The sequence below is a fragment of the Amycolatopsis silviterrae genome, assembly GCF_042684085.1.
In the GTDB taxonomy this organism is placed as follows: Bacteria; Actinomycetota; Actinomycetes; order Mycobacteriales; family Pseudonocardiaceae; genus Amycolatopsis; species Amycolatopsis silviterrae.
Genome location: NZ_JBHUKS010000016.1, coordinates 271,972 through 316,674, shown reverse-complemented (window position 1 = coordinate 316,674; position 44,703 = coordinate 271,972). Strand labels below are relative to the sequence as shown.

Sequence of the window (44,703 nt, the reverse complement as noted above, 5' to 3'; positions counted from 1 at the left end):
GGCCAGAGGGCATCTGCGTGCCCACGACATACCAGCCCCACCACATTCCACCGGTGGATCCAGGTGTGACGCACCCAATGTGGCGTTGGTTGCGTGGGATGCACCCAATGCCACATTGGGGCGTTTCGGCGGTGGCCGGGCCAAGGTCTGTGAAGGGCACCTTGAGGGAATCTGGGTCTGTGAAGGGGTCCCTCACGGACGGCCGGGGTCGGCGAGGGTCGTGAGGGGAACCCTGCGGGAATCTGGGGCTGTGCGGGTTCCCCTCACGGAACTCGTTAGGTGCGTGGGGCGAAGGTCCAGCGGGCGTGGGGGCCTGGGCCTACGGTGAGGGTTGAGTGGCCTAGGCGTTCGACGTGGCGGGTTCCGGTGGGGCGGTTGAGGGTCAGGTCGAGCTGTCGTAGGCCGACCTCGGACGCGGGGGCGGTTTCGAAGCGGATGGTGGTCTGGCCGTCCGTGGCGATGGCACCGGTGGGGAGGTCGCGGACAGTTAGGCCGCCGGCCCGGAGCAGGGGCAGGGTGTTGGCCAGGTCGCGTGCGGTGATGCCCAGGCGGACGCCGCTGACGTCGCGCATCTGGTGGCTGCGGTAGTCGTCGGGGAGGTAGCGGTTGCGGCTGATGTCGCCGGGGTATTGCTCGGGGCCGGTGTTGCCGCGCGGGTCGGCGAAGTATTCGGGGCGGTATTCCATGCCCCAGGCGCCGAAGGTGTCGTACGCGTCGGTGGTGAAGACGCCGTTGAACCACGGGATTGGCTTGCCGTCGCCGAAGTCCCGGGTCTGCAGGAATTCCAGCGGGGTCGTGATGCCCGCGTCGCGCAGGTGCTGGACCACTGTGGACAGTTGGCCGGTGTGTTCGACCGAGAGGCCCATGCCCGCCGAGCCGAGGTCGGTGCCGGGGATGTCGCCGGTGCCGAAGAGTTCCAGGTAGGTTTCCCGGCCCATCAGGTAGCGGCCGGTCCACTTCTCGCCGCCCGCGCCGGTGGTGGTGCGGACCTGGAAGTTGGCGAAGTCCTTGAGGTAGGTCGAATGTTCGATGGCGTCGGCGGTTTCGCGGTCCACGACGCCGTAGGTGTGGTTGAAGTGCAGCAGCGTGGGTTCGCTGGCCTGCGCGGTGCCGGTGGCCGTCGCGGCCAGGGCGAGGAGAGCGGCCAGGAGCTGGAGGATTGTCCGGGTTCTTCGACGTGTCGACATGGCGGAGGAGAGTAGGGCGGGCGCGGGCGGTTGGCGGCGTTTTCGGGCAATTCGACCGCAACGGCCTACTGAGAATGTCTTTCTTGTTGTCCGGTCAGGTGGAAATTAGTTCACTTGGAGCAGTGACAGTGCATCACTTTTAGTAACAGAATCAGGTCCTCGTGCCACCTGATCGGGTGGCACGTCGCGAGGGCACGCGAAAGGACCTGTCATGACCACTCTCCACTGGGGACCCGCCGGGAGGGCGCGACGGCGCCTGACCGGAGCGGTGTTCGCCGCGGCTGCCGCCCTGCTCGTGGCGACCGCGCCGAACGCATCGGCCGACACTTCAGCCGAAACCCCGGACAACCATCAGATGGGCGCCTCCATCCGGGCGCACGAGCCGGGCGGCGGGGCGGTCGCGCCTGCTGCGGTCGAGGCGACGACGCCGGGCATCGACGTGAGCAGTTACCAGGGCGCGGTCGACTGGCAGTCCTACTGGAACCAGGGCAAGCGGTTCGCCTACGTGAAGGCGACCGAGGGCATCGGCTACCAGAATCCGTACTTCACCCAGCAGTACGACGGCTCGTACAAAGTCGGCATGATCCGCGGCGCGTACCACTACGGCCGCCCGGATCTCTCCGGCGGCGCGGCGCAGGCCGACTACTTCGTCGCGCACGGCGGCGGCTGGTCGAAGGACGGCAAGACCCTGCCCGGCACGCTCGACATCGAATGGGGGCCCAACTCCGCCTGCTACGGGCTGAGCCAGTCCGCGATGGTGTCGTGGATCAAGGCGTTCAGCGACGAGTACCACGCGAAGACGTCGCGCTGGCCGGTGATCTACACGGCGACCAGCTGGTGGACCCAGTGCACCGGCAACAAGGGCGACTTCAGCGCGACCAACCCGCTGTGGGTGGCGGCGTACTCGTCGACGCCGGGCGCGCTGCCGTACAACTGGGGGTTCTACACCTTCTGGCAGTACACCTCGACGCCGCTCGACCAGGACTACTTCAGCGCGGGCATCGACCGGCTGAAGGTGCTGGCCACCGGCTGACCCCGGCCGGTCCGGGAGTCCGGTGCGGCCGGGCTCCCGGCCGGGCCCAGGCGATGACCGCCAGCCCGGCCAGCGTTCCCGGCAGTCCGGTCGCGACTTTCGCCGCGACCAGCCAGGCGTTGGCCGGGTCAAGGCTGAGCAACCCGGTCACGGCTGCCCGGACGAGGAAGCCGGCGGCGAGGACCGCGGTCGCGAGCACGAACCGGCGGCGGGCGGCGCGGTCGGTCCGGCCGCGCCCGACCACCGTCCAGGCGAGGCCGACGAGCGGCCGCCGCACGATGATCGAGCCGGTCAGCACCAGCGCGGCCAGGAGGTACCAGGCCAGGTCGGGCAGGAAAAGCCCGCTGCTGGAACCGGTTTGCCACGCGATGAAACCGGCGATGCCGACGCCGACCAGTCCGCCGAACGCCGGGCCCTTCGGATCTCCGCGCCGGACTCGGAACGCCGCGATGAGGGCGGCGAGGACGGCTGCGGCGCCGACGGCGATTCCGGTGCCTGCGATGGCGTTGAGCGGGGCGAGGACTGCGGAGGGGATCGCGGAAAGCACGATCCCGGACGGGGTGTCGATGCGCGGCGGATTCGGCTTGCCGTCAGGGAAACGTCGCTTCATTTCAATGCTCCTGACACTGACTGGGCCGCCCGGGCCGGGGTGTCGCCGTAGCCGATCGCCAGTCGTACCAGCAGATCCGCCAGTGCTGCTTGCCCGGCGGCCTCCGGCAGTGCGCCGCTGAGCACCATCGTTGCCAGCCCGTGCTGGGTGCTCCACACCTGGGCCGTGCACATTTCCGTCTGTTCCGCCGTCACTTCGGGGAACCGGCCGGACTCGACCGCCATGGCGAAAGCCTTGTGCAGCCGCAGGAAACACGCCTCGCCAGCGCGGTCGTCGTCCAGCGGACGGTCGACGAACATCGCCCGGTACAGGTGTGGTTCGGCCATTCCGAACCGGAAGAACGCCGCTGCCGCGCTGGCGAGGGCGGCCACCGGGTCTTCACCGGGCGGGTCCAGCGTTTCTTCGAGGCGGCGGAAGCCTTCCACCCGCACTTCTCGGCGCAGCTGCTCGACACTGCCGAAGTAGGTGTACACCGCCGTTGTCGACACCCCCAGTTCGCGGGCCAGCCGCCGGGTCGACAAGGCCGGACCGCCTTCTTCGGCCAGCACCTGGGCAGCGGTCGCCAGGAGGCTTTCGCGGAGTGCGGCGTCGCGCTGTCTCGGGCTCACCTCCACGATAGTAAGACAGTGTTGCGTAACAGTGCAACACTAAAAGCCGGCCAGTGCCTCCATGACCGCGCCGACGATCCGCCGGGTCTGCGGCTGGCACACCGCCCACGTCGTCAGCGGGACGTTCGGCTCGACCAGTTCGCTCCAGGCCCAGCCGGGCAGCATCCGGGTCGCGCTCGGGCGGCTGAGCAGCACCGCGTCCGCCTCGACGGCCTCCGCGCAGGCCAGCGCGTTCTCGTTGAACCGCGCGAGCCGCCAGTGCGGCGATATCCCGAGCCCGTGCGCCGCCGCGCGCATCTGGTCGTGTCCCGCCGGGACCTGCGCCCGGGAGTGCGCGAGCACCCGGACGTCGTCGAGATCCCGCAGCCGGCATTTCGCGCGCCCGAAAAGCGCGTGGCCCGGCCGGATCGCGACCCCGAACGGATGCTCGAACAGCCACCTCCCCTGCAGCGTCGACGGCGGGTTCTGGTGGACCAGCCCGATGTCGATCCGTCCCTCGCTGAGCATCCGCAGCTGCTCGGTGCTGCTGGCGTCCAGAAACGACAACGCCGCGGCCGGCACCTGGCGGCGGATCTCGGCCAGCGCCACGAGCACCCAGTCCTGCGGAATCCCCGGCGGCAACGCGATCTCGACCTGCTCCTTCACCGGAGCCGCGGACCGCGTGACCTCGCGGGTGGCGTCGGCGAGCCGCAGCACCTGCCGGGCATGCTCGTGCAGCGCCCGGCCCGCGACCGTCGGCTGGACGCCGGTCGGCACCCGGTCGAACAGCGCCGTCCCGAGTTCGCGTTCGAGGACGCGGATCTGCCTGGTCAGCGCGGGCTGCGAGATCAGCAGCGACCCGGCCGCCCGGCTGATCGACCCCTCGGTGAACACGGCGACGAAGTACCGCAGCTGGCGCAGTTCCATACCCTGGGGTTATACCCGCTTCGGTTGCCCGGCGGCGGCCGCGGGCGGAGGCTGGTCGACGGAACCCTCGCCGAGGAAGGAGCCGCTCTCCCGATGAGCCGAGTTCAGGTGCGCCGGGTCTACGACCCGCCCGAATCCACCGACGGCACGCGGGTGCTGGTCGACCGGTTGTGGCCGCGCGGGCTCAGCAAGGACCGCGCGCAGCTGGACGAGTGGCTGAAACAGGTCTCGCCCTCTACGGAACTGCGCAAGTGGTACGCCCACGACCCGGACCGCTACGACGAATTCGCCCGGCGCTACCGTGCGGAACTAGACGAACCGGAACGCGCCGAAGCGTTGGCGCGCCTGCGCGAACTCGCCGAGAAGGGTCCGCTGAGCCTGCTGACCGCGACCAAACGCAGCGACATCAGCGAAGCGGCGGTACTGGCCGAGCTGCTTCAGTTGCCTTCCTGACCGTCCGTTCCGGCGCTGCCGACCGCGATGCCGTTGCGCTCGGCGTAGCGGCTGCCCCATTCGTACAACGCGGTCAGCGCCGGGCGCAGTTCGTCGCCGGACGGGGTCAGCCGGTACTCGACCGTCGGCACCCGGCCGGCCACCTCGGTCCGGTTCACCAGCCCGGCCGCGACCAGCTCCCGCAGCTGTTCGGTGAGCACCTTCTCGGTGATCGACGGAATGGCCCGGCGCAGCTGGCCGTAACGGTGCGGGCTTTCCTTGAGCCGCGCGAGGATCACCGGCTTCCACTTCCCGCCCATGACGTCGACAGCCAGTTCGACCGCACACGAGTAGCGCGCTTTCATCCCGCCATCATCGCCTGCCGCGGGTACGCACCGGCAAGTGCGTACTAGGCGACCGGCCCGGCGAGTGCTTGGCTGATCCGGTGATCATCGAGTACATCCGGTACCGCATTCCGGACGGCGGGCACGCGGACTTCGAAGCCGCTTACCAGCGGGCGGCCACGTCGCTCGCCGCCTCGGAGGAATGCCACGACTACGAACTCGCTCGCGCCGTCGACGAGCCGGGCAGCTACATCCTGCGCATCGGCTGGACTTCGGCGGAGGCACACCTCCAGGGTTTCCGGCGCGGGCCGTGGTTTGCCGCGTTCTTCGCCGAGATCCGGCCCTATGTCGAGGACATCGAGGAGATGCGGCATTACGAACGCACCGAGGTGGCCGGTCCGGGCGGTGCGGTGCCGACGCTCTACGAATGGGCGGGCGGATCGGCCGCGCTGGCGAAGCTGACCGAGGCGTTCTACGCGAAGGTGGCCGAGGACGACGTGCTCGCCGAGGTCTTCGCGGGGATGAGCCCGGAGCACCCCGCGCATGTGGCGATCTGGCTCGGCGAGGTGTTCGGCGGCCCGGCCGCGTACACCGCGCACCACGGCGGGCACGAGCACATGATCTCCCGGCATGCCGGACGGGCGATCACCGAGACCCAGCGGCGCCGCTGGGTCTCGCTGCTGCTGGCGACCGCCGACGACGTCGGGCTTCCCGCGGACGCGGAGTTCCGCGCCGCCCTCGCCGGGTATCTCGAATGGGGCAGCAGGCTTGCGGTGGTGTTCTCCGCGCCGGACGCGGGGGAGGTGGGGGACCAGCCGGTGCCTCGCTGGGGTTGGGGGTCGGCTCCGCCTTGGAGCGGGAGTTGACGTTATTCCGTCCGCCGCAGCCGTCGGATGATGCCGCGGACCACCAGTGGCACGCAGATCGCCGCGAACAGCACCAGCGCGGCCCACGCCCCGAACCCGCCGAATCCGCCGCCCTCGTAAGCGGCGGGCTCGGCATTGCGCCAATCCCGCGACCCGCCATTGGCCTCCGAAGCATCCGGCCCCGAAGCCGACGACGCCGCGGGTCCGGACGAAGCCTGCGCGCTGGCGGACGACTTCGGCCCCTCCTTCGCCCCGGCCTTGGGTCCGCCGCCAGTCCCGCCGTGGGTCAACGCGTCCACCCCGCCCAGCCCGGCGAACGGATCCTCGGGCGCGGTGGCTCCGGCTCCCAAGCCGCCGTGGAACGTCGGGTTGGCGCAGTTGCCCGCGCTGAGCTGTTTGGCCGGACGCCCGGTGAGCCGGGCATTGGCGTTCATCATTTCCTGCGACAGGTTGGGCGGCAACGGCGAATAGCCGATCCGGGCCATGTTGAGCTGTCCGTCGCACGCGATGTGCTCGATGAACGCGGTCATCGTCTCCGTCTTGGCCCCGTCGGGATATCCGCCCTTGCAGGTGTCCCGACCGGACCCGCACGGGGTCATCAAATACGAATAAGCCGAGATGGGATAGGTCGACGGATCCGGGTTGGCGTAGACCCCGGACAATTCCTGGCTGAGGTCCGGCCGCAGGTTAGCCTTGGTCAGCGCCGCCGCGATATTGGCCGCGTACGGCAGCGTGTACTTTCCGGCCTGGTTCTCCACCCATGCGGTCGGCGCGTTGTACTTCTTCGCGTAACCGAATTCGTCGTAGCCGATGGAGAACGGGACGCTGCCGTTGGCGAGCGTCTGCGCGATCTGGTCGGAATCCGCGAAAAGCCGGTAGAAATCCGCGTCCGGGCCTCGGGTCGGCAGCTGGATCGGCCGCACTCCGGCGGGCAGCGGTCCGATGCCCTTGTCGACGTTCCGGGAGACGAAATCTCCGTACGGGCCGGGCGCGACATGGGCCACGAAGTCGTAGAACAACGCCGTGGTACCGGACTGTCCACTGCGTCCGACCAACGTGATTGGCTGATCCGGCAGCGCGAATCCGCCATTGGTGGCGCTGATCGCCGGGTCGTTCCAGCGCGTGATTTGCCGGGCGAAGATCCGCGCGATGACGTCCCGGGTGAGGTGCAGGGTGTCGACGCGCCGTCCGCCCGCGTCGGTGACGTTGTACATCACCGCGACCGCTCCGGCGACGTCCGGCACATATTGATATCCGCGCTGCTTGGCGGTAGCGCCGCCACCCCCAGCGGCTTCCAGGGAACTGACTTCCGCCTCGGTGCCGGCGAAATCGACAGTGTGATCGCCGTATTGATTGACCCCCGCCGGGGAGCCGAGCGCGCTGTAATTGACCGGAATACCGCGTGAATTGGCGCCATTCTGCCAATCGCTCATCGCGAGCCCGACATAGGTCGATCCGGACCCGTTGACCTGGCTGAACGCCTCGGCGGCCGGCGCGAGCAAAATCTGGCAGGCCAGCAGCGCGCCCGCGCAGCCGAGCCCGGCCCATCTGGTGCGGTGCATCGAAGCTCTCCCCGGATCAGCCGAAACGGCCGTGGACGTAGTCGTGGGTGCGGCTGTCTTCGGGATTCTCGAAAATCTGTTCCGTCGAACCGTGCTCGACCACCCGGCCTGGCTCGTTCTCGCCGGCGAGGAAGAACGCGCAGTGATGCGAAACCCGTTGCGCCTGCTGCATGTTGTGCGTGACGATCACGACGGTCACCTCGTCGGAGATTTCCACGATGGTCTGCTCGATCCGCCGGGTGGACGTCGGGTCGAGCGCGGAGCAGGGTTCGTCCATCAGCAGCACGTTCGGCTGCACCGCGAGCGACCGCGCGATGCACAGCCGCTGCTGCTGCCCGCCGGACAGCGCGCCGCCGGGGGAGTTCAGCCGGTCCCGGACCTCCCGCCACAGCCCGGCGCGTTCCAGGCTCTGCTCGACCAGCCCGTCCTTGTCCGCGCATTTGACGCCGGCGAGCTTGAGCCCGGCGAGGACGTTGTCGCGAATGGACATCGCCGGGAACGGGTTGGGCTTCTGGAACACCATGCCGATCCGCAGCCGGGCGTGCTGGGCGCGGGTGCCCTCGGCGTAGATGTCGTCGCCGTCCAGCAGGACCTCGCCGGCCAGGCTCGCGGTGCCGACCAGTTCGTGCATCCGGTTGAGGATGCGCAGGAACGTCGACTTGCCGCAGCCGGACGGGCCGATCAGCGCGGTCACCTCGTTGGCGGGCATCGCGAGAGTCACGTCCTCCAGCACGAGCCGGTCGCCGAACCAGGCGTGCACACCGCGCGCCTCCAGCGCCGCCGCGCCGGGCGGCGGACCGCCGAGCACCCGGACGGGTTCGCGGGCTTCGAGGGTTTCGGTCACCGGGCACTCCTGGGTTTCGTGCGGCGCGCCGACCAGCGTTTGCGGCCGATCAGCCGGGTCAGGGCGAACAGCGCGAAGATCAGCAGGATCAGCACCAGCGCGCCGATGTACCCGCGTTCCTGCGCCGAGGCGAGCGGTTCTTTGATGTAGCGGTAGACGAAGCGGGGCAAGCTTTCCTGCGGTTCGCTGAACGGGTTGAAGTTCATCGAAAGCGTGCCGAAGGAGGTGAACAGCAGCGGTGCGGTCTCGCCGACCACGCGCGCGATGCCGAGGATGATCGCGGTGCTCACGCCGGTGCGCGCGGTCGGCAGCACCACCGACCAGACTGTGCGCGCGCGGCTCGCGCCGAGGGCGAGGGACGCTTCGCGGAGGCCGTCGGGCACTAGGCGCAGCACCACATCCACGGTGCGGGTGACGGTCGGCAGCATGATCATTGTCAACGCGAGTGTCGCCATGAACCCGGAGAAGCCGAGCTGTGCGGGTGGCAGGATCAGCGCCGCGTACACGAAAAGACCGGCGACCACGGACGGCAGCCCGCTCATGGCGTCCACGAAAATCCGCACTGGACGGCGGAAGCGGGACCGGGTCTCGTTGAGGAACACCGCGGTGAGCACGCCGAGCGGAACGACGAACACGAGCGCGAGCGCCGTCTGCTCCAGGGTGCCGACGATCGCGTGCAGGCCGCCGGTCGCGGTCGCCGGATCGGTCGGCGCGACGGCGGACATGTCGTGCCCGAAGAACGCCAGCCGCAGGCTCGGCACGCCCTTGACGACGATGTAGCCGAGCAGGAACAGCAACGGGATCAGCAGTCCGACGGCGCCGCTCACCACCACGGCGGACACCAGCTTGTCGACCGCGGCGAGCCTTCCCAGCCGGTCGCGGGTGACGAGGTAGAGCATGCCGAGGTACAGCAGGCAGGCCACGACCAGGTCGGCGAGCCAGCCAGGCGACACCAGCAGCTGGTGCATCACGAACCAGGTCAGCAGGGTCGCCGACGCGGCGCAGCCGAGCGCCACCAGCCGGTCCTGCGGGGTGGTCGCGGAGGTGCGGCGGCGGACCGGGACCGGACGCGCTTCCTCGGTGCGGATCTCGGTGGCGGTCACGCGTCGACTCCCGCTCCGGAACGGCTGCGGGAAATGATCACCGACGCGGTGAAGTTCGTCGCCAGGGTGAAGGCGAACAACACCAGCCCGGCCGCCATCAACCCGCTCAGCGCGGGCCCGGATTGGCCGGCGTTGTTGGCGACGAACCCGGAAATGGTCGCGCCGCCGAACTCCAGGATGTGCACCGTCAGTTCCGGAACCTGGGGCAGCAGAAGGGAAACCGCGATCGTCTCGCCGAGCGCGCGGCCGAGCCCGAGCATCGAGCCGCCGATGATCCCGCCGCGCCCGAACGGCAGCACGACGGTGCGCACCATGCCCCAGCGCGTGCTGCCCAGCGCGAGCGCCGCCTCCTTTTCACCGGGCGGGGTCTGGGTGAACACCTCGCGGATGACCGAGGTCGTGATCGGGATGACCATCAGCGACACGACGAGCCCCGCGACGAACATCGAGTTGAACAGCACCGCGCCCGGTTTCGTTTCGAACAGCGGGAACCAGCCGAGGTTGTCGGTCAGCCACTCCGACAATGGGGTGATGTACGGGCGCAGGAAGCTGAATCCCCACAGTCCGTAGAGCAGGCTGGGAATCGCGGCGAGGAGATCGACCAGTCCGGTGAGGAACCCGCGCATCCGCGGGCTGGCGTAGTCGCTGATGAACAGCGCGGCCAGCACCGAAAGCGGCACCGCGACCGCGACCGCGATCAGCGCGACCACCACCGTGCCGTACAGCAGGCCCAGAACGCCGAAGTGCCCGGAAGCCGGGTCGAACTGGATCGTGGTGAAGAAGCCGAAACCGCTGGCCTCGAACGTGGGCGCGGCCCGGTAGACGAGGAAGAAGCCGATCACGATCAGGAGCGCGAGCACCGAAAGCCCGGCCCCGCTCGTGACGCGGCGGAAGAGCCGGTCGGCGGCCGAGGGCAGGTCGGCGAGGACGAGACGGTCCGGCGGCGCGGGGCCGGACGGGGAGGTCGAGACGGTCACGGCAGCGAGTATTCCGAGCCGGGAGCAGGGAAAGTTGGCTGGACAGCGAAGGCCCGACGGCGCGTACGTGAACCGGTGCCCGCGTTCCGTTCCCGTTTGTTGACGCCGCGCGCGACGCTGGAGAGGTTGAACCCATGAACCGCTTCAGACGCGTGGCGCTCGTGCTCGCCGCCGCGGTGCTCGGCGTCGCCGCGGTGCCGTCGGCGTCCGCGCAGACGAGCCCGCTGAACTATCAGGTGCAGGTGACCGGCAGCGATCCCGGGCACGCGCAGGACGGGGATCCGTTGCGCATCACGATCTCCGGGCTGCCCGCGGGGGTTACCGCGAACTACTACGTGTGCCCCGAGCAGGTGCCCGACTCGCTGGTGATCAACAAGTACGATCCCGCGACGAAAACCTGGTCGTGGGTCCACGACGACTCGATGGTGAACCGGGTAGCCGCTTACTGCGGCCAGTTCAACGACGAGCTGTCGAGTTCGAGCTTCAGCGGCCCGACGAACGACCGGGGCCGAAGCGTTGCCACGAAGAACATCGTGTTCGACACCTATGTGCCGCGTGGAGCGGCTTCGCCGCACTTCGTGGACAAAGATCCCGGATTCACCAACACCCCCAAGAGCGACGAGTTCCCGTGGCCGAACAATCCGGGCAACAAGCAGTTCTCGTTTTCCTGCGACGAGAACCACCCGTGCACGCTGACGCTGAAGATCACGGTCCCGCGCACGAGCACCACCCCCGTGCAAAGGGTGATCGACAGCTCGGTCAGATTCCGCGCCAGCGCGCCCGGAATCAAGATCCAGGGATGCGGCGGGGTCGGGCCGAGCACACTGACCGGGAGCATGCCCGAGCGCTTCGGGCGGACCGCGGTCGGCTGGAACCAGATGCTGTGCGCGCCGACCAAGGCGGCGCAGCCGGTCAACATCGTGAACGAGACTGAGGACGTCGGGCTGATGTCGTTCGACAAGGGCGATACCGACGTGGCGGTCACCGGTTCCGGCGGAGTGCTGGCCGCGCAGCGGGTACGGGCCCGCAGCTATGTTCCGGTGGGGCTCAACGCGACAGTGCTCGCCGCGATCGGGTGGACGCCGGACGACCGCGACGATCTCGGCCGCACGCTGAAGTCGCGGCTGTCCGGCCATCTCGCGTTCAGCTGGGACGACCTGGCCAACCTGCTGAGCAAGGGCGGCGAGCAGCCGGGCAGCACCGGCCGGGGCGGCATCTTCGTCGACGGATCCGCGCTGGTGAACCGCAACCCCGCGCTGGCCGCGATCGGCCAGAGCGAGGTGGGCGGGGCCGCTGACGCGCGAGCCGGACGCTCCGACCTCACGTTCTTCGGCGTAGCCGGGGAAGCCGGGCCGGGCACTGTGCCGCTGGTGCTCAGCAGCCGGTTGAACGGGCTTCCGGCCTGGAAGTACGCGCACTTCGTGAACCACAAAGGAGAAGCACTGAAGGGGAGCGACGGACCAGTCGGCGTGGTCACGGACCTCAACGGACTGAACCTCGGCGACGACACCGCGCACAACGTCGACGCGAAGACTGGCCGGATCAACGTGCGCAAGCAAGTCAGCAACGCCACGCTCGGGAACGGCGGGGACTGCCGGCAGGGCTGCCTGAACTGGGTGGTCACGGACCTGGCGACGGCGACGGAGAACGGCTGGACTCCGGTCGCTCTGCCCAACGGCAAAGGCGGTTACGTCGCGCCGACCCCGAAGTCGCTGGAAGCGGCGGCCTCGCACGCGAAAGAGGCGAAGGACGGCTCGATGCAGATTGTCGTCGACGACGATCCGGAGGCGTATCCGCTCACATACGTCGAGTCCGTCGCCGCTCCGGTCAACCCGCTGATCGATGCTTCGTGCGCACCGGAAGCCGCGAAGCAGGCGCAGCTCGCCACCTTCCTGAAGGCCGCGACCAACGGGGGACAAAGCGGGATGGGTCCCGGAATGGTTCCGCTGACGCCGGATCTGCTGTCCGCGGCACAAGCCGCGGCGGCGAAAGTGGGCACCGGTACAGCGACGGCTTCCTGCCACGAGCAGAAGGAAGCCCAGAACCCCGGCACGGTCGGGGGCGGTCCCGCTGCCGGTCCGCCGGCTGGAGGCGGACCGCTGGGCGGCGGCTTCGGCGGTCCGGTCGCCCGCTCCGGTTCGCCCGGTCCGGGTTCGGCGGAAGCTGCCGCGCTGGCGATGAAGGCTCCGACCCAGGCGAGCGTCCAGGAAGCGCGCAGCCTGGCCGCGGCGGTGAAGATCCCGCTGTTCCCGGGAGCAAGCGTGCTGGGGGCGCTGATTCCGTTGCTCGCCTTGGCCGCGTTGGTGTTGTTGCCGCCGGCGACCGGGTACCTGACCGCGGGCAGGCCGTTGCCACCGTGGATGAACCGGTTCGCCGGAAGGCTCGTCGCGTTGCGGCGCCGGGCATGACCGCGACGCTCAGCGGCCCGGTGCGCTTGAATCCCAAGTGGACAGTCATCGCGGTGGTCGGCTGGCTGGTCACCGCCGTGGTGTGCTTCGGCATCGTCGCCTACGCGCTCGGGCCGATGCTGGCGAACAACGACCAGCGGGCGGCGCTGTCCGTGCTGCAGGACCGGATGGCGCAGGCACAGGGCGCGGCCCGCACGCTGCTCGGCGCGGCACCGGTGACGAAACCGCCGGAGTTCGGTTCGCCGGTGGCGGTGCTGGAGATCCCGAAGCTGCACGCGCAGCAGGTGGTGCTCGAAGGCGTGGAACCCGGGGAGACGATGTCCGGACCGGGGCACGTGCCGGGCACGTCGGGACCGGGGCAGCCGGGGAATTCGGCGGTGGTCGGCCGGTACTCCGGATACGGCGCTCCCTTCTCGCGGCTCAGCGAACTGTCGCGGGGGGACAAGCTGGTGGTCGCCACCACCCAAGGGAAATCGGTCTACACCGTGACCGACGCCGCGACCCGCGACCTGGACGAGGACCGCGACTACGGCCGCACCGAGAACGACCGGCTGACGCTCGTCACGTCGGATTCGTGGTGGCCGGGCTCGGCGTCGAGCGCGACCGTGGTGACGGCTGTTTTGGACGGCAAACCGTTCCGTCCCACGCCGCAGAACGGCCGGGCGGACGCACAGGACGGTCGCACTGGCGATCCGAGCGGCTGGGCCCGGCTGGTGCTGGCGTTCGGCGGGTTCGCGGTGGTGGCGGTGGGGGCGACGGTGCTGTACCGGCGCTGGCGTTCGGTGTCGACGTATGTGCTGACGACGCCCGCGTTGCTGGCGTTGGCGGTGCTGGCGGCTTCGGCGGTGTGGCGGTTGTTGCCTGCTTGGGCTTGAGGGTGCCAGGGGCCGGGCGCGGAGAAACTCCGTGCCCGGCCCCTGGCTTGCCGGGTCAGGAACGAGTGCAGGTGACGCCGCCGGGCCCGGGCGGCAGCGGCTTGAAGCCGTGCTGGGTCAGGATGTGGGCGTAGCGGCCGCCGCAGAGCGGGCTCGGGCCGTTCAGGTCGAAGCCGATCGCGTTGAGCGCGGCTTCGTAGGACGGTGAGCGAGTGTCGATTACGTGGTAGATGCCGCGGCCGCCGAGGAAGCCGTCGGTATAGGCAGGGGCGTAGTTCGGGGCGGTGCCGGAAACCGGGGCGCCGTCCGAGCCGGCACCGGTCAGGGTGCCTTCGAAGAAGCCGGCGCGCTTGTCGTTGACGACGCCGTTGCCCTGCGCGACCCACTGGGCCACCGAGTAGAGAGCGATCGCGGCCGGCCGGTCGGCCGCGGGAATAGTCGTGGCGTCGTTTTCCTGGTAGCGCTTGACGGAGACGGGTTTGGTGGTGGGGTCGAAGCCGAGCACGATGTTGACGAAGTAGGCCAGCGTGCCGGAACCGGTTTGGGGAAGGTAGACGGCGATCGGAGCGTTGGTGCCGCCGACCTGGTTCCAGTTGGTGATGGTGCCGTCGTAGATGCCGCGCAGCTGCGTGCGGGTCAGAGTGACGCCCGCGCCCGCGCCGGTTGACGAAGCGGCCCAGGAGACGGCGTCTCTGGCGAAGCCGTAGAACTCGAACGTCGACGGATCGGAAAATGTCCGCGGGAAATCGGAGCGGGCGACCTCGATCGCGCCGTTGCCGCCGGCGGCGGAGTCGATCAGTGCGTGGTAACCGGCGATCGCGCCGTTCGGCGGCGGGTTGGCGGAGCGGTAAATGGCGCCGGGGTCGAACAGGTCGCCGGGCACGGGGAAGGTCTGGCCGGGAGCGAGAACCGGCGGGACGTTGACGTAGGTGTCGGGGTCGGTGTTCGCCGGTGAGCCGTTGGCGGCGGCGAAGATCGCGCTGGTGACCTCGAAGGTGGTACCCGCGCCGACGGCCGTGACGACCTCCTGGAGCGTGTTCGGACCTGGCACCGCGCCGGCGGTGCCGGGGGAGAGAAGTCCTGCCGTGACGGCGGCGGCCACGACGGAGAACCTGGCGATACGCGTGCGTTTCATGGGCGCTCCTCGCAGTTCTGGCCGGGAAACGGGACCGGCCCGGCCGGGGAAGAACTTCCCGGGCCGGGCCGGTCCGATGTGCGGCGGATCAGGAAAGCGTGCAGGTAACGCCGGTTGCGTCGGCCTGCAGCGGCTTGAAACCGTACTGCGACAGCGTGGCGGCGAGGCTGCCGTCGCAGAGCGGGCTCGGGCCGTCGGCGTCGAAGCCGACGGCGTTGAGTGCCGCGCCGTAGGACTTCGAGCGGGTGTCGAGCACGTAGTACACGGTGCGGGCGCCGGTGAAGCTGTCGGCGAACGCCGGAGCGAAGTTCGGGGCGGTGCCGGAAACCGGGGCGCCGTCCGAGCCGGCACCGGTCAGGGTGCCTTCGAAGAAGCCGGCGCGCTTGTCGTTGACGACGCCGTTGCCCTGCGCGACCCACTGGGCCACGGAGTAGGGCGCGATCGCCGTCGCCTGGTCGCCGGCCAGGATGGTGTTGGCTTCGTTCTCCTGGAACCGCTTGATGGTGACCGGTTTGGTGGTCGGGTCGAAGCCGAGCACGGTGGTGGTGAAGAACGACAGCGTGCCGGAGCCGGTTTGGGGCAGGTAGACGGTGATCGGGGTGCTGGTGCCGCCGACCTGGTTCCAGTTGGTGATGGTGCCGCTGTAAATGCCGCGCAGCTGCGCGAGCGTCAGCGTGACGCCGGCACCCGCGCCCGTCGACGAGGCGGCCCAGGACACGCCGTCCTTGGCGAAGCCGTAGTACTGGAACGTCGCCGGGTCGGAAGCGGAGCGCGGGGAGGACGAACGAGCGAGGTCGACCGAGGCGTCGCCCGCCGCGGCGGCGTTGGCCAGCGCGGTCTTGCCCGCGGAAGAACCGTTGGGCGGCGGGTTCGAGACGTTGTAGGTGGTGCCGCCGTTGAAGCCGTCGCCGGGGACGGTGAACGACGCGCCCGGAGCGAGAACCGGCGGGACGTTCACGTAGTTGTCGGGGTCGATGTTCGCCGTAGAGCTGTTCGCGGCGGCGAAGACCGCGGACGTGACGTCCGCGATCGTGTCGGAACCGACGGCCGCGACGACCTCCTTGGTTCCATTCGGGCCGGGGATTGCGCTGGCGGTACCCGGGAGGAGCAGGGCCGCACCCGCGGCGACCGCGGCGGAGACGCCCACGAACCGGGCAGTACGAGCACGCATCAGTTTGTACTCTTTCTGTCTGGTCTCGACCACGGGATTCCGTGGTCGAGACCAACTTCGCGGGATTGCGCGAACAGCGCCCGGCTGGTCGCGTTCCCGCCCGACGGCGCGCGAGTTAATGCCCGACGAACGCGTCAGCCGGGCAGCCGGTATTTCGTGCGCCAGTCGGTGATCCGGCCCTCCGCGGCGAATTCCGCCGCCTCGCCGATCGCGGTCACGAATCGTTCGTATCCGTGCTTCGCTTCGATCCGGCGTCCGTAGGCGTGGCTCGCCGACGCGATCGTGCCCGCCCCCGCGCGCAGCAGCCACCGCCAGTCGATTCCGTGGTCGTGGGTCAGTTCCATGCGCGTGCGCGGGAGGTTCGCGCACAGCCACTGGATCGCCGCGACGCATTCCTCCCCGTTGCGGTAGTCGACGGTGCCCAGCCCCAGCGAAGCGTTGTTCGTGCCGAGGAGCCGCCACCTCGTCGCGTTTCCCGGGCCGCCGATCAGCTGGAAGCGGGGAGTCCGGCGTGGACTTCGAGCGCTTTTCATGTGTCGCAACCTCAGTCCGGCTCGGACGGCCGTCCGGTGACGAGCCGTCGCAGTCGATGAGGACATCGCGGGCATGCCGCCGGAAAGTTACCGTCATCGGTTAAGCGGCGACGGCCACCCGGTGAACAGCGGGCATTCCACAGTAGACCGCGCGCGGGCGGTCACGCTGGAGATTCCTTTCGCCACTCCTGGCAAGGACATCGCCCATTCCCGCGCCTTTGTTTCGCCCGCGCCGTGAGTTCGGCGCGAGTTCGGCTGTTCGCCGCAACGGCGATTCGGGCGTTCGGCGGCACCCGCGGCGGGGTAGTTGGGGCACTCTCGGTGTCCTTCGGGGCGCGAAAAATCCCGGTCCGCGCGGCCGGGCCCGGCATTTCGCGTCGTGGCACAGGGGAGGAGGCCGCGGTGGCGTCTACTGTGGACGTCCGGGGCCGGGCGCTTTTCGGATATGGTCGGCGGAATGGCTGATCTGACGCTCACCGGCCTGCGGGTCGTGGTCGAGGTGGCCCGCACCGGGTCGTTCAGCGCTGCCGCGCACCGGCTCGGGTACACGCAATCCGCGGTGTCGCGGCAGATCGCGGCCAGCGAGCGGGCTACTGGAACCGCGTTGTTCGAACGGCATGCTCGCGGAATTCGCCCTACGGCAGCGGGTGAAGTGCTGATCCGGCATGCCGGGCGGGTGCTGGACAGCGTGAGCGCGGCCGGGAAGGAACTGGCCGGGCTGCGCGACCGGCTGGCCGGGCGGATCACGGTCGGCGGATTCCCCGCCGCGTCGGCGGTCCTGCTGCCGCGGGCGGTTTCCCGGCTGCTGCGCGCGCATCCGGGCGTCGAGGTGCAGATCGCCGAATCCGCGACTCCGGCGCAACTGCAGTCGCTGCGCCGGGGACGGCTCGACGTCGCGGTAGTGGTGACCGGGGACGGTGTGCCGGAATACGATTTCGAGGGCCTGCGCCGCGCCGAATTGCGCGGCGGAATCGGGTACGGAGTGGCGGTCGCGGAAGCGCATCCGTTCGCCGGGCGCAGCTGGGTCGAGCCGGACGAGCTGGCCGAGCAGCACTGGATCGTCGGCGCGGGCAGCACGCCGGATTTCGGGGCGTGGCCAGGACTCGCCGGGCCGATGATCGCGTTCGCGGTGCGCGCGTGGCCGACGCGGCTGGGGCTGGTCGCGGCCGGGCTGGGGATTTCGCTGGTGCCGGGCTTCGCGGCGGACTCGCTGCCCGCGGACGTCCGCTGGATCCCGGTGCGCGACGAGTACGGCGGGCTGCGGCGTTCACTGTGGGCGGTGACCGGGGAGCAGCCCGGTGCGGCCGCGGTGGCGATGGTGCGGGCGCTGGAGGAAGAGGCTTAGCGGTCGCTCCAGCCCCAGAGGTAGCCGGGGATTTCGTCGGGGCGGCCTTCGACGCCGAAATCGCCGCGGTAGAAGATCATCGGCCGGTCGTCGGCACCGGGGTCGAGGGCGAGGACGCGGCCGAGCACGACGTCGTGGTCACCGGCGCGGTGCACGGTCTCGACCTCGGCGTGCACGCGCAGCAGCACCCCGGGCAATTCCGGTGTGCCCCACCGGGAAAGCTCCCAATCCAGCCCTTCGAAGCGCAGCCCGCGGCGGGATCCGAAGCGGCCGCAGAGATCGGCTTGCGGTTCGGCCAGCACGTTGACGCAGAACCGGCCGGCGGACCGGATGCGCGGCCACGCCCGGCCGCCGCGGTCGGCGCAGAACAGCACCAGCGGCGGTTCCAGCGACACCGACGTGAACGACTGGCAGGTGAACCCCACCGCCTCGCCCTCGTCGGCGCCGGTCACCACGGTCACCCCGCTGGCGAACCGGCTCAGCGCGCGGCGCATCTCCAACGGGGTCGGCGCTTCGGTGGTGTGCATGGTTTTGACGGTAAAAGCCGCCGGCAGCGCGGCGGTCCGGGTCTCTCGGTCACCGGGACTGCCGCCCCGCGCACGTCCGGCGGCTGGCTAGCTTCGGCGCTATCCCGCCCCCACGAGCAAGAGGTCAGCCATGCCGGAACTGAGCCACGACGCGACGCTGCGCGAACTCCGCACCGACCGGGGCGTGCTGCGCTACCACGAAGCAGGCGACGGCCCGCCGGTCGTGCTGTTGCACGGATCCGGCCCCGGCGTCACCGGATGGCAGAACTTCCGGGCGAACCTGCCGTCGTTCGCCGCGCGTTTCCGGTGCCTGATCCTGGAATTCCCCGGCTTCGGCGTGAGCGACCCGGTCGAGGAGCCGCCGATGCCCGCCGCCGAACGCGCGGTGCTCGACCTGCTCGACGGGCTCGGCATCGGCGAGACCGACCTCGTCGGCAACTCGATGGGCGGGTTCGTCGCGACCCGCACCGCGATCGCGCATCCGGAGCGCGTGCGCAGGCTGGTGACCGTCGGCGGGATGGGCACGAACCTCTTCAGCCCGGCGCCGGGCGAGGGCATCAACCTGCTGACCGAGTTCGTCGAGGACCCGACGCGCGAGCGGCTCGTGCAGTGGCTGAACTCGATGGTGTTCGACCGGCGGCTGATCACCGACGAGCTGATCGAGGAACGCTGGCGGCTGGCCACCGCTCCGGATTCCTTGGCCAGCGCGAAGAAAATGTACGGCAAAGGCGTGCTTCAGGCGCAGGCGGCCGCGGCATTCGACGTCACCCCGCTGTGGGCGACGCTGCGCAAGATCCGTGCCCGCACCCTGATCACCTGGGGCCGCGACGACCGGGTCAGCCCGCTCGACATGGCGCTGATCCCGATGCGCACGATTCCCCACGCGGAACTGCACATCCTCCCCAACTGCGGCCACTGGACGATGATCGAGCAGAAGGACGCGTGGGAGAGCGCCGTCCTCGCGTTCCTGCTCCGGAAGGACGGCGAGTGATGGGCTGGGATGCGGAGCACGACTTCGTCGTCATCGGATCCGGCGGCGGCGGGATGACCGCGGCCCTGACCGCGGCGACGGCCGGGCTGGACGTGCTGGTCGTCGAGAAAGGCGCGGTGTACGGCGGCTCAACCGGGATTTCCGGCGGCGGCATCTGGATCCCGAACAACCCGACGCTGCGCGCGGCCGGGCACAACGACAGCCGGGCGTCGATCCGCCGCTACCTCGAACTGCTCACCGAGGGCCGGGTGGATTCCAAGCGGCTCGACGCGTACGTCGACCACGGCCCGGCGGCGATGGAGCTGCTGGAACGCAGCAAGTGGCTGCGGTTTTTCTGGGTCAAGGGCTACGCCGACTACCACCCGGAGCTGGAGGGCGGCCGTCCGCTGGGCCGGTCGGTCGAGGCGAAGCCGTTCGACACCCGCCGCCTCGGCGAGGACGAGCGGCACCAGCGGCCGAACACGATGAAGGGGCCGCTCGGCCTGTGGGTCACCGCGAAGGACTACCACGATCTGGCGATGGTCAAGCGCACCTGGCGCGGACGGTGGGCTTCGGTGGTCGCGGCCTGGCGGGTGTCGTCCAATCTGGTGCGGCGCCGGCACATGGCGACGGGCGGCCGGGCGCTGGTCGCGCGGCTGCGGATGGCGTTGAAGGACACCGGGGTCCCGCTGTGGCTGCGGTCGCCGATGACCGAGCTAGTGATCGAGGACGGCCGGGTGACCGGGATCGTCGCCGAGCACGACGGCGCGCAGCGGCGGATCCGCGCCCGACGTGGCGTGCTGCTGGCGACCGGTGGCTTTGAGCACAGTGCTGACCTGCGGAAACGCTATCTTCCAGAAGCCGCGTGGGACGACTACAGCGGTGGCGCGCGGGAGAACGTCGGCGACGGCATCGAGGCCGGGCTGGGCGTCGGTGCGGCCACGGACCTGATGGACGACGCGTGGTGGATGCCGTCGGTGCGGCACCCGTCCGGCGCGGTCGTACCGCTGGTGTCCGAACGCTCGATCCCACGCTCGGTCATCGTGTCCGCCGAGGGCACACGGTTCACCAACGAGTCCGCGCCCTATGTCACCTTCGTGCACGCGCAGCTTTCGGGCGGACATGTGCCTGCTTGGTTCATCATGGACGCGAAGGCCCGCGCGCGGTATCCGTTCGCGCAGATCCTGCCGGGCGCGCCGATTCCGGAGCCGTACTACGCGGCGGGAATCGCGCACCGCGCCGACACTCTCGCCGGGCTGGCCGAGAAAATCGGCGTTCCGGCTGGCGCTTTGGCGGACACCGTGGCGCGGTTCAACGGCTTTGCCCGCACCGGAGTGGACGCCGATTTCGGCCGTGGCGAATCAGCGTACGACCGCTATTACGGCGACCCGACGCTGCCGAACCCTTGTATCGACGCAATCGAAAAAGCACCGTATTACGCGTTCCGTATCGAGGTCGGCGATCTCGGTACGAAGGGCGGGCTGGTGTGCGATGAGAACAGCCGGGTGCTGCGGGAGGACGGCTCGGCGATCGATGGCCTGTACGCCACCGGCAACACGACCGCCGCGGTGATGGGCAACGAATACGCCGGCCCGGGCGCGACGATCGGGCCGTCGATCGTGTTCGGCTATCTCGCGGCACAGCACGCCGCGCGCTCGGCATGAGTGCGATGCGGGTGCGGGTGACCGAGGTGATCCGCGAGACCGCCGACGCGCATTCACTGGTGCTGGAACCGCTCGGCGGCAGTTTCGACTATCTGCCCGGCCAATTCCTCACTGTGCGGATACCGTCCACTGAGGACAGTGTGGCGCGGTGCTATTCGCTGTGCAGTTCACCGCATTGCGAAGAGCCAGCGAGAATCACGGTGAAGCGCACGGCGGGCGGGTATGGGTCGAACTGGCTGGCGGACAACGCTGTCGAGGGGACTGTGCTGGAGGTGCTGCGGCCGTCGGGCACCTTCACGCCGCGGTCGCTCGACGCGGATGTGCTGCTGCTCGCGGCTGGCAGCGGGATCACGCCGGTGATGTCGATCCTGAAGTCCTGCCTGCGGGCCGGGTCCGGGCGGGTGACGCTGGTCTACGCGAACCGGGATGAGCAGTCGGTGATCTTCCGGGACGAGTTGCTGCGGCTGGCGAAGGAACATCCGGAGCGGCTGACCGTGCTGCACTGGCTGGAATCGGTGCAGGGGCTGCCGACCGGGGCCGGGCTTCGGGCGTTGGTGGCGCCGTATCGGGAGCGGGAAGTGTTCCTTTGTGGACCGGGCCCGTTCATGGAGCTGGCCTCGACGGTCCTTAGTGGACTCGGGGTGGAAAGCATTACCGTGGAACGGTTCACGTCGTTGACGGGTGATCCGTTCGCTTCGGTGGCGGTGGACGAGTCCGGTCCGGCGAGCACGGTGGAGGTCGAACTCGACGGGGAGACGCGGACGTTGCGGTGGCCGCGGGAGAACGCGCTGCTCGACGTCCTGCTGGCGGCGGGGATGGATGCGCCGTTCTCGTGCCGGGAGGGGGCGTGCAGTGCCTGCGCGTGTGTGCTGGTGAGTGGCGAGGTCGACCTGGCGCACAACGAGGTTCTTGACGCGCGGGACCTTGCGGACGGGTTGATTCTGGCGTGCCAGGCCCGGCCGCGCACGGGGCTGGTGCGGGTTACGTACGACGGGTCGTGAGTGCCTATCCCGGTTAGAACCGGGATAAACACTCACGAGGGCCTCATCTGATCACTTCTGGAAAGGGACCGGCATGGCACTCGACCTGAATCCGGCGAACGGACCTGTTCCCCGCGGAAGGATCATCGCGGTATGCGCGTTGATCATTCTTCTCTCCGAAATAGCCACGTTCGAAATCCTCATGGTGTACCCAGCATTGCCCGGGATGGCCGCGCATTTCCGGACCCTCGACGTCGCGCAGGCGGCTTCGGTGGTGACGCTCGCGGGCGCGGTCGTGCTGCCGCTCGCGGGCAAGGCCGCCGACCGGTACGGCAAGAAGCGGATCATCCTGGTGATGGGCGCGATCTTCCTGCTCGGCAGCGTCCTGTGCGCGACCACCGACGTGTTCGCCGTGCTGCTGATCGGCAGGCTGCTGCAGGGCAGCCTGGTGGGCATCGTGAACATTTCCTACGCGCTCGTCCGCGACGTGATCCCGCGCTCCTACGTGCCGGTCGCGCTCGGTTCGGTGGTCACCGGGATCGGGATGGGCGCGGTCGCCGGCCCGTTCATGGCCGGAACGCTGATCGACAATTTCGGGTTCCGCAGCGTGTTCTGGTTCATGGTCGTTTACGTCGCCGTTCTGCTTCCGCTGCACGCGTGGCTGGTGCCGGAAAGCAAGGTGCGGGTCAAATCGTCGTTCGACATTCTCGGTGCCATTCTGCTCGGCGCGAGCCTCGGTGTGCTGCTCGTCGCCGTCGGGAAGGGCGGCACGTGGGGCTGGGGTTCGACGACCACGATCGGCGCGTTCGCCATCGGCGTGTTGTTGCTGGCCGCGTTCGTGCTGCGCGAGCTGAAGGCGGCCGAACCGCTGATCGACCTGCGGGTGCTCGTCGGCCGCAAGTTCCTGCCGACGGTCGTCGCGGTCGGGCTGGTGTCGTACATGATGAACGCGCACGGCATCCTCAGCCCGACGATGTTCGAAACCCCGCACATCCCCGGAAACACTTACGGTGTCGGGCTTTCCGCGTTGCAGCTGGCACTGTGGACGTTCCCGCTCGGCATTGTCGGCATGGTCGTCGGCCCGCTCGGCGGCTACCTGTCGAAGCGGATCGGCGCGCGGCAGGTGCTGCTCGCGTCCAGCCTGTGCTTCCTGGTGGTGATGTTCCTCGGCTCGCGGATGTTCACCGTGCAGTGGCAGGTCGCGATCACCAGCTTCGTCGCCGGGTTCGCGGTCGGGTTCCTGCATTCCTCCAACGCGAACCTGCTGCAGGACGCGCTGCCCGAACGGCTGGGCGGCGCGGGCAACTGCATCGCCGGCGTGATCACGATGCTGGCGTCGTCGGCCGCGGTGACGGTGACCGGCGCGATCATGGCCGAGCACGTCCGGATGACGCTGCCCGGATCGCACGCGGTGATCTACGGCGACTCGGCGTTCACCCAGTCCTACCTGTGGGCGGGCGTCGTCGGCGTCGTCGGGGTCGCGATCATCCTGCTGATGAAGCACGGCCGCAAACCGGCGCAGGGCGGCCTGGTCGAGGAAAACGGCGGGCTTGCTCCGGTGCGCGTGGGCCATACTGCGTCGCGTGGATCAAGCGGTATGGACTGAGGACGGGACCCGGCTTTGGGCGGTGCGGGAGGGGGACGGCGAGCCGGTCGTCTTCTGCCACGGCGGTCCGGGGCTGTGGGACATGATGGCGGACGTCGCGGCTGCGCTCTCGGCAGCCGCGACGGTCTGTCGCTGGGACCAGCGCGGATGCGGCCGTTCGCAGCGCCAGGGGCCGTACTCGGTCGACCGGACGGTGGCCGACCTAGACGCGGTCCGCGCCCAGTTCGGCTGGGACCGCGTCGCGCTGCTGGGGCATTCGTGGGGCGCGCAGCTGGCGTTGCGCTACACGCTGGCGCACCCGGAACGCGTGTCGAAGCTGGTCTACGTGTCCGGCACCGGCATCGACGACGATGCGACCTGGCACGTGGACTACCAGCGGAATCTCCGCGCGGCACTGGACGGACGCCTGGCGCGTTGGGAGTCGCTGCGCACCCGGGAACGGACCGCGGCGGAAGACCGGGAGTACTGCGTCCTGCAGTGGTCAGCTGACTTCGCCGACCGGGAACGCGCGCTGGAACACGCCGAAACCATGGCTGACCCGTGGTTCGGCGTGAATTTCGAATGCAATACGACGCTGAACAGCGAACCTGCGCCAGACCTGCGCGGTCAGTGCGAGACGCTGCAGGTGCCGACGCTGATCGTGGACGGGACAGCGGACATCCGCCCGCGCTGGGCCGTGGACTCGCTGGAACGGGCGCTGCCCGTGGTCTCGCGCGTGCAGCTGCCAGCCGGTCACCTGCCGTGGGTAGAGGACCCGGCCGGCTTCCACTCCGCAGTCACCCGCTTCTTGAGCCGTCCGTGAGGGGAACCCTGGGGGAATCAGAGTCCCTCAGGGTTCCCTTCACGTCGGCTAACGGGGCGGGAGCAGGTTTCGGGTGGCTTCGTGGGCGGCGAGCGCCAGGTCCGCGCGCGGGAATCCGCTCCGCTTTTCCGCGGTGGCGAGGTTTCCGCCCGCTACCCACACCGGGCCGTCTGCGAGGTGTGCCAATCCTTCTCGCGCGACGTCCTCCGGCTCGGCGACGTTCAGGCCAGGCAGGTCGAACGCCAGCCCGGCCCGCTCCATCGCCGGAGTCCGGGTCACACCCAAGACCAGCTCCAGCACGTCCACACCGCGTTCCCGCATCTCCAGCCACAACCCCTCGGCGAACACCCGGCTGAACGCCTTCACCGCGGAGTAGACGCTGATCTCCGCCTGTCCCAGATATCCGGCCAGCGAGCCCACCAGGATGATCCCGCCGCGCCCGCGTGAAGCCATCAGTGCCCCGAAATGGTGCGTCATCGCGAGCTGCGCGGTGATGTTCAAATCAATCACCCCGCGCACCCGCGACAGATCCCCGGTAACGAACTCATGTCCGTAACTGTTCGCCCCGGCGTTGAAGATCAGCAAACCGACCTCAAGCCCATCGGTCACCTCGCGGATCGCCGAGAGCGAAGAAGGATCGAGCAGATCTGCCTGTACGGTGAGGACTTCCACACCCCGAGCGCGCACCGCCGCGGCGGTCTCAGCCAACGGTTCAGGCTTGCGCGCGATCAGGACGAGGTTGATCCCGGCCTCGGCGAGCTGATCCGCGAACGCCGCGCCGACCCCTTCCGAACCGCCCGCGATCACTGCCCACGGACCGTATTCCCTCATTCGCCCGTCACCGGAATTCCCCCGTCCGCGACCGCCCGGTCGATCGAGTCCCGCAAGGCATGGCAGCCGCGGAACAGGTCCTCCGCGCAAGCCTGCCGCTCAGCACACCGCGCGGAAGCGGCGGTGTCCCACTGGATGCTGGTCTGTTGCCAGCTGCTCTTGCGCACCGTCAGCCAAGCCTCGCACGTTCCACATTGGACCGGCCGCATGGGCTCGTCCAGCAGCCGGTTGTCGACGCGGATCGCCATCAGACGCCGGCCCGGCGGCTGAGGTTCTCCTCGACCTCCGCGCGCCACGCCGCGTTCGGCTTCGCGGTGTCCAATTCGAACTCGAACCGCTCGGTCATCTCCGGCGTGACGTCCGCGACGTCCACATAGAACTGTTCGTACCAGCGCCGCAGCTGGTACACCGGACCGTCCTCCTCGCACAGCAACGGGTTTTCGATCCGGGTCTTGTTCTTCCAGATCTGCACGTCCTGCTCGAAGCCGATCCGGATGAAGTCGCCCATCTTGCGCGCGGTCTCCTCAGCCTCGGCGGCCGAGAGCTGATCAGTGCGCTTGACGATGATCCCGTACTGCAGCTTGAACGAATTCGCGGTGACCGGGTAATGGCAATTGATGAGGACAGCGTCGATGTCCATGCCCTCGTAGTGATAGGTCAGCTCGTCGATCATGAAGGACGGTCCGTAGTAGGAGGCGACGGAGGTGTTGCCGAGCGCCTTCGGCTGCCCTTCTTTCGCGGGCGGGCGCACGTCCTCACGCGAAGACCCGCGCTGCAGCTGGGTGGCGACGTGCCCCTCGAAGATGTTCTTGAAATACGTCGGGAAAGCGAAGTGCACGTAGAAGAAATGCGCCATGTCCACGACGTTGTCGACAACCTCGCGGCAGTTCGTGTCGACGTGCGTCTCGTACCAGTTCCAGTCTGTCCAGTCGTCGCGTGTAGCACCCTCGATGCGCGGGATCACGACCTCGGGCGGCGGCGGATTGCCCTCCGGGTCGTTCCAGACGAACAGCATTTTGTCCTGCACCATCGTCGTCCACGCCGCGGTGCGGGCTCGCAGCGGAACCCTTCGGCTGTACGGAATCTTCTTGCAGCGGCCATCCCCGCCCCAGCGCCAGTCGTGGAACGGGCAGGCGACCTCGTTGCCCTTGACCGTGCCCTGCGACAGATCGCCGCCCATGTGCCTGCAGTACGCGTCGAGCACGTTGAGCTGGCCGTCATCTCCAGCGAACACCACGAGCTTCTGCCCGAACGCGGTGACCGGGTGCGGCTTTCCGTCGGCGAAGCTCTCGGCCAGTCCGAGGCAGTGCCAGCCGCGGGCGAACCGCGTGGGTGCCGCACCGGCCTCGATCACGCGGACTTCGTCCGGCTCCACTGTGGTCATCGTCGGATCTCCTTCCAGGGCCCCGCTTCGGCGAGGCGTAACGTAGCGAAAATTCCTTTGTGGACTGTCAGTTCCAGGCGGGCTCGGCCGCGCGCAGCCGGACCATCGGGTACAGCTCCTGCGTCACCTGCCGCGCGGCGACCACGACGAGCGGCGCGACACGTTCCAGCGCGGTGTGCGCGTCGCCGACCAGCGAGATCGCCGCCTCCGGCCCTTCCGGACCGCGAATAGCAGCGGCGACGCAAGCGATGTCCGAGAAACACTCGCCGCGTTCGAAGGCGAGGCCGTTGCGGTCGCGGATCCGGCCGAGTTCGCGGTGCAGCGTCACCAGATCGCAGATCGTCCGGCTGGTCTGGCGGCCAGGCACCGGCATGACCCGGTCTTCGACCTGTTCGGCGGGCAGCCACGCGAGCATCGCCTTGCCGAGCGCGGTGCATTGCGCGGGCGCGCGGCCGCCGACGCGCGACGGAACGACGGTGGCGAACCGGCCGCCGACCTTGTCCAGATACCGCACGTCGGCACCGTCGAGGATGGCCAGATGGACGACCATTCCGGTGCGCAGCTGCAATTCGTGCAGCACGGCTGCGGTCGCTTCGCGCAGTTCCAGGTGGTTGCCGCCGGTGCCGCCGAGGTTCAGCGCCCGGCTGCCGAGCGCGTACCCGAACGATGAGTGCGACAGCCACTTCAGCCGCACCAGCTGGTCGAGGATGCGGTGCGCGGTCGAACGGGGGAGGTGGGTCGTGCGCGCGACCTGCTCCAGGGTGAGCCGGGTGCTCGGCGCGTCGAAGGCGTCCAGGATCAGCGTCATCCGCTCGACCATCGACGGCGGCAGGCTGCGGGCCGGCGCGTCGTCCGTGCTCAGCGGGCCCGTTTCGATCGCGGCAACCGTCATGGTGTGCTCCTCGCGGACGAATTGAAATCATTTCTAGTTTTGACGGTAACACGGCGGCCGCGGGCAGCGTCAACACGCGACGGGTCACGACTGCGGCACAGCTCCCGATCAGCGGGAGAACGCGCTCGCGCCGGTCCGGCGCCCGGTAGGCATGGCGGTATGGACATCGGTCTCGTGAGCCCCGTGGTGACCCGGCTGCCGGGGGATCCGAACGCCTGGGAGGACACCGCGGGCATCGAAGACCTGGCGCGGATCGCGGCCGCCGCGGACCGGCTCGGCTTTCACCATCTGACCTGCAGCGAGCACGTCGCGGTGCCGGTCCCGGTCGCGGAGCAACGCGGCTCGACGTACTGGGATCCGCTCGCCACCTTCGGTTTCCTCGCCGCGCGGACCACGCGGATCCGGCTGGTCACGCAGGTGCTCGTGCTCGGCTATCACCATCCGCTGGAGATCGCGAAGCGCTACGGAACGCTCGACACGGTCAGCGGCGGACGGCTCGTGCTCGGCCTCGGCGTCGGGTCGCTGCGGGAGGAGTTCGACCTGCTGGGCGCGCCGTTCGAGCAGCGCGGCGAGCGGGCCGACGACGCGTTGCGGGCGCTGCGGGCCGCGTTGTCGCAGCGGCTGCCGGAGTATCACGGGCCGCACTACGACTTCGCCGGGCTGATTGTCGAACCGCATGCCGTCCAGGCGAAGGTCCCGCTGTGGATCGGCGGCCGAACCAAGCGCTCGCTCCGGCGGGCGGTGGAGCTGGGCGACGGCTGGGTCCCGTTCGGTCTCTCGCTGGACGAACTGCGGCGGATGCTCGGCACGGTCCGGCTGCCGGACGGCTTCCAGGTGGTGCTGTCGCCCGGCCGCCCGCTGGACCCGGGCGCGGCGTCCGACCGGGACCGGCTGGCTCGGGTGGCCGAGGCCGGGGCGACGACGATCAGCGCGCGGATCGCCGCGAAGTCCGCCGATCACTACTGCGAGCAGCTCGAAGCGCTCGCCGAGCTAGGAAGCGAGGTCTGAAGTGGACCGGATCGCCCAGTTGGAGGCGCGGCTCGCGCGGCTGGAGGACGAACGCGAGATCAGCAGGCTGATCGCCGCGTACGGTCCGCTGGTCGACGCCGGCGCGGCCGAGGACGTCGCCGCGCTGTGGACCGAGGACGGTGCGTACGACGTCGACGAGATCTACCTCGAAGGCCGGGAACAGCTGGCCCGGATGGTGCGGTCGAGCGCGCATCAGGGTTGGATCTCCGGCGGGTGCGCGCATTTCGTCGGCCCGCCGCACGTGACCGTCGACGGCGACACGGCGATCGCGGTCTGCCACTCGCTGATGGTCGTGCATCAGGACGGCAGCTTCGTCGTCCGGCGCGCCACGGCGAACCACTGGGCGCTCGCCCGCACCGGCGAGGGATGGAAGGTCACCCGGCGGACCAACCGGATCCTCGACGGCCGGGCCGAGTCGCCCGGGCTGCTGCGACAGGGCGCGTACGGCGAGCCGGCATTCCTCTGAGCCGGTCCCGGTCACTGGAATCGGTCCGGCGCTTACCGCGGTGAGCAGGCACAATCACGCCCGCACCGGTGCGCGAGGAGGGAGACCTTGATGAGCCTCTCCGCTGATCCTCGGCAGGCGCTGACCGCACCCGGCGGGCCGTGCGAACTGCGCACCGAAGACGTGCTGGGCGTGCCGATGACGGTCTTCGCCCGTCGCGCGCGGTCGCTGGGAGAGGTGCTGGCGGCTTCGGCGCGGCACGGCGAGCGCGAGTACCTGGTGACTGCCGATCGCCGGATCACCTTCGCCGCGCACGCCCGGCAGGTCGCGTCGGTGGCTTGTGCGCTGCGCGACGAGTACGGGATCGGCAAGGGCGACCGGGTCGCGATCGCGGCCGCGAACAGTCCGGAGTGGATCGTCGCGTTCTGGGCGACGGTGTCGCTGGGCGCGATCGCGGTCGGCTACAACGCGTGGTGGTCGCGGCCGGAGCTGAAGTACGCGCTCGGGCATACGCGACCGTCCCTGGTGGTCGCCGACGCGAAGCGGGCCGCGTTGCTGGACGGAGTTCCGGTGCTGACTGTGGAGGAGGACATTCCCCGGCTGGCGGGCCGCTCGGACGCGACGCTGCCTTCCTGTGCGGTTGCGGAGGACGATCCGGCGGTCATTCTTTACACCAGCGGCACCACGGGGCGGCCGAAAGGTGCGGTGCATACGCACCGAAATCTGACGTCGGTGATCGAATTTCACCGGCTCAACAGCGAAGTCGCCCGTCTGCTCGGTGACCCGACAGAGCCGTCCGCGCGGCGATACCTGCTCGGGGTGCCGCTGTTTCACATCGCCGGACTGCACAACCTCGTGGTGCCCAGGCTGGCTGACGGCAGCACCGTGGTGGTGCACCAGGGCGGTTTCGCGGCGGAGCGTGTGCTGCGGCTGGTCGAGGCTGAGCGGGTGACGAACTGGGGCGTCGTGCCGACCATGGCGCACCGGCTGCTGGAACACGGAAACCTGGCCCGATACGACCTTTCCTCGCTGACCGCCTTTACTCTCGGTGCCGCACCCTCTTCTCCGGCCTTCCAGCAACGGCTGCGTGCGGAACTGCCCGCAGCTCAGCAGGGATTGGTCGACAGCTACGGCCTGACCGAATCGTCCACGGCGATTTCCGTTGCTACGTCGGCTGATCTCACCGCCTCGCCGGGAACTGTCGGACATCCGATCGCGACGGTGGAGCTGGAGATCCGGGACGCTTTCGGCGAGGTGATGCCGGACGGCAGCGCGGGGGAGATCTGCGTGCGCAGCCCGTTCACGATGCTCGGCTATTGGGAAGACCCCGAAGCCACCGCGGCTGTTCTGGACGAAGATCGATGGCTGCACACCGGGGATATCGGCGTGCTCTCCGGCGGCCAGATCCGGCTTACCGCGCGGCGTTCGGATTTGATCCTGCACGGCGGCGAGAACGTTTATCCGGCCGAAGTGGAGAATGCGCTGGCGGAACATCCGGCGGTGCGGGAATGCATCGTGCTGGGCGTGCCGCACGTGGACCTCGGCCAGGAGGTGGCCGCGGTTGTGGTGGTCTCGGCGGCGGTCGGCGAGGAGGAGTTGCGGGCGTTCGCGGCCGAGCGGCTGGCGTATTTCAAGGTCCCGTCGCGGTGGCGGATCGGGACGGAACCGTTGCCGCGCAACGCGACCGGCAAGGTGGTGCGGAGCGAGGTGCCGCGGCCCTGATCCCGTTGACCGGGAGCGGGCCCGCGCGTTCGCGGGCTCCGCTGGGAGGCTCGGGGCAGCCGGGACCGCATCGCATTCGGCCCCGGAGAAAGGGAAGCGCCATGACCCATCCCGCTCTTGCCGCGATCGACCAGCGCGCGGACGAGATCGCCGCGCTCGGGCCGGAGAACGAGCGGCTCGGCAGGCTCGCCGACGAAGCGGCCAAGATGCTCCGGGAAACCGGCGCGATCAAAATGCTCCAGCCCGCCGATTACGGCGGCGCGGAAGCCCATCCGCGCGAATTCGCGGAAACGGTGATGCGGCTGGCGTCGCTCGACGGTTCGACGGGCTGGGTGGCCGGGATCGTCGGCGTGCATCCGTGGGAAATGGCGCTCTGCGACCGTCGGGTGCAAGAAGAGATCTGGGGCGCCGACAACGACACCTGGATCGCTTCGCCGTATGCGCCGATGGGCGTGCTGAAACCGGTCGACGGCGGGTATGTCTTCAATGGACGGTGGCAGTTCTCGTCCGGAACCGACCACTGCGACTGGATTTTCCTCGGCGGCTTTCTCGGCGACGCGGATGGCAATGTCGTGCAGCCGCCCCGGAACTACCACGTGATCCTTCCTCGCGCGGACTACGAAATCGTCGAAGACACCTGGGACGTCGTCGGCCTTCGCGGCACTGGCAGCAAGGACATCGTCGTCAAGGACGCGTTCATTCCGGAGTACCGCGCGGTCCCGTTCAGCCGGATGACCGACGGCAGCGCGTTGCGCGAATCCGGCCGCACCAATCCGACGTACGGTGTCCCGTTCACGACGATTTTCCCGCTCGGCATCACGTCCGCGGTGATCGGCATCGCGGAGGGCGCGCTGGCCGCGCATATGGCCTACCAGCGCACTCGCGTGCAAATCACCGGCACGCGGGTGAAAGACGACCCGTACGTGCTGTTCGCGATCAGCGCCGCCGCCGAGGAGATCAAAGCGTCGCGAATCGCCATGCTGGACAACGTTTCCCGGTTCTACGACAAGGCAGCGGCGGGTTCGCCGGCAACGCTGGCCGACCGCGCCGCATCACGCCGCACCCAGGTCGCCGCGGCGTGGCGAGCGGTGCGCGCGATGGACGAGGTGGTCGCCCGCAGCGGCGGCAACGGCCTGCGGATGGACAACCCGATCCAGCGCTTCTGGCGCGACGGGCACATGGGCCTGGCGCACGCGATCCACGTGCCCGGCTCGGTGTTCCACGCGTCCGCGCTGACCGACCTCGACGTCGAGCCGCCGCCCGGCCCGATGCTCTCTATGATCTGAATTCTCTTACCCCGCAAGGAGTTGCGCTATGACCGAGATCCGAGGGCTCGGATACCTCCGGGTGCGGAGCCGCGACCTGCCGCGCTGGCGGGAGCTGACCGTGGAGGCGCTCGGCTTCGCCGAAACGTCCGGCCCGGCCGCCGACGGCCTGTACCTGCGGATGGACGAACGCGAGGCGCGGCTGATCGTGCTGCCCGGGGAGGACGACCGGGTGCTCGCGGTCGGCTGGGAGGTGCGCGACCAGTTCGCGCTGGCCGCGGTCGGGCGCGCGGTGGAGGCGTCCGGAACCGCGGTGAAGGTGTTGTCGGAACAGCAATGCCGCGAACGCCGGGTCGATTCGGCGATCACCTTCGACGACCCGTCCGGCACCCCGGTCGAGGTGTTCTTCGGCCCGGTCCTCGACCACGACCCGGTGCGCACGAAGTGGACCCAGCGGTTCGTGACCGGCGCGCAGGGCATGGGCCACGTCGTGCTGCCGACGACGAACTTCGCCGAGGTCGAGACGTTCTACACCGAGGTGCTCGGCTTCCTCCCGCGCGGCGCGGTCTCGATGAGCGGCGCGGCCCCCGGCCAGAAGCCGCGCCGGGTGCGGTTCATGGGCGTCAACGAGCGCCACCACAGCCTCGCGATCTGCCCGGCCCCGCACGGCGAACCGCCGGGCCTGGTGCACCTGATGGTCGAGGTCGACTCCCTGGACGCGGTCGGCCGCGCACTGGACGAGGTCGGCAAGCGCGGGTTCTCGGTGTCGTCGACCCTGGGCCGGCATACGAACGACAAGATGGTGTCGTTCTACGTCCGGGCCCCGGGCGGGTGGGATCTGGAGTACGGGACCGAGGGGATGCTGGTGGACGAGCGGTTTTACACGGCGGAGGAGATTACCCGGGACAGTTACTGGGGGCATGACTGGTCTGGGGCGGAGCAACTGGCTGCGTTCAAGTCGCCTGAGTGAGGGGGTCGTGAGTGGCAATCCCGGTTAGAACCGTGATTGCCACTCACGACCCTCAGCGCCCCGCGAACCGATGCAGCGCGTCGAGCACAACTGGCGCGGGCGTGTCCGCATGCTCGGCATCGTGCAGCAGATGGTCCACTCCGGACAGCGGCACCCGGCCCGGTCCGCCGACGTGCGCGCGGCGCAGGGCGGTGGTCAGGGCATCCGTTGTGGCGCAAGGGACTTGGACGTCGTTCGTGCCGCACGTCAGCAGCACCCTGGTGCCCGGCCGCAGCGCCGCGGCGATGGCGGGCGGGTAGACGGCGTCGTCGCTGTCCACGAACCGGCCGTTCTGCCCTTGGAAGCCCTGGAAGAGCTGCGCGAGGGCAGGCGGAAGGCCAGTAGTGTCGACCGGCCGGTGTTCGCGCAACGCGGTGACGGCGGCGTCGATCGCCGCGTCGATGGTCCGCTGCTGTTCCGGGGTGAGCTGGCCCTGCCGGACCGCCTCGGCGACCTGGGCGTGCAGCTGCAGCGCGACCAGGTCCAGCAGGCGGAGGGCCTGGGGTTGCAGCAATGCCAAGCCAGCCGGGCGAGGACGGACGGTGCCGCCGAGCAGCAGCGCGGTCATCGCGCCTTCGCTGTGCCCGACGACGGACAGCGCGCGCGGAGCGGTCTCCGGCTGGTCGCGCAACGTCTCGTAGGCGGCTTTCGCCTGGCGGACGAATGCCGGGTAGTCGAGTGTTTCGGGATGGTCGCGGTAGGCGCCGAGCCCGGTGCGGCCGGTGCCGTACTTGTCGAACCGCAGCGTGGCGACCCGGTCGCGGCCGAGTGCGTCAGCCACCTGCACCAGCGTGTTCGGGGACAGGTGCGGCTGGTTGCCGTCGCGGTCGGTGGGGCCGCTGCCGGGCAGCAGGAGCGCGGCGCGCAGCCGTTGGCCGGCCCGGTGCGCGGGAACGTGCAGGGTGCCGTACGTCGGCGTCCCCTCGACGGTGAAGACGACTTCGCGGTCGGCGGCGGGCACGAGACCGGGCGTCGCCGCGACGGGAGCGGTCAGGGTCAGCACGGCTGCTGCGAGGTGGGAGAGCATCAGCGCAGGGCCTTCTCGACCAGTGCGACGGTCGCGCGCGGGTCGTCGACCTGGAGGACCAGGCGGGCGTAGCGCTCGTCGGCGAGTTCGAGCACGACGGCCTTCGCCGGATCCTTGACGTCCCAGAAGACTTTTTCGCCGTCGAGGTGGAACGTGCCCGCCGTGATCACGCCGGGCACGTGGGCGCCGGGCGCGCGGATCCCCTTGGGATCGGCGGCGATGCCGGGGTCCGCGGTCGCGCCGCGGACGTTGGCCAGCGGGATGGTCAGGCTGCTCTTGAAGGCCCACAGCTTGTCGAGACCTTCGATCACGACGAGGAGGTTGCCGCCGTCGATGGTAACCAGTGCCATGTCTGTTTTCCTTGTCAGTTAAGGGGATCGAGCCGGTGGGCCAATGCGGCACCCGCGTCTTCGGGGGTGCCGCGCAGGCGAAGGCCCAGTGCGGCGGCAGTGAGGGCGGCGGCCAGCGCGGTGGAGATGCCGAGCGCGTCGGCGATCGCCTGGTCGAGCGCGGCCAGTGCCTCGGCGACCTCGGCAGCCACCTCCTCGTCGGCCGGTGCCCGTTCGACCGCCGCGAGCAGCAGCAGACCGAGGTCGGCCGAAGCGACGAGCCGCAGCGCGGACGCGGCGTCCGTTGCCGTGGCGAGCGCTTCGGCCAAGGGACGGACGTCGTCGGCGAGGTGACGGCGCAGCGCGACCAGGTAGAGGCCGCGCTTGCTGCCGAACGTCTTGTACAAGCTGTTGCGGTGCACGCCGAGATGGGTGACGAGGTCGTCGACGGACACTCCGTCATACGCGCGACCGCCGAACAGCCCCACGGCGGCGCGCACCACCTCGTCCTCGTCGAACGCCCTTCGCCTGCCCATGCCCTGACGGTAGCCTTTTGAGGAACGATCAGTCAAGAACGATCGTTCCTCAAAAATCCCGGCTCACCGTCCGGCGCGGGCCACCAGATCGTCGACCGCCCGGGCGGCGAACGCCATCGCCGTGCCCAGCGGGATCCCCGGCCCCGGGTAGTAGCCCCCGGTCATCGACGCCGCCGCATTGCCGACCGCGTAAAGGCCTTCCACCGCCGAACCGTCCGCGCGCAGCACCCGCGCGTCCGGATCGGTGACCAGACCGCCCTTCGTCCCCAGATCCGACAGCACCAGCCGCGCGGCGCGGAACGGCGGGCGGTCCACCGGCGTCAGCACCGGATTCGCGAAATGCCGGGCGTATTCGTCCTCGCCGCGGCCGAAATCCGCGTCCTGCCCGGCTTCGGCGAAGGAGTTGAACCGGGCGACCGCGGCGGGCAGCTCCGGGGCTTCGATCAGTTTCGCCAGCTCCTCCAGCGTGTCCGCCTCCACCCAGGTGCCAGCCGCCAGGTGGTCGTCCGGCCGTCCGCCGGGCAGCGCGATGGCGGGCAGGCGGCCGTTTTCCCGGCTGTCGAACACGATGTGCGAGGGGACCCGCCGCGCCGGGTCGGCGGCCATCTCGCGGCCCATCTGGTCGTAGGGCAGCGATTCGTTCGCGTAACGCCGCCCGTCGCGGTCCACGACGATCCCGCCGCGGAAGCCGAGCGTGAACGACGCGCCGCCGTCCGGCATGGCGATTCCCGGGCACCACCAGCCCTCGTCCATCAGGTCGACGGCCGCGCCGAGGGCGATCGCCGCCTCCAAAACCTGGCCGCGATTCGTTTCCGCGGGGGCCATCGACCACTCGGCGGACCCGGGCACGCCGGACCGCGTCCGCAGCTCGGCGTTCCGTTCGAACCCGCCCGCGCCGACGAGAACGCCGTAAGTGGCTCCGATCCGCCGTGGCCCGACGCCGACGACTCGTCCGTCCTCGACCACCAGCTCGTCGACCGGCGTTCCGGTGAACACCGTGCCGTTGCCGGTCGCGTCAAAAGCCAGCAGCAGCCGCCCGATCAGCGCGCGGCCGCCGTCCAGCGGGGCGTCGCGGTGCCCGCGGCCGGCGCGGTCGCGGTCCACCGGCGGACGCACCAGCTCCGCGCGTTCGCCCAGCTCGGACAGCGGCAGGTCGACCGGCACGAAGGAGCGGCCGCCGGGCACCCGGCCCGGCCGGTCGAAGTAGTCCGGGAACGCCCGCCATTCGAACTCGAGCGCCGGATCCGCCTCCAGCGCCGCGACCAGCTCCGGCGCCTTCGCCAGGAACGCCTCCTGCCGCCCGGTCCGGTCCTCGCCGAGCAGCGCGCGCAGGTACTCGCGCGCGGCGGCGGTGGAATCCGCGACGCCAAACCGCTGCTGGACCTGCGTGCCGGGCAGCCAGCAGGCCGCGCCGGAGTACGCCGAGGTCCCGCCGAGCCGGTCCGCGCCCTCGACCACCGCGGTGCGCAGCCCGGCCCGGGCGGCGAGGTACGCCCCGGTCAGCGCGCCCGCGCCGGACCCGACCACCACCACGTCGAACTGGTCGTCGAAAGCCATGAGTCCTCCAAGTCGTCGCGACCCGGCGAGCCAACCTCATCCGCGGCGCGCCGGGCCGGGTTCATCCCACTCACCGGTAGCGGCGGCGCCCGGTGGGAGGATCGTGCGCGAGAATGGCCTGATCACGAGCGGAGGAGTCGCGGTGCCGAGAGTCGCCGAGAACCGGGCGCCGGCCACGCCGAGTTCGCCCGCACAGCAGGAGCGCTACCGGCGCATCCTGCGCGCGGCCGCGGACCACGGCGCCGAGCACGGTCTCGACCGGATCCAGATGCTCGACGTCGCCCGCGACGCCGGCGTCGCCATCGCGACGCTGTACCGGTACTTCCCGTCGAAGACGATCCTGTTCACCGCGCTGCTGCACAGCCAGGTCGAACAGCTGGACCGCAACAGCGTCCCGGTCGAGCCCGGGCAGGAACCGGCCGAGGCGGTCGCGCGCGTGCTGGTCGACGCGGCGCGCAAGCTGCTGGAACGGCCGCGGCTCGCGCAGGCGATGCTGCAGTCCAACAACGCGACGGTCGCGGGGGAGTCGCCGAACATGGCCGCGACGGTCGAGTTCGCCGATCTGATCCTGCGGGTCGCGGGGGTGGTTGAGGCCAGCGACCACGATCGCCGCTTGGTCCGGCTGATCGAGCAGACCTGGTACGGCGTGCTGACGTCGCAGCTGAACGGGCACATCACCACCGAGGAGGCGGAGGCGGACACGGTGCTGGCGTGCCGGTTGCTGCTGGCCGAACTGGGGCGTTGACCCGGTTTCTCCCGGTGACCGGGATGAGCCCGTCGCGCTGGGCGGAGTCCCCGTAGCGTCGCGGCCGATCCCGAACCCCACCTCAGGAGGCCGTCATGCCGCGCACCGTCGTCGTAACCGGAGCGAGTTCGGGGATCGGTGCGGCGCTCAGCGGCCTTCTCGCCGAGCGCGGCTACGAAGTCCTCGGCGTCGACCTGGCGGGCAGCGACGTCGACGCGGACCTCTCGACCCCGCAGGGCCGGATCGCCGCCGCCGAGGAGGTCGGCAAGCGCACCGGGCACGTCGACGCGGTGATCACCTGCGCCGGGACGTCGAACCCCGGCGAAGCGATGGTGACCGTGAACTACTTCGGCAGCACCGAATTCATCGAAGCGCTGCAGCCGCTGCTCGCGAAATCCGAAGCCCCGCGCGTCGTGCTGGTCGGCTCGATCTCCGGCACCCAGCCGAACGACCCGGCGGTGGTCGAGGCCTGCCTGCGCGGCGACGAGCAAGCCGCGCTGACCGCCGCCCGCGAGGCGATCGCGGGCAACCGGGCGCTCCAGCTGTACCCGTCGTCGAAGTCCGCGATCGCGCAATGGGCGCGCCGGACGTCGGTTTCGGCAGGCTGGGCCGACGCCGGAATCGCGGTGAACGTGGTCGCGCCCGGCGTGGTCCTGACGCCGATGACCGACGAGCTTTTCGCTAACCCTCAGATGAAAGCCGTGATGGACAAGGCCGTCCCGATGCCCCTGCACGGCTACGCGGCCGCCGAAGACGTCGCGCGCGTGCTGGCCTACTTCGCCGACGCCGCGACGACGCACATCACCGGCCAGGTCGTCTACGTCGACGGCGGTGCCGAGGCGACGCTCCGCCCGGCGGCGCACTACTGATGACGACTTACGCCGAAAACGTCCCGCTGTCGCCCGTCCCGAACGACGACGGCATCGACGCCGCCGTCGCGGCGGCCCGCCGAGTGGTCAACGCCCTCCTGCACGCTGGTGCGGACAGCGCCGCTCCGATGTCTGACATCGCCCGCGATCTCGACCGGATCGCCGACCAGCTCGAAGAACACGCGCCGGAGCGGCGGGAACGATTCGTCGGGATGTGGGCCGGGCGGCCGCGCCACGATCCGGTCACCGGACCCGAAAACGCGCTCGCCCCGCCGTTGCACCTGCACGGCCTGCCGGACGGATCGGTGACCGGAACGGTGACGCTCGGCCTGCCCTACCAGGGGCCGCCGGGCTGTGTGCACGGCGGGATTTCCGCGCTGCTGCTGGATCACGCGCTCGGAGTCGCCAACAGCTGGGGGCCGGGGCCGGACGGGATGACCGGCACGCTCAGCGTCCGCTACCACCGGACGACCCCGCTGTTCGAGGAGCTGACGATCCGCGCGCGGCAGGAATCCAGCGAGGGCCGCCGGATCCGCACGACCGGCGAAATTCTCGCTCACGGCGAGGTTTGCGTGTCCGCGGACGGAATTTTCGTGGCCAAGCATGTGGCGCGACCGGTTGCGGACGAAGGAGGCCGATGAACACGCTCGCGGGCCGGGTGGCCCTGGTGACCGGTGCCGGACAAGGCGTCGGGCAAGGAATCGCGCTGGCGCTGGCGGGGGAGGGCGCGTCCGTCGCAGTCCTCGGACGTACGCGCGGCAAACTGGACGAGACCTGCCGGCTCCTGCGCGAACGAGGCACCACCGCGGAGCCGTTCGAGTGCGATGTCTCGGATACCGCGTCGATTCCCGGCGTGGTCAACGAGGTAGTTTCGCGGTTCGGCCGACTGGACATTCTGGTCAACAATGCGTACTCCGGTGCCTTCGGACCGTTGCTGGAAATGAGCGACGAGGAGTTCACGCGCGGTTTCTCGACCGGTCCGTTCGCCGCGTTCGCCTTCATGAAAGCCGCCCACCCGCACCTGAAGGCGACCGGTGACGGTTCGATCGTCAACCTGGTCACCTCGGCGATGGTGCGCTGGGATCCCACCACCTACGGTGCTTACGCCGCAGCAAAACAAGCCTTGCGCTCGCTGTCGCGCACCGCCGCCGTGGAATGGGCGCGCGACGGGATCCGGGTCAACGCGATCGCGCCGCACGCGTTGTCGCCCGGGCTGAAATGGTGGACCGAACACAATCCCGAAGAGGCCGCCGAATTCGTCTCGACCATTCCGATGGGCCGGATCGGGGAATGCGAGGAGGACATCGGCCGCGCCGTCGTCGCGCTGGTCGGCTCCGATCTGCGCTATCTGACCGGAGCCACCGTGCCGCTCGACGGCGGCCAAGCCTTCTTCGGCTGAGCCCTTCTGAGGAGACCTCGCTGTGCTTTCTGCCCTCGACACCGCCGCCGCCATCCGCCGCGGCGACCTGTCCGCCCGGGAGGCTGCCGAAGCGGCGATCGCCCGCATCGAAGACGCGAACCCGCGGCTCAACGCCGTGATCGGCCGCCGTTTCGAGGCCGCCCTAGCCGAAATCGACGCCGGACTGCCCGACGGCCCGCTCACCGGAGTCCCGTTCCTGATCAAGGACCTCGGCACGGAAATCGCCGGACTCCCCGCCACCCAGGGCAGCCGCTTGTTCGCCACCGCAGTTTCCACTGTGGACAGCGAACTGATCCACCGCTACAAACGCGCCGGCCTGGTCCTCCTCGGCACCACCAACACTCCCGAATTCGGCCTTAACGCGAGCACCGAACCACAACTGCACGGCCCCACCCGAAACCCGCACGACCTGTCCCGCTCACCCGGCGGCTCCAGCGGCGGTTCCGCGGCCGCCGTCGCCGCCGGCCTGGTCCCCGCCGCCCACGCGACCGACGGCGGCGGCTCGATCCGCATCCCGTCCGCGATGTGCGGCCTGGTCGGCCTGAAACCCAGCCGCGGCCGCACCACCGGCTCGCCCGACTCCGGCACCCTCGCCGCCCCGGTGTCCGTCGCCCACGCGGTCACCACGACTGTCCGGGACAGCGCCGCCCTGCTGGACGCGATCGCCGGACCGCTCCCGGGCGAAGCCTTCGCCGCCCCGACGCCGTCCGGCACCTTCCTCGACGCGACCCGCCGCGCCCCCGGCCGCCTCCGCATCGGCGTGGCCACCGAGGCCCGGACCGGCGTCGACCCGCATCCCGCCTGCGTGGCCGCCGTGCAGCAGACCGCGAAACTGTGCGAGGAACTCGGCCATCACGTCGAGGAAACCGTGGCCCCGTTCGATTTCCCGGACGTCCGCACGACCGGCGGGGTGCTCATGGGCGCGGACCTGGTGGTGATCGTGGAGGACCGGTTGGCCGCGCTGGGCCGCGAACTCGAGCCGGGCGATGTCGAGCCGTTCACTGAGCTGCTGCTCGACCATTATCGCGGCCTCAGCGCCAACCAGCTCCACCGCGCCCTGCGGCGGGCGCAGGAGATCGGGTGGGAAGTCGGCACGGTCTTTGCTTCTTATGATGTGCTGCTCACCCCGACGCTGCCGCTGCCGACCCCGCCGCTGGGCCTGCTGGACACGACCGACCCGGCGTCGATCTACGAGCACGCTGGGGCGTATTCGGCGTGGACGAGCGTGTTCAACGTGACGGGGATGCCGGCGATCTCGCTGCCGTTGGGGCGGGATGACGACGGACTGCCGGTGGGGGTGCACTTCGCGGCGGATCTGGGGCGGGAGGGGCTGCTGTTGTCGTTGGCGGCGCAGCTGGAGGAGGCGGCTCCCTGGCCGGTTCCTCAGTAGCGGGAGAAGGACGAACCGCTGCTCGGGAGGTGGGTCATGATCACGATGATCCCGATCGAGGTCAGGATCGCCCACATCACGACTATCGTGGCGATAGTCAACGTGTGCCGCCGGATAGCCGCGAGCTGCCCCAGGATCTCCAGGTTGATCCTGTTCGCGTAGTCCGTCGGCCCGTCTGTCTCGGATGCTTCCTTGAGTCGCTCGGCGACGGCGGCAGGGCCGGTGAAGGCGTCGGCGTGATAGCGAGGACGAGGCTTGGGGTCCGGCACGGGTGTTTCTCCTCCGGGAGTACGAAAGGGACGAACAGGAGTCGCCGGTCCAGCTCGTGGCGTTACCGCGGTGGAGAGCTTCCCGCGGTCAGGTTGCCCCGCAGGTCTCCCGGTCACCGAGATCGCCGGAGTGGTCCAGCCCCTCCGTTTCCTACCGTGACAACGTGACTCCCACGACCACCACGACCACCACCCCGCCCGATCCGCTCGCTCCCGCCAAGCTCGGGCCGGTGCAGTTGCGCAATCGCGTCGTCAAGGCGGCGACCTACGAGGGGCTCAGCCATCAGGGCCGGGTTACCCAGGATCTGGTCGATTTCCACGTCGGCTACGCGAAGGGCGGCGTCGGGATGACGACGGTCGCCTATTGCGCGGTCGCCAAGGAAGGCCGCACCGACCGGCATCAGATTTACTGGGCCGACGAAGCCCTGCCCGGGCTGCGTGTGCTCACCGACGCGGTGCACGCCGAGGGCGCGGCGATCTCGGCGCAGATCGGGCACGGCGGGCCGGTCGCGAATCCGAAGGGCAACGGGCTGCCCGCGCTCGCGCCGAGCCGGTACTTCCACAAGACGACGCTCAGTTTCGCCCAGGAAATCGACCACGCCGGCATCGAACGCGTCAAACGCGCGCACGCGGACGCGGCCGTGCGCGCCATCGAGTGCGGGTTCGACGCGATCGAGGTCCACTTAGGACATAATTATCTGATCAGCTCGTTCTTGAGTCCCAAGCTAAACCACCGCACCGACAAATACGGTGGCTCGCTGGAAAACCGCGCCCGGCTCGCGCGCGACACGATGCGTGCGGTGCGGGACGCGGTCGGCGACCGGATCGCGGTGATCGTGAAGATGAACATGGACGACGGCGCGCCTGGCGGTTTCTGGCTCGACGAGGCGATCCCGGTGACGCAATGGCTCGAAGCCGACGGCACCTGCGACGCACTCGAGATGACTGCTGGATCGTCGCTGCTGAACCCGATGTACCTGTTCAAGGGCGACGCACCGGTGCGCGAGTTCGCGGCGGTCATGCCGCAGCCGCTGAGGCTGGGCGTGCAGGCGGTCGGGAAGCGGTTCATCCGCGAATACCCTTACCGGGACGCGTTTCTGCTCGAAGACGCCCGGCAGATCCGCGCCGCGGTGAAGCTGCCGATGGTGCTGCTCGGCGGGATCACCGACCGGGCGTCGATGGACCTGGCGATGCGGGAGGGGTTCCAGTACGTCGCGATGGGCCGGGCGCTGCTGCGCGAGCCGGATCTGGTGAACCGGATCGCGGCGGAGCCGGGGACGCCGTCGTTGTGCATCCACTGCAACAAGTGCATGCCGACGAACTTCACCGGGACGCGGTGCGTGCTGGTGGACCGGACTACGACCCGGAGCGCGGACTGGGGGCAGCCTGCGGGGTACGTGGGGTCGTGAGTGGCAATCCCGGTTCTAACCGGCATAAACACTCACGACCCCTCCCACTGCAGGTCGGACATGTCCAACACGAAGCGGTAGCGAACGTCGTTGCGCGCCAGGCGGTCTAGGGCTTCGTTGACGCGTGCGGACGGCAGGAGTTCGATGTCAGCGGCGACGTCGTGCTGGGCGCAGAACTCCAGCAGGGCGGCGGTCGCGGGACGGCCGCCGCTGCCCGCGGAGCTGAGTTTCTTCCGTCCGATCAGCAGATCAGTGGCCTGGACGGTGACCGTGCCGAGATGTCCGACCTGGCTGAGGGTTCCGTCGAGGGCGACGAGCTTGAGGTAGGGCGAGACGTCGTGCGGGACGGCGATGGTGTCGATGACGACGTCGAACCGGTCCCGGGCCGCGGTCATCTGGCGTTCGTCCGTGGAGACGATCAGGTCGTGGCCGCCCAGCCGGCGGACGTCGTCGGCTTTGTCGGCCGACCGGCTGATGACGGTGGTGTCGGCCCCGAGCGCGACGGCGAGTTTGACCGCGAGATGTCCGAGGCCGCCCAGTCCGGCCACGGCGACCCGGGTGCCGGGCCCCACGCCGAGGGCGCGCAACGGTTCCCAGACCGTGATCCCGGCGCACAGCAGGGGAGCGGCGGCAGCGGGGTCGAGTCCGGCGGGGAGCGGGTAGGCGAACACGTCGCGGACGACGTACTCGCGGGAGAAGGCGCCCAGCGTGGTGGTTCCGTCGCGGCGGTCGGTGCCGCCGTAGGTCAGGGTGGGGAACTCGTGGCAGAAGTTTTCCTGTCCTACCTCGCACATCGCGCACCCGCCGCACGAGTCGACGATGTTGCCGACCGCGACCTGGTCCCCGACGGCGAACCGGGTGACCTCCTGTCCGATGTCGGTCACCACACCGGTGAACTCGTGGCCCGGTACCAGCGGCGCTTCGCCGGGGTGGGCGCGGACGGCGTGGAGATCGGTATGGCAGACGCCGCAGTAGTCCACGCGAACGGCGAGGTCGTCGGCCCGCAGGTCCCGCCGGCGCAGGGAGGTCCGCCGCAACGCGGCCCCGGCGTGGTCGGCTTGCCAGCCCAGAGTGGTCCGCATGCTCGCTCCTCAACAAACAGACTGTTCGGTCTATTGCGACGGTAGCGGGACCTGGCCGATTCGGCAAACAGACTGGTCTGTTGTTATCGTGCCCGGCATGGCCGACAAGCCGCTGACCTCGCGCGGCGCCGCCACCCGGCAGCGCATCCTGGACGTGGCGACCCAGGAGTTCGCCGAGCACGGGATCGCCGGGGCGCGCGTCGAACGCATCGTGGCCGCCGCCCGCACCAACAAGGCGCAGCTCTACGGCTACTTCGGCAACAAGGAAGGGCTGTTCGACGCCATTTTCTCCGCCTCGCTGGAGCGGATCATGACCGTCGTGCCGATCGACGCCGCCGACCTCGCCGGCTGGGCGGTCCGCCTCTACGACGAGTATCTCCGTCGCCCTGACCTCATCCGGCTGGCCACCTGGGCGCGGCTGGAGCGACAGCCGACCGGGCACCTCGTCGGCGACAGCGATCGCCTCGACGAGGGCAAACTGCGGGCCATCGCCGACGCACAGGCCGAGGGTGTCGTCCGGTCTGGAGATCCGTTCGACCTGATGGCGATGGTCATCGCGATGTCGATGGCCTGGTCTCCGGTCAGCAACGTCTACGCCGCCAGTGACCAGGAGCCTCCGGAACTGCACGAGCAGCGCCGGGCACTGCTGCGCGACAGCGTGCAGCGGGTGATCGCGCCGGGCTCGTGAGTGGCAATGCCGGTTCTAACCGGGATAAACACTCACGACTCAGGTCTCCCGGGGAAAGTTCGTAAACCCCTTCCGGTTCGTCCGCAGGTACCACCCCGACGCCGCCAACGTCCCGCCGTCCACCGGGATGGTGTGGCCGGTGACGTACGAAGCCGCGTCGGTGGTCAGGAATTCGATCACCTTCGCGTACTCGTCCACGTGCCCGAACCGGCCCAGCGGCACCCAGGTCTCGATCGCTGACGGGTCGTTGTCGCGCAGCATCGCCGCGGCGGGCGTCTGCTGGCTGTCGGCCAGGTCCGGCGCGATCGCGTTCACCC

Annotated in this window: 47 protein-coding genes (1 of these 47 only partly in view); 23 read left to right on the top strand and 24 right to left on the bottom strand. The window is 69.7% G+C overall.

The features are described 5' to 3' along the window. Positions 1 to 275: 275 nt before the first annotated feature. Positions 276 to 1,187 carry a DUF5829 family protein gene (locus ACFSVL_RS24265; protein ID WP_378307822.1) on the bottom strand — a complete coding sequence of 304 codons (912 nt, stop codon included), beginning with the start codon at positions 1,185 to 1,187 and terminating at the stop codon, positions 276 to 278. A 211-nt stretch (positions 1,188 to 1,398) separates the two neighbouring features. Here ACFSVL_RS24265 and ACFSVL_RS24260 point away from each other — a divergent pair, with 211 nt between their 5' ends. Then, entirely contained in the window at positions 1,399 to 2,220 is an 822-nt protein-coding gene (locus ACFSVL_RS24260) for a GH25 family lysozyme (protein WP_378307821.1), read from the top strand. On the opposite strand, the gene ACFSVL_RS24255 is transcribed toward ACFSVL_RS24260, so the two are convergent. The 3 genes from ACFSVL_RS24255 to ACFSVL_RS24245 are packed head-to-tail and all read right to left on the bottom strand — an operon-like array spanning position 2,177 to position 4,344. Beyond that, a complete protein-coding gene (locus tag ACFSVL_RS24255) occupies positions 2,177 to 2,830 on the bottom strand; it encodes a DUF3159 domain-containing protein (protein ID WP_378307820.1) in 654 nt (217 codons plus the stop codon). The two genes, ACFSVL_RS24260 and ACFSVL_RS24255, sit on opposite strands and share 44 nt — an antisense overlap. Continuing rightward, entirely contained in the window at positions 2,827 to 3,438 is a 612-nt protein-coding gene (locus tag ACFSVL_RS24250; protein ID WP_378307819.1) for a TetR/AcrR family transcriptional regulator, read from the bottom strand. Before ACFSVL_RS24250 ends, ACFSVL_RS24255 begins: the two co-directional genes overlap by 4 nt. Positions 3,439 to 3,477: 39 nt before the next feature. Then, positions 3,478 to 4,344: a LysR family transcriptional regulator gene (locus tag ACFSVL_RS24245; RefSeq protein WP_378307818.1), complete on the bottom strand. Its 867-nt coding sequence runs from the start codon at positions 4,342 to 4,344 to the stop codon at positions 3,478 to 3,480. Between the two features lie 93 nt (positions 4,345 to 4,437). On the opposite strand from ACFSVL_RS24245, the gene ACFSVL_RS24240 reads away from it, so the two are divergent. After that, entirely contained in the window at positions 4,438 to 4,797 is a 360-nt protein-coding gene (locus tag ACFSVL_RS24240) for a DUF488 domain-containing protein (protein WP_378307817.1), read from the top strand. On the opposite strand, the gene ACFSVL_RS24235 is transcribed toward ACFSVL_RS24240, so the two are convergent. Next, positions 4,782 to 5,141 (bottom strand): winged helix-turn-helix transcriptional regulator, encoded by a 360-nt coding sequence (locus ACFSVL_RS24235; protein WP_378307816.1) that lies wholly within the window; start codon positions 5,139 to 5,141, stop codon positions 4,782 to 4,784. The genes ACFSVL_RS24240 and ACFSVL_RS24235 overlap by 16 nt on opposite strands. Positions 5,142 to 5,221: 80 nt before the next feature. Here ACFSVL_RS24235 and ACFSVL_RS24230 point away from each other — a divergent pair, with 80 nt between their 5' ends. Then, positions 5,222 to 5,986 carry a group II truncated hemoglobin gene (locus ACFSVL_RS24230; RefSeq protein ID WP_378307815.1) on the top strand — a complete coding sequence of 255 codons (765 nt, stop codon included), beginning with the start codon at positions 5,222 to 5,224 and terminating at the stop codon, positions 5,984 to 5,986. 2 nt (positions 5,987 to 5,988) lie between these two features. On the opposite strand, the gene ACFSVL_RS24225 is transcribed toward ACFSVL_RS24230, so the two are convergent. The 4 genes from ACFSVL_RS24225 to pstC are packed head-to-tail and all read right to left on the bottom strand — an operon-like array spanning position 5,989 to position 10,472. Beyond that, entirely contained in the window at positions 5,989 to 7,548 is a 1,560-nt protein-coding gene (locus tag ACFSVL_RS24225; protein ID WP_378307814.1) for a substrate-binding domain-containing protein, read from the bottom strand. 16 nt (positions 7,549 to 7,564) lie between these two features. Beyond that, positions 7,565 to 8,356 (bottom strand): phosphate ABC transporter ATP-binding protein, encoded by a 792-nt coding sequence (locus ACFSVL_RS24220; protein ID WP_378307832.1) that lies wholly within the window; start codon positions 8,354 to 8,356, stop codon positions 7,565 to 7,567. A gap of 32 nt (positions 8,357 to 8,388) precedes the next feature. After that, positions 8,389 to 9,495 (bottom strand): phosphate ABC transporter permease PstA, encoded by a 1,107-nt coding sequence (gene pstA / locus ACFSVL_RS24215; protein WP_378307813.1) that lies wholly within the window; start codon positions 9,493 to 9,495, stop codon positions 8,389 to 8,391. Continuing rightward, a complete protein-coding gene (gene pstC / locus ACFSVL_RS24210) occupies positions 9,492 to 10,472 on the bottom strand; it encodes a phosphate ABC transporter permease subunit PstC (RefSeq protein WP_378307812.1) in 981 nt (326 codons plus the stop codon). The genes pstA and pstC overlap by 4 nt, the downstream gene beginning before the upstream one ends. A gap of 134 nt (positions 10,473 to 10,606) precedes the next feature. On the opposite strand from pstC, the gene ACFSVL_RS24205 reads away from it, so the two are divergent. Beyond that, the gene (locus tag ACFSVL_RS24205; protein WP_378307811.1) at positions 10,607 to 12,880 is read left to right on the top strand and encodes a hypothetical protein; all 2,274 of its coding nucleotides are present in this window, start codon (positions 10,607 to 10,609) and stop codon (positions 12,878 to 12,880) included. Then, a complete protein-coding gene (locus ACFSVL_RS24200) occupies positions 12,877 to 13,755 on the top strand; it encodes a sortase (RefSeq protein ID WP_378307810.1) in 879 nt (292 codons plus the stop codon). The genes ACFSVL_RS24205 and ACFSVL_RS24200 overlap by 4 nt, the downstream gene beginning before the upstream one ends. 55 nt (positions 13,756 to 13,810) lie before the next feature. On the opposite strand, the gene ACFSVL_RS24195 is transcribed toward ACFSVL_RS24200, so the two are convergent. The 3 genes from ACFSVL_RS24195 to ACFSVL_RS24185 form a co-directional block, all read right to left on the bottom strand. Continuing rightward, positions 13,811 to 14,890 (bottom strand): substrate-binding domain-containing protein, encoded by a 1,080-nt coding sequence (locus tag ACFSVL_RS24195; protein WP_378307809.1) that lies wholly within the window; start codon positions 14,888 to 14,890, stop codon positions 13,811 to 13,813. An 88-nt stretch (positions 14,891 to 14,978) separates the two neighbouring features. Further along, entirely contained in the window at positions 14,979 to 16,061 is a 1,083-nt protein-coding gene (locus ACFSVL_RS24190) for a substrate-binding domain-containing protein (RefSeq protein ID WP_378307808.1), read from the bottom strand. 134 nt (positions 16,062 to 16,195) lie between these two features. Then, entirely contained in the window at positions 16,196 to 16,594 is a 399-nt protein-coding gene (locus ACFSVL_RS24185; protein WP_378307807.1) for a DUF1508 domain-containing protein, read from the bottom strand. 457 nt (positions 16,595 to 17,051) lie between these two features. Here ACFSVL_RS24185 and ACFSVL_RS24180 point away from each other — a divergent pair, with 457 nt between their 5' ends. After that, the gene (locus tag ACFSVL_RS24180; RefSeq protein WP_378307806.1) at positions 17,052 to 17,939 is read left to right on the top strand and encodes a LysR family transcriptional regulator; all 888 of its coding nucleotides are present in this window, start codon (positions 17,052 to 17,054) and stop codon (positions 17,937 to 17,939) included. Here ACFSVL_RS24180 and ACFSVL_RS24175 read toward each other — a convergent pair. Continuing rightward, on the bottom strand, positions 17,936 to 18,466 hold the full coding sequence (locus ACFSVL_RS24175; RefSeq protein ID WP_378307805.1) for a flavin reductase family protein: 531 nt from the start codon (positions 18,464 to 18,466) through the stop codon (positions 17,936 to 17,938). The genes ACFSVL_RS24180 and ACFSVL_RS24175 overlap by 4 nt on opposite strands. A 130-nt stretch (positions 18,467 to 18,596) precedes the next feature. Between ACFSVL_RS24175 and ACFSVL_RS24170 the strand changes: the two genes are divergently transcribed. From ACFSVL_RS24170 to ACFSVL_RS24150, 5 genes are all read left to right on the top strand, one after another. Beyond that, positions 18,597 to 19,457: an alpha/beta fold hydrolase gene (locus tag ACFSVL_RS24170; protein WP_378307804.1), complete on the top strand. Its 861-nt coding sequence runs from the start codon at positions 18,597 to 18,599 to the stop codon at positions 19,455 to 19,457. Next, complete coding sequence (locus tag ACFSVL_RS24165) at positions 19,457 to 21,100, top strand: FAD-binding protein (protein WP_378307803.1); 1,644 nt, start codon at positions 19,457 to 19,459, stop codon at positions 21,098 to 21,100. The genes ACFSVL_RS24170 and ACFSVL_RS24165 overlap by 1 nt, the downstream gene beginning before the upstream one ends. 5 nt (positions 21,101 to 21,105) lie before the next feature. Continuing rightward, positions 21,106 to 22,101 carry a 2Fe-2S iron-sulfur cluster-binding protein gene (locus ACFSVL_RS24160; RefSeq protein ID WP_378307802.1) on the top strand — a complete coding sequence of 332 codons (996 nt, stop codon included), beginning with the start codon at positions 21,106 to 21,108 and terminating at the stop codon, positions 22,099 to 22,101. Positions 22,102 to 22,174: 73 nt separating this feature from the next. Continuing rightward, positions 22,175 to 23,686 (top strand): MFS transporter, encoded by a 1,512-nt coding sequence (locus ACFSVL_RS24155; RefSeq protein ID WP_378307801.1) that lies wholly within the window; start codon positions 22,175 to 22,177, stop codon positions 23,684 to 23,686. Next, complete coding sequence (locus ACFSVL_RS24150) at positions 23,664 to 24,488, top strand: alpha/beta fold hydrolase (protein ID WP_378307800.1); 825 nt, start codon at positions 23,664 to 23,666, stop codon at positions 24,486 to 24,488. The genes ACFSVL_RS24155 and ACFSVL_RS24150 overlap by 23 nt, the downstream gene beginning before the upstream one ends. A gap of 48 nt (positions 24,489 to 24,536) precedes the next feature. On the opposite strand, the gene ACFSVL_RS24145 is transcribed toward ACFSVL_RS24150, so the two are convergent. The 4 genes from ACFSVL_RS24145 to ACFSVL_RS24130 all read right to left on the bottom strand — a co-directional run bounded on the left by ACFSVL_RS24145 (position 24,537) and on the right by ACFSVL_RS24130 (position 27,595). Next, positions 24,537 to 25,319 (bottom strand): SDR family NAD(P)-dependent oxidoreductase, encoded by a 783-nt coding sequence (locus ACFSVL_RS24145; protein ID WP_378307799.1) that lies wholly within the window; start codon positions 25,317 to 25,319, stop codon positions 24,537 to 24,539. After that, positions 25,316 to 25,567, bottom strand: a complete 252-nt coding sequence (locus tag ACFSVL_RS24140) for a ferredoxin (protein ID WP_378307798.1) — start codon at positions 25,565 to 25,567, stop codon at positions 25,316 to 25,318. Before ACFSVL_RS24140 ends, ACFSVL_RS24145 begins: the two co-directional genes overlap by 4 nt. After that, positions 25,567 to 26,703, bottom strand: coding sequence for a Rieske 2Fe-2S domain-containing protein (locus tag ACFSVL_RS24135; RefSeq protein ID WP_378307797.1), 1,137 nt, complete (start codon positions 26,701 to 26,703; stop codon positions 25,567 to 25,569). The genes ACFSVL_RS24140 and ACFSVL_RS24135 overlap by 1 nt, the downstream gene beginning before the upstream one ends. A gap of 67 nt (positions 26,704 to 26,770) precedes the next feature. Next, positions 26,771 to 27,595, bottom strand: coding sequence for an IclR family transcriptional regulator (locus tag ACFSVL_RS24130; RefSeq protein ID WP_378307796.1), 825 nt, complete (start codon positions 27,593 to 27,595; stop codon positions 26,771 to 26,773). Between the two features lie 159 nt (positions 27,596 to 27,754). On the opposite strand from ACFSVL_RS24130, the gene ACFSVL_RS24125 reads away from it, so the two are divergent. From ACFSVL_RS24125 to ACFSVL_RS24105, 5 genes are all read left to right on the top strand, one after another. Then, positions 27,755 to 28,603, top strand: a complete 849-nt coding sequence (locus ACFSVL_RS24125; RefSeq protein ID WP_378307795.1) for an LLM class F420-dependent oxidoreductase — start codon at positions 27,755 to 27,757, stop codon at positions 28,601 to 28,603. 1 nt (position 28,604) lies between these two features. Next, positions 28,605 to 29,090, top strand: coding sequence for a nuclear transport factor 2 family protein (locus ACFSVL_RS24120; RefSeq protein ID WP_378307794.1), 486 nt, complete (start codon positions 28,605 to 28,607; stop codon positions 29,088 to 29,090). A gap of 90 nt (positions 29,091 to 29,180) precedes the next feature. Beyond that, on the top strand, positions 29,181 to 30,791 hold the full coding sequence (locus ACFSVL_RS24115; RefSeq protein WP_378307793.1) for a class I adenylate-forming enzyme family protein: 1,611 nt from the start codon (positions 29,181 to 29,183) through the stop codon (positions 30,789 to 30,791). A gap of 101 nt (positions 30,792 to 30,892) precedes the next feature. Continuing rightward, entirely contained in the window at positions 30,893 to 32,077 is a 1,185-nt protein-coding gene (locus tag ACFSVL_RS24110) for an acyl-CoA dehydrogenase family protein (RefSeq protein WP_378307792.1), read from the top strand. 28 nt (positions 32,078 to 32,105) lie between these two features. Beyond that, positions 32,106 to 33,026 carry a VOC family protein gene (locus ACFSVL_RS24105; RefSeq protein ID WP_378307791.1) on the top strand — a complete coding sequence of 307 codons (921 nt, stop codon included), beginning with the start codon at positions 32,106 to 32,108 and terminating at the stop codon, positions 33,024 to 33,026. 52 nt (positions 33,027 to 33,078) lie between these two features. Here the strand turns inward: ACFSVL_RS24105 and ACFSVL_RS24100 are convergent, their stop codons facing one another. The 4 genes from ACFSVL_RS24100 to ACFSVL_RS24085 all read right to left on the bottom strand — a co-directional run bounded on the left by ACFSVL_RS24100 (position 33,079) and on the right by ACFSVL_RS24085 (position 36,514). Next, entirely contained in the window at positions 33,079 to 34,092 is a 1,014-nt protein-coding gene (locus ACFSVL_RS24100) for an alpha/beta hydrolase (protein ID WP_378307790.1), read from the bottom strand. Beyond that, positions 34,092 to 34,442, bottom strand: a complete 351-nt coding sequence (locus tag ACFSVL_RS24095) for a hypothetical protein (RefSeq protein ID WP_378307789.1) — start codon at positions 34,440 to 34,442, stop codon at positions 34,092 to 34,094. Before ACFSVL_RS24095 ends, ACFSVL_RS24100 begins: the two co-directional genes overlap by 1 nt. A 14-nt stretch (positions 34,443 to 34,456) precedes the next feature. After that, entirely contained in the window at positions 34,457 to 34,957 is a 501-nt protein-coding gene (locus ACFSVL_RS24090; protein WP_378307788.1) for a TetR/AcrR family transcriptional regulator, read from the bottom strand. 63 nt (positions 34,958 to 35,020) lie between these two features. Continuing rightward, positions 35,021 to 36,514 carry an FAD-dependent oxidoreductase gene (locus ACFSVL_RS24085; RefSeq protein ID WP_378307787.1) on the bottom strand — a complete coding sequence of 498 codons (1,494 nt, stop codon included), beginning with the start codon at positions 36,512 to 36,514 and terminating at the stop codon, positions 35,021 to 35,023. A 142-nt stretch (positions 36,515 to 36,656) separates the two neighbouring features. Here ACFSVL_RS24085 and ACFSVL_RS24080 point away from each other — a divergent pair, with 142 nt between their 5' ends. The 5 genes from ACFSVL_RS24080 (at position 36,657) to ACFSVL_RS24060 (ending at position 40,938) form a co-directional block, all read left to right on the top strand. Further along, a complete protein-coding gene (locus ACFSVL_RS24080) occupies positions 36,657 to 37,259 on the top strand; it encodes a TetR/AcrR family transcriptional regulator (protein ID WP_378307786.1) in 603 nt (200 codons plus the stop codon). A gap of 95 nt (positions 37,260 to 37,354) precedes the next feature. Then, on the top strand, positions 37,355 to 38,128 hold the full coding sequence (locus ACFSVL_RS24075) for an SDR family oxidoreductase (protein ID WP_378307785.1): 774 nt from the start codon (positions 37,355 to 37,357) through the stop codon (positions 38,126 to 38,128). After that, positions 38,128 to 38,769: a PaaI family thioesterase gene (locus tag ACFSVL_RS24070; protein WP_378307784.1), complete on the top strand. Its 642-nt coding sequence runs from the start codon at positions 38,128 to 38,130 to the stop codon at positions 38,767 to 38,769. The genes ACFSVL_RS24075 and ACFSVL_RS24070 overlap by 1 nt, the downstream gene beginning before the upstream one ends. Then, positions 38,766 to 39,527, top strand: a complete 762-nt coding sequence (locus tag ACFSVL_RS24065) for an SDR family NAD(P)-dependent oxidoreductase (RefSeq protein ID WP_378307783.1) — start codon at positions 38,766 to 38,768, stop codon at positions 39,525 to 39,527. The genes ACFSVL_RS24070 and ACFSVL_RS24065 overlap by 4 nt, the downstream gene beginning before the upstream one ends. Positions 39,528 to 39,549: 22 nt before the next feature. Further along, the gene (locus ACFSVL_RS24060; RefSeq protein ID WP_378307782.1) at positions 39,550 to 40,938 is read left to right on the top strand and encodes an amidase; all 1,389 of its coding nucleotides are present in this window, start codon (positions 39,550 to 39,552) and stop codon (positions 40,936 to 40,938) included. Here ACFSVL_RS24060 and ACFSVL_RS24055 read toward each other — a convergent pair. Next, entirely contained in the window at positions 40,932 to 41,207 is a 276-nt protein-coding gene (locus ACFSVL_RS24055; protein WP_378307781.1) for a hypothetical protein, read from the bottom strand. The genes ACFSVL_RS24060 and ACFSVL_RS24055 overlap by 7 nt on opposite strands. A gap of 164 nt (positions 41,208 to 41,371) precedes the next feature. Between ACFSVL_RS24055 and ACFSVL_RS24050 the strand changes: the two genes are divergently transcribed. Continuing rightward, positions 41,372 to 42,616: an NADH:flavin oxidoreductase gene (locus ACFSVL_RS24050; RefSeq protein WP_378307780.1), complete on the top strand. Its 1,245-nt coding sequence runs from the start codon at positions 41,372 to 41,374 to the stop codon at positions 42,614 to 42,616. 32 nt (positions 42,617 to 42,648) lie between these two features. On the opposite strand, the gene ACFSVL_RS24045 is transcribed toward ACFSVL_RS24050, so the two are convergent. Beyond that, a complete protein-coding gene (locus ACFSVL_RS24045) occupies positions 42,649 to 43,698 on the bottom strand; it encodes an NAD(P)-dependent alcohol dehydrogenase (protein WP_378307779.1) in 1,050 nt (349 codons plus the stop codon). A 97-nt stretch (positions 43,699 to 43,795) separates the two neighbouring features. Between ACFSVL_RS24045 and ACFSVL_RS24040 the strand changes: the two genes are divergently transcribed. Further along, a complete protein-coding gene (locus ACFSVL_RS24040) occupies positions 43,796 to 44,386 on the top strand; it encodes a TetR family transcriptional regulator (protein ID WP_378307778.1) in 591 nt (196 codons plus the stop codon). A gap of 39 nt (positions 44,387 to 44,425) precedes the next feature. On the opposite strand, the gene ACFSVL_RS24035 is transcribed toward ACFSVL_RS24040, so the two are convergent. Continuing rightward, positions 44,426 to 44,703 carry the final stretch of an SDR family NAD(P)-dependent oxidoreductase gene (locus tag ACFSVL_RS24035; RefSeq protein ID WP_378307777.1) on the bottom strand. 547 nt of this gene lie beyond the right edge of the window, so the window shows 278 of its 825 coding nt (coding positions 548–825); the start codon falls outside the window, past its right edge; the stop codon is at positions 44,426 to 44,428.

Excerpts from the sequence above, each read along its gene's own strand:
- ACFSVL_RS24265 (WP_378307822.1), bottom strand. The coding sequence starts at position 1,187 with ATGTCGACACGTCGAAGAACCCGGACAATCCTCCAGCTCCTGGCCGCT.
- ACFSVL_RS24260 (WP_378307821.1), top strand. The coding sequence starts at position 1,399 with ATGACCACTCTCCACTGGGGACCCGCCGGGAGGGCGCGACGGCGCCTG.
- ACFSVL_RS24255 (WP_378307820.1), bottom strand. The coding sequence starts at position 2,830 with ATGAAGCGACGTTTCCCTGACGGCAAGCCGAATCCGCCGCGCATCGAC.
- ACFSVL_RS24245 (WP_378307818.1), bottom strand. The coding sequence starts at position 4,344 with ATGGAACTGCGCCAGCTGCGGTACTTCGTCGCCGTGTTCACCGAGGGG.
- ACFSVL_RS24240 (WP_378307817.1), top strand. The coding sequence starts at position 4,438 with ATGAGCCGAGTTCAGGTGCGCCGGGTCTACGACCCGCCCGAATCCACC.
- ACFSVL_RS24235 (WP_378307816.1), bottom strand. The coding sequence starts at position 5,141 with ATGAAAGCGCGCTACTCGTGTGCGGTCGAACTGGCTGTCGACGTCATG.
- ACFSVL_RS24225 (WP_378307814.1), bottom strand. The coding sequence starts at position 7,548 with ATGCACCGCACCAGATGGGCCGGGCTCGGCTGCGCGGGCGCGCTGCTG.
- ACFSVL_RS24205 (WP_378307811.1), top strand. The coding sequence starts at position 10,607 with ATGAACCGCTTCAGACGCGTGGCGCTCGTGCTCGCCGCCGCGGTGCTC.
- ACFSVL_RS24200 (WP_378307810.1), top strand. The coding sequence starts at position 12,877 with ATGACCGCGACGCTCAGCGGCCCGGTGCGCTTGAATCCCAAGTGGACA.
- ACFSVL_RS24195 (WP_378307809.1), bottom strand. The coding sequence starts at position 14,890 with ATGAAACGCACGCGTATCGCCAGGTTCTCCGTCGTGGCCGCCGCCGTC.
- ACFSVL_RS24190 (WP_378307808.1), bottom strand. The coding sequence starts at position 16,061 with ATGCGTGCTCGTACTGCCCGGTTCGTGGGCGTCTCCGCCGCGGTCGCC.
- ACFSVL_RS24185 (WP_378307807.1), bottom strand. The coding sequence starts at position 16,594 with ATGAAAAGCGCTCGAAGTCCACGCCGGACTCCCCGCTTCCAGCTGATC.
- ACFSVL_RS24180 (WP_378307806.1), top strand. The coding sequence starts at position 17,052 with ATGGCTGATCTGACGCTCACCGGCCTGCGGGTCGTGGTCGAGGTGGCC.
- ACFSVL_RS24175 (WP_378307805.1), bottom strand. The coding sequence starts at position 18,466 with ATGCACACCACCGAAGCGCCGACCCCGTTGGAGATGCGCCGCGCGCTG.
- ACFSVL_RS24170 (WP_378307804.1), top strand. The coding sequence starts at position 18,597 with ATGCCGGAACTGAGCCACGACGCGACGCTGCGCGAACTCCGCACCGAC.
- ACFSVL_RS24165 (WP_378307803.1), top strand. The coding sequence starts at position 19,457 with ATGGGCTGGGATGCGGAGCACGACTTCGTCGTCATCGGATCCGGCGGC.
- ACFSVL_RS24160 (WP_378307802.1), top strand. The coding sequence starts at position 21,106 with ATGCGGGTGCGGGTGACCGAGGTGATCCGCGAGACCGCCGACGCGCAT.
- ACFSVL_RS24155 (WP_378307801.1), top strand. The coding sequence starts at position 22,175 with ATGGCACTCGACCTGAATCCGGCGAACGGACCTGTTCCCCGCGGAAGG.
- ACFSVL_RS24145 (WP_378307799.1), bottom strand. The coding sequence starts at position 25,319 with ATGAGGGAATACGGTCCGTGGGCAGTGATCGCGGGCGGTTCGGAAGGG.
- ACFSVL_RS24140 (WP_378307798.1), bottom strand. The coding sequence starts at position 25,567 with ATGGCGATCCGCGTCGACAACCGGCTGCTGGACGAGCCCATGCGGCCG.
- ACFSVL_RS24135 (WP_378307797.1), bottom strand. The coding sequence starts at position 26,703 with ATGACCACAGTGGAGCCGGACGAAGTCCGCGTGATCGAGGCCGGTGCG.
- ACFSVL_RS24130 (WP_378307796.1), bottom strand. The coding sequence starts at position 27,595 with ATGACGGTTGCCGCGATCGAAACGGGCCCGCTGAGCACGGACGACGCG.
- ACFSVL_RS24125 (WP_378307795.1), top strand. The coding sequence starts at position 27,755 with ATGGACATCGGTCTCGTGAGCCCCGTGGTGACCCGGCTGCCGGGGGAT.
- ACFSVL_RS24115 (WP_378307793.1), top strand. The coding sequence starts at position 29,181 with ATGAGCCTCTCCGCTGATCCTCGGCAGGCGCTGACCGCACCCGGCGGG.
- ACFSVL_RS24110 (WP_378307792.1), top strand. The coding sequence starts at position 30,893 with ATGACCCATCCCGCTCTTGCCGCGATCGACCAGCGCGCGGACGAGATC.
- ACFSVL_RS24105 (WP_378307791.1), top strand. The coding sequence starts at position 32,106 with ATGACCGAGATCCGAGGGCTCGGATACCTCCGGGTGCGGAGCCGCGAC.
- ACFSVL_RS24100 (WP_378307790.1), bottom strand. The coding sequence starts at position 34,092 with ATGCTCTCCCACCTCGCAGCAGCCGTGCTGACCCTGACCGCTCCCGTC.
- ACFSVL_RS24095 (WP_378307789.1), bottom strand. The coding sequence starts at position 34,442 with ATGGCACTGGTTACCATCGACGGCGGCAACCTCCTCGTCGTGATCGAA.
- ACFSVL_RS24090 (WP_378307788.1), bottom strand. The coding sequence starts at position 34,957 with ATGGGCAGGCGAAGGGCGTTCGACGAGGACGAGGTGGTGCGCGCCGCC.
- ACFSVL_RS24085 (WP_378307787.1), bottom strand. The coding sequence starts at position 36,514 with ATGGCTTTCGACGACCAGTTCGACGTGGTGGTGGTCGGGTCCGGCGCG.
- ACFSVL_RS24075 (WP_378307785.1), top strand. The coding sequence starts at position 37,355 with ATGCCGCGCACCGTCGTCGTAACCGGAGCGAGTTCGGGGATCGGTGCG.
- ACFSVL_RS24070 (WP_378307784.1), top strand. The coding sequence starts at position 38,128 with ATGACGACTTACGCCGAAAACGTCCCGCTGTCGCCCGTCCCGAACGAC.
- ACFSVL_RS24065 (WP_378307783.1), top strand. The coding sequence starts at position 38,766 with ATGAACACGCTCGCGGGCCGGGTGGCCCTGGTGACCGGTGCCGGACAA.
- ACFSVL_RS24045 (WP_378307779.1), bottom strand. The coding sequence starts at position 43,698 with ATGCGGACCACTCTGGGCTGGCAAGCCGACCACGCCGGGGCCGCGTTG.
- ACFSVL_RS24040 (WP_378307778.1), top strand. The coding sequence starts at position 43,796 with ATGGCCGACAAGCCGCTGACCTCGCGCGGCGCCGCCACCCGGCAGCGC.